General features: G+C 63.8%; 53 protein-coding genes and 1 tRNA gene (2 of these 54 cut by a window edge). 29 read left to right on the forward strand and 25 right to left on the reverse strand.

Annotated elements, in window-relative coordinates:
* The 6 genes from D9M09_RS27100 to D9M09_RS27120 all read right to left on the reverse strand — a co-directional run.
* On the reverse strand, positions 1-217 hold the 5' end (the start) of the coding sequence (locus D9M09_RS27100) for a hypothetical protein (RefSeq protein ID WP_070218932.1). The gene continues 338 nt to the left of window position 1, outside the view; only the first 217 of its 555 coding nucleotides appear in the window; its start codon is at positions 215-217; its stop codon lies off the left edge, out of view.
* A gap of 69 nt (positions 218-286) precedes the next feature.
* Positions 287-652 carry an adenosylmethionine decarboxylase gene (gene speD, locus D9M09_RS27105; RefSeq protein WP_121670798.1) on the reverse strand — a complete coding sequence of 122 codons (366 nt, stop codon included), beginning with the start codon at positions 650-652 and terminating at the stop codon, positions 287-289.
* 2 nt (positions 653-654) lie between these two features.
* Positions 655-831, reverse strand: a complete 177-nt coding sequence (locus D9M09_RS29275) for a hypothetical protein (protein WP_157792409.1) — start codon at positions 829-831, stop codon at positions 655-657.
* The gene (locus tag D9M09_RS27110; protein ID WP_121670799.1) at positions 824-2,290 is read right to left on the reverse strand and encodes a DUF4178 domain-containing protein; all 1,467 of its coding nucleotides are present in this window, start codon (positions 2,288-2,290) and stop codon (positions 824-826) included. The genes D9M09_RS29275 and D9M09_RS27110 overlap by 8 nt, the downstream gene beginning before the upstream one ends.
* Before the next feature lie 20 nt (positions 2,291-2,310).
* Entirely contained in the window at positions 2,311-3,339 is a 1,029-nt protein-coding gene (locus tag D9M09_RS27115) for an SPFH domain-containing protein (protein ID WP_121670800.1), read from the reverse strand.
* A gap of 31 nt (positions 3,340-3,370) precedes the next feature.
* On the reverse strand, positions 3,371-3,757 hold the full coding sequence (locus D9M09_RS27120) for a DUF350 domain-containing protein (protein WP_070313122.1): 387 nt from the start codon (positions 3,755-3,757) through the stop codon (positions 3,371-3,373).
* Between the two features lie 59 nt (positions 3,758-3,816).
* On the opposite strand from D9M09_RS27120, the gene D9M09_RS27125 reads away from it, so the two are divergent.
* From D9M09_RS27125 to D9M09_RS27135, 3 genes are all read left to right on the forward strand, one after another.
* A complete protein-coding gene (locus D9M09_RS27125) occupies positions 3,817-5,328 on the forward strand; it encodes a polyamine aminopropyltransferase (RefSeq protein ID WP_121670801.1) in 1,512 nt (503 codons plus the stop codon).
* Positions 5,328-6,959, forward strand: coding sequence for an NAD(P)-binding protein (locus D9M09_RS27130; RefSeq protein WP_070218938.1), 1,632 nt, complete (start codon positions 5,328-5,330; stop codon positions 6,957-6,959). The genes D9M09_RS27125 and D9M09_RS27130 overlap by 1 nt, the downstream gene beginning before the upstream one ends.
* 120 nt (positions 6,960-7,079) lie before the next feature.
* Positions 7,080-7,595 carry a hypothetical protein gene (locus D9M09_RS27135; protein ID WP_070218939.1) on the forward strand — a complete coding sequence of 172 codons (516 nt, stop codon included), beginning with the start codon at positions 7,080-7,082 and terminating at the stop codon, positions 7,593-7,595.
* An 81-nt stretch (positions 7,596-7,676) separates the two neighbouring features.
* Here D9M09_RS27135 and mmsB read toward each other — a convergent pair whose 3' ends face one another.
* From mmsB to chvE, 3 genes are all read right to left on the reverse strand, one after another.
* Positions 7,677-8,894 carry a multiple monosaccharide ABC transporter permease gene (gene mmsB / locus D9M09_RS27140; RefSeq protein ID WP_070218940.1) on the reverse strand — a complete coding sequence of 406 codons (1,218 nt, stop codon included), beginning with the start codon at positions 8,892-8,894 and terminating at the stop codon, positions 7,677-7,679.
* Positions 8,884-10,425, reverse strand: a complete 1,542-nt coding sequence (mmsA, locus tag D9M09_RS27145; RefSeq protein ID WP_121670802.1) for a multiple monosaccharide ABC transporter ATP-binding protein — start codon at positions 10,423-10,425, stop codon at positions 8,884-8,886. Before mmsA ends, mmsB begins: the two co-directional genes overlap by 11 nt.
* 113 nt (positions 10,426-10,538) lie before the next feature.
* On the reverse strand, positions 10,539-11,561 hold the full coding sequence (gene chvE / locus D9M09_RS27150) for a multiple monosaccharide ABC transporter substrate-binding protein (protein ID WP_225243237.1): 1,023 nt from the start codon (positions 11,559-11,561) through the stop codon (positions 10,539-10,541).
* A 429-nt stretch (positions 11,562-11,990) separates the two neighbouring features.
* On the opposite strand from chvE, the gene D9M09_RS27155 reads away from it, so the two are divergent.
* From D9M09_RS27155 to gabD, 15 genes are all read left to right on the forward strand, one after another.
* Complete coding sequence (locus tag D9M09_RS27155; protein ID WP_121670803.1) at positions 11,991-13,151, forward strand: fumarylacetoacetate hydrolase family protein; 1,161 nt, start codon at positions 11,991-11,993, stop codon at positions 13,149-13,151.
* A 27-nt stretch (positions 13,152-13,178) separates the two neighbouring features.
* Positions 13,179-13,946 (forward strand): SDR family NAD(P)-dependent oxidoreductase, encoded by a 768-nt coding sequence (locus tag D9M09_RS27160; protein ID WP_121670804.1) that lies wholly within the window; start codon positions 13,179-13,181, stop codon positions 13,944-13,946.
* Positions 13,943-15,730: an IlvD/Edd family dehydratase gene (locus tag D9M09_RS27165; protein ID WP_121670805.1), complete on the forward strand. Its 1,788-nt coding sequence runs from the start codon at positions 13,943-13,945 to the stop codon at positions 15,728-15,730. The genes D9M09_RS27160 and D9M09_RS27165 overlap by 4 nt, the downstream gene beginning before the upstream one ends.
* 150 nt (positions 15,731-15,880) lie before the next feature.
* A complete protein-coding gene (xylF, locus tag D9M09_RS27170) occupies positions 15,881-16,855 on the forward strand; it encodes a D-xylose ABC transporter substrate-binding protein (protein ID WP_099377905.1) in 975 nt (324 codons plus the stop codon).
* A 197-nt stretch (positions 16,856-17,052) separates the two neighbouring features.
* Complete coding sequence (gene xylG, locus D9M09_RS27175) at positions 17,053-18,624, forward strand: D-xylose ABC transporter ATP-binding protein (protein ID WP_070288885.1); 1,572 nt, start codon at positions 17,053-17,055, stop codon at positions 18,622-18,624.
* A complete protein-coding gene (locus tag D9M09_RS27180; RefSeq protein WP_070218947.1) occupies positions 18,621-19,763 on the forward strand; it encodes a sugar ABC transporter permease in 1,143 nt (380 codons plus the stop codon). The genes xylG and D9M09_RS27180 overlap by 4 nt, the downstream gene beginning before the upstream one ends.
* 32 nt (positions 19,764-19,795) lie before the next feature.
* Positions 19,796-20,995 (forward strand): XylR family transcriptional regulator, encoded by a 1,200-nt coding sequence (locus D9M09_RS27185; protein WP_070218948.1) that lies wholly within the window; start codon positions 19,796-19,798, stop codon positions 20,993-20,995.
* The gene (locus tag D9M09_RS27190; protein ID WP_121670806.1) at positions 20,992-21,759 is read left to right on the forward strand and encodes a hypothetical protein; all 768 of its coding nucleotides are present in this window, start codon (positions 20,992-20,994) and stop codon (positions 21,757-21,759) included. Before D9M09_RS27185 ends, D9M09_RS27190 begins: the two co-directional genes overlap by 4 nt.
* Before the next feature lie 84 nt (positions 21,760-21,843).
* Positions 21,844-22,857 carry a 2-dehydro-3-deoxygalactonokinase gene (locus D9M09_RS27195; protein WP_070218950.1) on the forward strand — a complete coding sequence of 338 codons (1,014 nt, stop codon included), beginning with the start codon at positions 21,844-21,846 and terminating at the stop codon, positions 22,855-22,857.
* Positions 22,854-24,584 (forward strand): L-arabinonate dehydratase, encoded by a 1,731-nt coding sequence (gene araD, locus D9M09_RS27200; RefSeq protein ID WP_070288884.1) that lies wholly within the window; start codon positions 22,854-22,856, stop codon positions 24,582-24,584. The genes D9M09_RS27195 and araD overlap by 4 nt, the downstream gene beginning before the upstream one ends.
* 93 nt (positions 24,585-24,677) lie before the next feature.
* Complete coding sequence (locus D9M09_RS27205) at positions 24,678-25,574, forward strand: SMP-30/gluconolactonase/LRE family protein (protein ID WP_430886679.1); 897 nt, start codon at positions 24,678-24,680, stop codon at positions 25,572-25,574.
* Positions 25,575-25,587: 13 nt separating this feature from the next.
* On the forward strand, positions 25,588-26,244 hold the full coding sequence (locus D9M09_RS27210) for a bifunctional 2-keto-4-hydroxyglutarate aldolase/2-keto-3-deoxy-6-phosphogluconate aldolase (protein ID WP_121670807.1): 657 nt from the start codon (positions 25,588-25,590) through the stop codon (positions 26,242-26,244).
* 224 nt (positions 26,245-26,468) lie between these two features.
* Entirely contained in the window at positions 26,469-26,891 is a 423-nt protein-coding gene (locus D9M09_RS27215) for a CoA-binding protein (RefSeq protein WP_121670808.1), read from the forward strand.
* Positions 26,888-27,730, forward strand: a complete 843-nt coding sequence (locus D9M09_RS27220; protein WP_121670809.1) for a PPK2 family polyphosphate kinase — start codon at positions 26,888-26,890, stop codon at positions 27,728-27,730. The genes D9M09_RS27215 and D9M09_RS27220 overlap by 4 nt, the downstream gene beginning before the upstream one ends.
* A gap of 80 nt (positions 27,731-27,810) precedes the next feature.
* A complete protein-coding gene (gene gabD / locus D9M09_RS27225) occupies positions 27,811-29,265 on the forward strand; it encodes an NADP-dependent succinate-semialdehyde dehydrogenase (RefSeq protein WP_070218955.1) in 1,455 nt (484 codons plus the stop codon).
* Positions 29,266-29,271: 6 nt separating this feature from the next.
* On the opposite strand, the gene D9M09_RS27230 is transcribed toward gabD, so the two are convergent.
* A complete protein-coding gene (locus D9M09_RS27230; RefSeq protein ID WP_121670810.1) occupies positions 29,272-30,399 on the reverse strand; it encodes an extracellular catalytic domain type 2 short-chain-length polyhydroxyalkanoate depolymerase in 1,128 nt (375 codons plus the stop codon).
* 174 nt (positions 30,400-30,573) lie between these two features.
* On the opposite strand from D9M09_RS27230, the gene D9M09_RS27235 reads away from it, so the two are divergent.
* Together D9M09_RS27235 and D9M09_RS27240 are read left to right on the forward strand one after the other, a co-directional pair.
* Positions 30,574-31,167, forward strand: coding sequence for a glutathione peroxidase (locus D9M09_RS27235; protein WP_121670811.1), 594 nt, complete (start codon positions 30,574-30,576; stop codon positions 31,165-31,167).
* 116 nt (positions 31,168-31,283) lie between these two features.
* Positions 31,284-31,643: a DUF1428 domain-containing protein gene (locus D9M09_RS27240; RefSeq protein WP_070218957.1), complete on the forward strand. Its 360-nt coding sequence runs from the start codon at positions 31,284-31,286 to the stop codon at positions 31,641-31,643.
* Here the strand turns inward: D9M09_RS27240 and pabB are convergent.
* The 3 genes from pabB to D9M09_RS27255 form a co-directional block, all read right to left on the reverse strand.
* Entirely contained in the window at positions 31,640-33,475 is a 1,836-nt protein-coding gene (pabB, locus tag D9M09_RS27245; RefSeq protein ID WP_121670812.1) for an aminodeoxychorismate synthase component I, read from the reverse strand. The genes D9M09_RS27240 and pabB overlap by 4 nt on opposite strands.
* Before the next feature lie 21 nt (positions 33,476-33,496).
* Positions 33,497-34,072 carry a nucleoid occlusion factor SlmA gene (slmA, locus tag D9M09_RS27250; protein ID WP_070313104.1) on the reverse strand — a complete coding sequence of 192 codons (576 nt, stop codon included), beginning with the start codon at positions 34,070-34,072 and terminating at the stop codon, positions 33,497-33,499.
* A 102-nt stretch (positions 34,073-34,174) separates the two neighbouring features.
* Positions 34,175-34,909 (reverse strand): pyrimidine 5'-nucleotidase, encoded by a 735-nt coding sequence (locus D9M09_RS27255; RefSeq protein ID WP_121670813.1) that lies wholly within the window; start codon positions 34,907-34,909, stop codon positions 34,175-34,177.
* A gap of 90 nt (positions 34,910-34,999) precedes the next feature.
* On the opposite strand from D9M09_RS27255, the gene D9M09_RS27260 reads away from it, so the two are divergent.
* Positions 35,000-35,869, forward strand: a complete 870-nt coding sequence (locus D9M09_RS27260; RefSeq protein WP_240453493.1) for a TraB/GumN family protein — start codon at positions 35,000-35,002, stop codon at positions 35,867-35,869.
* A 143-nt stretch (positions 35,870-36,012) separates the two neighbouring features.
* Here D9M09_RS27260 and D9M09_RS27265 read toward each other — a convergent pair.
* A tRNA-Thr gene (locus D9M09_RS27265) sits at positions 36,013-36,087 on the reverse strand.
* A gap of 39 nt (positions 36,088-36,126) precedes the next feature.
* The gene (gene argB, locus D9M09_RS27270) at positions 36,127-37,020 is read right to left on the reverse strand and encodes an acetylglutamate kinase (RefSeq protein WP_010393729.1); all 894 of its coding nucleotides are present in this window, start codon (positions 37,018-37,020) and stop codon (positions 36,127-36,129) included.
* 231 nt (positions 37,021-37,251) lie between these two features.
* Here argB and D9M09_RS27275 point away from each other — a divergent pair, with 231 nt between their 5' ends.
* The 3 genes from D9M09_RS27275 (at position 37,252) to D9M09_RS27285 (ending at position 41,787) form a co-directional block, all read left to right on the forward strand.
* Positions 37,252-37,449 (forward strand): cysteine-rich CWC family protein, encoded by a 198-nt coding sequence (locus D9M09_RS27275; protein WP_121670814.1) that lies wholly within the window; start codon positions 37,252-37,254, stop codon positions 37,447-37,449.
* Positions 37,450-37,547: 98 nt separating this feature from the next.
* Complete coding sequence (locus D9M09_RS27280) at positions 37,548-40,604, forward strand: response regulator (protein WP_121670815.1); 3,057 nt, start codon at positions 37,548-37,550, stop codon at positions 40,602-40,604.
* 31 nt (positions 40,605-40,635) lie between these two features.
* Positions 40,636-41,787 carry a response regulator gene (locus tag D9M09_RS27285; RefSeq protein ID WP_070218963.1) on the forward strand — a complete coding sequence of 384 codons (1,152 nt, stop codon included), beginning with the start codon at positions 40,636-40,638 and terminating at the stop codon, positions 41,785-41,787.
* On the opposite strand, the gene D9M09_RS27290 is transcribed toward D9M09_RS27285, so the two are convergent.
* On the reverse strand, positions 41,780-43,063 hold the full coding sequence (locus D9M09_RS27290) for an extracellular catalytic domain type 1 short-chain-length polyhydroxyalkanoate depolymerase (RefSeq protein ID WP_240453494.1): 1,284 nt from the start codon (positions 43,061-43,063) through the stop codon (positions 41,780-41,782). The two genes, D9M09_RS27285 and D9M09_RS27290, sit on opposite strands and share 8 nt — an antisense overlap.
* 54 nt (positions 43,064-43,117) lie before the next feature.
* Entirely contained in the window at positions 43,118-43,531 is a 414-nt protein-coding gene (locus D9M09_RS27295) for a CopG family transcriptional regulator (protein ID WP_034783786.1), read from the reverse strand.
* 280 nt (positions 43,532-43,811) lie between these two features.
* On the opposite strand from D9M09_RS27295, the gene D9M09_RS27300 reads away from it, so the two are divergent.
* The 3 genes from D9M09_RS27300 to D9M09_RS27310 all read left to right on the forward strand — a co-directional run bounded on the left by D9M09_RS27300 (position 43,812) and on the right by D9M09_RS27310 (position 46,021).
* Positions 43,812-44,036, forward strand: a complete 225-nt coding sequence (locus D9M09_RS27300; protein WP_268993882.1) for a DUF1289 domain-containing protein — start codon at positions 43,812-43,814, stop codon at positions 44,034-44,036.
* Between the two features lie 7 nt (positions 44,037-44,043).
* Positions 44,044-44,967, forward strand: coding sequence for an MBL fold metallo-hydrolase (locus D9M09_RS27305; RefSeq protein WP_121670817.1), 924 nt, complete (start codon positions 44,044-44,046; stop codon positions 44,965-44,967).
* Between the two features lie 100 nt (positions 44,968-45,067).
* Positions 45,068-46,021 carry an NAD(P)H-dependent flavin oxidoreductase gene (locus D9M09_RS27310; RefSeq protein ID WP_121671260.1) on the forward strand — a complete coding sequence of 318 codons (954 nt, stop codon included), beginning with the start codon at positions 45,068-45,070 and terminating at the stop codon, positions 46,019-46,021.
* 121 nt (positions 46,022-46,142) lie between these two features.
* Here the strand turns inward: D9M09_RS27310 and D9M09_RS27315 are convergent, their stop codons facing one another.
* The 8 genes from D9M09_RS27315 to D9M09_RS27350 all read right to left on the reverse strand — a co-directional run bounded on the left by D9M09_RS27315 (position 46,143) and on the right by D9M09_RS27350 (position 55,302).
* The gene (locus D9M09_RS27315) at positions 46,143-46,724 is read right to left on the reverse strand and encodes a hypoxanthine-guanine phosphoribosyltransferase (protein ID WP_086137290.1); all 582 of its coding nucleotides are present in this window, start codon (positions 46,722-46,724) and stop codon (positions 46,143-46,145) included.
* 63 nt (positions 46,725-46,787) lie between these two features.
* Entirely contained in the window at positions 46,788-48,044 is a 1,257-nt protein-coding gene (locus D9M09_RS27320) for a phenylacetate--CoA ligase family protein (protein WP_099408130.1), read from the reverse strand.
* Between the two features lie 90 nt (positions 48,045-48,134).
* Complete coding sequence (locus tag D9M09_RS27325) at positions 48,135-48,974, reverse strand: ABC transporter ATP-binding protein (RefSeq protein ID WP_070218968.1); 840 nt, start codon at positions 48,972-48,974, stop codon at positions 48,135-48,137.
* 135 nt (positions 48,975-49,109) lie between these two features.
* On the reverse strand, positions 49,110-50,429 hold the full coding sequence (locus tag D9M09_RS27330; RefSeq protein ID WP_070313102.1) for an ABC transporter substrate-binding protein: 1,320 nt from the start codon (positions 50,427-50,429) through the stop codon (positions 49,110-49,112).
* A 58-nt stretch (positions 50,430-50,487) separates the two neighbouring features.
* Positions 50,488-51,546 (reverse strand): branched-chain amino acid ABC transporter permease, encoded by a 1,059-nt coding sequence (locus D9M09_RS27335; RefSeq protein ID WP_034752817.1) that lies wholly within the window; start codon positions 51,544-51,546, stop codon positions 50,488-50,490.
* Between the two features lie 78 nt (positions 51,547-51,624).
* Positions 51,625-52,521 carry a branched-chain amino acid ABC transporter permease gene (locus D9M09_RS27340; RefSeq protein WP_175444778.1) on the reverse strand — a complete coding sequence of 299 codons (897 nt, stop codon included), beginning with the start codon at positions 52,519-52,521 and terminating at the stop codon, positions 51,625-51,627.
* A 19-nt stretch (positions 52,522-52,540) separates the two neighbouring features.
* Entirely contained in the window at positions 52,541-53,356 is an 816-nt protein-coding gene (locus D9M09_RS27345) for an ABC transporter ATP-binding protein (RefSeq protein ID WP_029496076.1), read from the reverse strand.
* Positions 53,357-53,370: 14 nt separating this feature from the next.
* Entirely contained in the window at positions 53,371-55,302 is a 1,932-nt protein-coding gene (locus D9M09_RS27350; protein WP_121670818.1) for an AMP-binding protein, read from the reverse strand.
* Positions 55,303-55,482: 180 nt separating this feature from the next.
* On the opposite strand from D9M09_RS27350, the gene D9M09_RS27355 reads away from it, so the two are divergent.
* Positions 55,483-56,181: a Crp/Fnr family transcriptional regulator gene (locus D9M09_RS27355; protein WP_121670819.1), complete on the forward strand. Its 699-nt coding sequence runs from the start codon at positions 55,483-55,485 to the stop codon at positions 56,179-56,181.
* Positions 56,168-56,488 carry the beginning of a DUF4132 domain-containing protein gene (locus tag D9M09_RS27360; protein WP_070218974.1) on the forward strand. Its footprint extends 1,740 nt past the window's final position, so the window shows 321 of its 2,061 coding nt (coding positions 1-321); the start codon lies at positions 56,168-56,170; the stop codon falls past the right edge of the window. Before D9M09_RS27355 ends, D9M09_RS27360 begins: the two co-directional genes overlap by 14 nt.

Here is a 56,488-nt window from a genome sequence, read left to right on the forward strand (position 1 = left end):
GCAAGGTAAAAATCAGCGCCAGCTCCGTGCCGCCTTCCTTCAAGGTGACAGGCGGCGTGGCGTAGATGCTGATACCGCGCGGCAGTTCGAAACGCGAGCCATCCGTCCACGTCTTGCACTCGGGCGTGGTGGCCTGGTACAGGCTGGGCGCCGTGTAGTCATCGCAGGCGGAAACCAGCAGCAGCAGGGGCAGGGCAAGGAGGGCGGAACGGCGCATGGGAGTCAAGGTTGGGGGATCAGCCGACAGTGTAAGCGATCCCCGCGCGATCCACCAGCGACGCCAGGCCTACCCGGGCGGGGCGCGCCGCACGGACTGCAGCTGGCAATGCGCCGGTTGCAGCGCCGCCTGGATGATGTCCAGTGCCAGCTGCGGCTGGGCCGCGCCGCACATGAAGATGTCGACGGCGGCAAAGCCCACTTCGGGCCAGGTATGCAGCGAGATGTGCGACTCGGCCAGCAGCAGCACGCCCGTGACGCCCTGGCCCGGGCCAAAGCTGTGGAAATGGCCGTGCAGTACCTGCGCACCGGCCGCGACGGCCGCCTCGCGCAACAGGCGCTCGAGCGCGGCGCAGTCGCGCAGGCGTTCCGGCGCGATGCCCGACAGGTCGGCCAGCAGATGGATGCCCAGGGGCAGATGCGGTGCGGACGCCATGCTTATTTGTGGCTGCCGCCGCTGGAGCCGCCGCCATAGCTGCCGCCGCCGCCGCCCGTGCGCGAACTCCAGCTGCTGCCGCCGCTGCTGCCGCTGCCGGCCACCTTGAACATGCGCACCCAGTTGGCGGCCGTGACGGAAAACGTCACCATCAGGGCGTAGATCACGTATTTACTCATGGGGATTCTTTGCATTTTTGTCGAGAAAAGCGGCGGGCAGGAACAGCGCCAGGCAGCCCAGCAAACTCCACATCAAGGTGCTGGAGAACGACACGAACATGGGGATCGCATTCAAGACCAGCACGATGACGATGAAGACCTTGGCGATGCCTCGGTGACTGAGCTGGATATTCGTCGTTTTGATGGCGCCATGGAAGGCGGCGCCGAACCAGGCGGCCATCTGGTCGTAGGCGACGGGCACGGAGCGCGACCAGGTCATTTCCTCGCCCGTGAGTTCCGCCGCCAGCTTGGTCTGTCCCTGCTCGAATTCATAGACGCGCGTGCTGTCGCCGACGGCCACCTTCCAGTTGAAGGCGCCGGCCGCATACACGACCTGCGAGCCGTAGTCATACAGTTTGCGGTAGGTGGCGCCATCGAGCGTGCAGCTGGCGGCGTCCAGCGAGGCCCAGCTGGGCCAGTTCGGCAGCACGTTCGAGCGCGACCAGCCCTCGTCCGTTTCCACCAGCCAGAAGAAGCCGGCGCGCGCGTTGTACAGCAGGTATTCGTTCCACTCGCTGCCCTCGTCGTCGGCGCGGCGCATCATGCCGATCACCGTGAAATCCACATTGCTGATCTTCGCGCTGGCGCCCAGTTCCAGCGTGATGTCGGCGTTCTCGTGCACCTGCTTGCCGATGGCCAGCACCTGCGCTTCCGGGCCGCTGGCGTCGAGCTGCGCGTGGCAGGCGGGACACACGAGCTGCGCCGCCGCACCCGGCACATATTGAATGCCGCTGCCGCAGGAGGGGCAGTCGAGCGCATCGAGCTTGCCGCGGTACTTGCCGGCGCTCCTGGCGATGGCCTCGTCGTCGCGCAGCAGCTGGCACTGCAAACTGTCCAGGGTGACGGCGACGCCCTGGTAGACGACCGGTTGCGGGCCATCCGTGTAGTCGAGCGTGACGAAGCTCGCGTAGTTGCGGAAGTCCGCCACCTGGATGCGCCAGCCGGCGCCCACCTTGAAGGGCAGCTCGCCCTGGCCGGCGATGCATTCGGCATTGCGGATCTCGGCCGCCGTGTACGGTTCGCCGCAGATTGTGTAGCGCCTGCCCGGCGCCAGCTCGCCAAAGGCGGGCAGGGCATCCTGCGTGCCGCGCTCGCGCGTCAGCGTGTACAGGCCGGACGAGTCGCCCAGCCACGCGGTGCTGGCGTCGTCGAACAGCAGATACCACTCGTTCCACGTGCCGGCGCTGTAGCGCTGCTGGATGCGCCCGACGACGGTGAAGTGCACGCCGTCGTGCACGCCGGCCGTGCCGATCTGGATCGGCGAATAGTCTTCCAGGACGGCCGACATCTTGCCCACGTCCCTGACGGCATCGGCGTCCTTGAGGATGGTGCTGTGGCAGTACTCGCACACGGCGAGCACGGAAGCGTGCGAGCGGAAATGCACTTCCGCGCCGCAGCTGGGACAGGAAACAGTTTGCATGCAGTCGTATTTCGCCCTAATCAGCCGATCAGTTTTTTCAGCAGTTCAGCCTTGGCGCCATCGTAGTCGGCCGGCGAAATGAGTCCCTTGTCCAGTAAACCCTTGAGTTTTTCCAGGCGCGCCTCGACCGGTTCTTCCGCGGGTGCGGGTGGCGCCGCCGGAGCGGGCTGCTGCAGCGCACCGCCCATGCTTTGCGCCATCACCTGGCCGATCGACAGCCCGGCGCCGAGGCCCGCGCCGATACCGGCCATGCCGCCCTCGTTCTGCGCCGCCAGCGGGATCGCGTTGGCCACCTGGAATTTGGTGTAGCCGCTCATCTTGTCGGCACCCAGGCCGCCCTTCATGCCGGCGGAAATACGCTCGTCGAGCGCCGCCTGCAATTCCTCGGGCAGGCTGATGCTGGCCACGTTGAATTCATCGAGGCCCACGCCGTAGCGGGCAAACGCCTGCGTCAGGCCATCCTTGACCTCTTGCGCCATCAGCGCCTGGTTGGCCGCCATGTCGAGGAAGGGAACATTCGCGCCGCCCAGCGAGCTGGCCATGCTCGACATCAGAATGCCGCGCAACTGATCTTCCACCTCGTCGCGCGTATAGACTTCGCGCGTGCCGCTGATCTCGGTGAAGAAGGTGCGGGCGTCGGCGATGCGGTACGAATACATGCCGAAGGCGCGCACGCGGATCATGTCGAAATCCTTGTCGCGGATGGTGATCGGCTGCGGCGTGCCCCACTTGCGGCCGGTCTGCACGCGCGTGCTGAAGTAATACACGTCCGACTTGAACGGCGAATCGAACAGCTTGTCCCAGTTTTTCAGGTTGGTCAGCAACGGTAACGTTTGCGTCGTCAGCTTGTGCGTGCCGGGACCGAAGACGTCGGCGATCTTGCCTTCATTGACGAAGACGGCGACCTGCGATTCGCGCACATTCAGGATGGCGCCGTTCTGGATCTCGAAATCCTGCATGGGGAAGCGCCAGGCCAGCACGCCTTCCGTCTCTTCGTTCCACTGCAGTACGTCGATAAACTGCTTCTTGATAAAGCTGCCGAGGCTCATGATGGATGTCCTTGAATAAGATAAAGCGGTGTCAGGAAATGCAGGCGGCGTTGATGGCGCCGATCGACAGCGAAATGGCGCCCAGCAGGCCGCCGAAGGCGCTGTTGTTCGATTCGATCTGATCCTTCGACATGCGCAGCAGGCGCGTGGTGACCACATACGCGAGCAATTGCACCACCATGGCGCCGAAGGCCCAGGCGAAGAATTGCTGGTAGTCGGCCGTGTGCATCAGGGACGAGGCAATGGTGGCGGAAAATCCCAGCAGCGCGCCGCCCAGCGACAGGGCCGCCGCCTGGTTGCCCTGGCGGATCAGCAGCACTTCGTTATACGGCGTGACGCGCGTGTAGATGATAAAAAATACAATCAACAGCCCGGCGGCCAGTAAAAGATGGATCAGATAGTTTAGGATGGCGGGCACGGCTTTCCTCGCAATGAGTATTTGATAACGTCAACGCATATTAGAACAAAAAAAGTCCAATGAACAAAAAGATTCTGATCTTGTCCGTCTTCGTGGTCGCCTCCTGCGGCCTCGCGTATGAGCTGATCGCCGGCGCCATGTCCAGCTACCTGCTCGGCGATTCGATCCTGCAGTTTTCCACCATCATTGGCTGTTACCTGTTTGCCATGGGTGTGGGTGCTCACTTTTCCAAGTATGTAAAGGACGACGATGTGCTCTCGCGCTTCGTCGACATCGAGCTGGCCGTGGGCCTGATCGGCGGCCTGTCGGCCGCCATCCTGTTCATGACGTTTTCGTGGATGGCCGCGCCCTTTCGGACCTTATTGTATGTGATGGTGTTCCTGATCGGCGCACTGGTCGGCATGGAAGTGCCGCTGGTGATGCGCGCGCTGAACACGCGGCAAACCGAATTTTCCGAACTGGTCAGCCGCGTGCTCACCTTCGATTACCTGGGTGCGCTGGCCGTCTCCCTGCTGTTTCCGCTGGTGCTGTCGCCCTACCTGGGCCTGGTGCGCACGGGCTTTTTGTTCGGCATGCTCAATGTGGGCGTGGGCCTGTGGACGATTTACGTGTTCCGCGCGGAGCTGAAGAACCTCACGGGGCGCTTCCTGCGCGCCTGCGCCGTGATGCTGGTGCTGGTCGCCGGCTTTGCCATGTCCGACCGCATGGTGGCCTGGGGCGAGCACGGCCTGTTCGGCGACCAGATCGTGTATTCCACCACCACGCCCTACCAGCGCCTGGTGATCACGCGCTGGAAGGACGATACGCGGCTCTACATCAACGGCAACCTGCAGTTTTCCTCGCGCGACGAGTACCGCTACCACGAGGCGCTGGTGCACCCCGTGCTCGAAGCGCTGCCGTGGGCGCGCCGCGTGCTGGTGCTGGGCGGCGGCGATGGCCTGGCGCTGCGCGAAATCCTGCGTTATCCACAGATCGAACACGTCACCGTGGTCGACCTCGATCCTGCCATGACGGCCGCGTTTACCACGCGCCCGGAACTGGCAAAGTTAAATAACAACGCGTTCTCGGACAAGCGCGTCACCGTCGTCAATGCCGATGCCGCCGTCTGGCTGCGCAACAACGGCGACATGTTCGACGCGGCCATCGTCGATTTCCCCGATCCGTCCAGCTTCGCGCTCGGCAAACTGTATTCGGTGCCGTTCTACGACCTGGTGAAAAAGCACCTGGCGGCCAAGGGCTTGATGGTGGTGCAATCGACGTCGCCGTTCTTTGCCCCGCACGCCTACTGGACCATCAATTCGACCCTGCGCGAAGTGGGCATGCGCACCTGGCCCTACCACGCCTACGTGCCCTCGTTCGGTGAATGGGGTTTTATCCTTGCCTCGCCCCAGCTCGACTACGCACCGCCGACGCAATACCGCCTGCCGATGCGCTACCTGAATGCGGACACCACGCGCGAGATGTTCATCTTCCCGCCCGACATGCAGCCGCTGCCCATGGCGCCGAACCGCTTGAATACCCAGTCGCTCGTGCATGAATTCGAGCAGGACTGGAACCGGGTGATCCGCTGATGCAGCGCCGCTCCTTCATGCTGTGGGCCGCCGGCGGCACCGCGGCGGCGGCGGCCGGCATCGGCAGCATCGCCGCGTATCTGCGCTGGCAGGAAATCACGCCCAAGGTGCTGTATCCGGGCCGCAGCGAGGGGCATTATTTGCGCAAGCTGCTGCGCGAGGGCACGGCGCTGCCGCCGCCTGCACGCACCTTGACGACCGACGTGGCCATCCTCGGCTCCGGCATCGCGGGCCTGACGGCCGCCTGGCGTTTGAACAAGCTGGGGCACAGGGATTTTCTCATGATCGATGGCCCGCAGCCGTATGGCAACGCGGCCGGCGGCCACTTCGGCGACCTGGCCTATCCGACCGGTGGCCATTACCTGCCGTTGCCGTCGCCCGAATCGACCCATGTGCGAGAGATCCTGTTCGACCTGGGGATTATCCAGCGCGATCCGCAGGCGGAAAAGCCATATTACGACGAGCGCTACATCCTGCACGCTCCGGAAGAGCGATTGCTGTTCAACGGCCACTGGCAGGACGGCTTCATTCCCACCGAAGGCGTGCCGCCTGCGGAACTGGCGCAGCATGAACGCTTCTTTGCCGAGGTGCGGCGTTTGCGCCAGGCGCATGGCAACGATGGCAAGCGCGTCTTCGTCTTTCCTACCGTGGCGTCGTCGCAAGATCCGGCCTGGCAGGCGCTCGACACCATCACCTTGAAGCAGTGGATGGAGCGCGAAGGCTATACCTCGCCCACCCTGCACTGGTATCTGAATTACTGCTGCCGCGACGATTACGGCACGCGCTACGACCAGGTCTCGGCCTGGGCCGGCCTGCATTACTACTGCAGCCGCTGGGGCCAGGCCGCCAATGCGGGCAATGGCGCCTGGCTGACCTGGCCGGGCGGCATGCAACCGGTCGCCACGGCCATGGAACAGGCGTCCAAGGTCCGGCGCCACGCGGGCACGGTGGTTTCCCTCACGACGACGGCCAACGGCGTGGAAGCGCTGTGCCTGGAACTGGTCGACGGCCAGCCGCGCACCTACCTGGTCAAGGCGCGCAAGGCCATCTGCGCCATGCCGCTGTACGTGGCGGCGCGCGTGGTGAAGAACATCGCCGACTATGGCTTCGACGCGAAACGCGATACGCCCGCGTATGCGCCGTGGCTGGTGGCGAATTTTTTACTGAAACGCTTTCCCGACGAACTGCCGCATGCGCCCCTGTGCTGGGACAACGTGGTGTACCAGGAACCGGGCCTCGGCTACGTCGTCTCGACCCACCAGGACATCCGCGTGCGCCCGCCCGAGAAAACCGTCTTCAGCGCCTACGTGGCCCTGTCCGACCGCACGCCGCAGCAAGCGCGCAAATGGTTAGATGTGGCCAGCCCCGAAGAACTGCTGGCGCTGGCCAGCGTCGATTTAAAGACGGCGTATGGGCGCGATTTTGCCAGCAGCGTAGAGCGCGTCGACATCACCGTGCGCGGTCACGCCATGGCGGCGCCCTTGCCGGGCTTTCGCAGCAACGCGGGCTTGAAGGCCTTGCGCGAACACGACGGCGCCATCCTGTTCGCGCATGCGGATTTGTCGGGCTTTTCCGTGTTCGAGGAGGCGGCATGGTGGGGGGATAGGGCGGCGCGGCTGGCGGCTGTCTGACGCGATGCAAAAGTCGCCTTAGATGATTTCTGTCAACCTCTTCATTTTTTTCCAAAACATAATAAATAGCTGTACCGCTTGTGCGGACAGCTTTCTTTTTGTGTTAACAATGGAGCGAAAATGAAGCAGACAAAGCATCGGTTTGAGGACGGCAGGATGGAAAAAATACGCCGTAGTGTCACGTCTATTTTCTTTCCGCTAGCAAAGTGGCGCTACTTTGTGCTGTTTCAATCCAAGGCCCAGGCAACTTCCTGGATCGTTACCCTGCTGATATGCATGGTAGCCATCACTTATCTTTTTTCTCTGGATCGTGAATCGAAGGCGCCACTTGAGGTGGTATTGCTGGGGGCGGGGATAGGATCGTTGTTCTCGCTGATAGCCGTCCTTCCGGCCGCATTCAAGGTACGGGATAATGGACTTGGCATGCTTGGGGAAATAGAAGTGCGTCTGTTAAAAATGCATTATGTCGAGGAAGCGCGCCATACTGGCATCGTTATCTATCGGCAGAATTTGCCGCGCTTGCTGCGCTGGGATGAGGGCAATATCGAGATCAGGAACGAGGAAGGTGTTTTCGTGGTCAGTGGTGGGTATCTTTCGTTGCGAAAGCTTCGTGGTGGCTTGCTGAAATCATATTGATGATGTGAATGGAATAAAAAAGGCCGGCGCGAACGCCGGCCAGAGCCCCCTAAGGCTCGAACCTGTGCTTCCTTGTTCTTCTCATTTATTTTTATTAATCACGTCGATGAACACGGCCGCCAGCAGTACCAGGCCCTTGATCACCTGCTGGTAGTCGATGCCGATGCCCATGATGGACATGCCGTTGTTCATCACGCCCATGATGAAGGCGCCGATGACGGCTCCCATCACTTTGCCCACGCCGCCCGAGGCCGAGGCGCCGCCGATGAAGCAGGCGGCGATCACGTCCAGCTCGAAACCTGTGCCCGCCTTCGGTGTGGCCGTGTTCAGGCGCGCCGCGAAGATCAGGCCGGCCAGCGCGGCCAGCATGCCCATGTTGACGAAGGTGTAGAAGCTGACCCGTTCCGTCTTGATGCCCGACAGGCGCGCCGCCTTTTCGTTGCCGCCCACGGCATACACGCGGCGGCCCAGCACGGTGCGGTTGGTGATGAAGGTGTAGGCGACGATGAGCAGCGACATCACGGCCAGCACGTTGGGAAAACCACGGTACGACGCCAGCAGGTAGCTGAAATACACCATCACGGCGGCGAAAATGGCATTTTTCAGCAGGAAGAAGGCGCGCGGCTCGTTTTCCATGCCGTGTTTCAGTTGCTTGGCGCGGCTGCGCAGCGAGGTGACGATCAGCGCCGCGGCGGCGATCACGCCCAGCAGCAGCGACAGGCCGCGCAGGTTGTCGCCGCCGAACGGGTCGGGCAGGAAGCCGGAGCTGAGCATCTGGAAGCCTTCCGGGAAGGGGCCGACCGACTGGCCTGCCAGCAGCGCCAGGGTCAGGCCCTTGAACACCAGCATGCCGGCCAGGGTGACGATGAAGGACGGGATTTTAAAGAAGGCGACGAAATAGCCTTGCGCGCCACCGATGACGGCGCCGGCCAGCAGGCAGAGGATGCTGGCGGCGACAAAATGCATGTGGTAGTTGACGATCAGGACGGCGGCCAGCGCGCCGACGAAGCCGACCACCGAGCCGACGGATAAATCGATATGGCCGGCCACGATGACCATCAGCATGCCCAGCGCCATGATGACGATGTAGCTGTTTTGCAGCACCAGGTTCGTCAGGTTCAGCGGCTGCATCAGGGTGCCGTCCGTCATGTACTGGAAAAAGCCCATGATGACGATCAGCGAGAGCAGCATGCCGTAGTCGCGCATATTGTTTTTCAAGAAGCCGGCATAGCTTTTCGCTTGCGGCGCGGCCGCTGGCGCTGCTGCTGCCGGCGCGCCTGCTGTCAGTTTATTGTCCATTGTTTTCTCCGTGTGTAACGATCGCGCGCATGATGCGTTCCTGCGATGCTTCTGCCGCGCTCAGTTCTGCCGCGAAGCGGCCTTCGTTCATGACATAGATCCGGTCGCACATGCCCAGCAATTCCGGCATTTCCGAGGAAATCATGATGATGCATTTGCCTTCGGCGGCCAGCTCGCTGATGATGCTGTAGATCTCGTACTTGGCGCCCACGTCGATGCCGCGGCTCGGTTCATCGAGGATCAGCACGTCGGGGCGCGAAAACAGCCATTTCGCCAGCACCACTTTCTGCTGGTTGCCGCCGGACAGGTTGACCACCTTCTGCGCCACGCTCGAGCAACGGGTCTTGAGCTTGCGGCGGAACTCCTCGGCCACACCGAATTCACGCTGCTCGTCGATCACCATGTGCCGCGAAATCGCGTCCAGGTTGGCCAGGCTGGTGTTCTTCTGGATGTCTTCCTCGAGGATCAGGCCCAGGCCCTTGCGGTCTTCCGTGACATAGGCGAGGCCGTGCGCGATCGCCTTGCCGATGGTGCTGACGTCGATCTCCTGGCCATGCTTGAGCACCGTGCCGCTGATGCGCTGGCCGTAGGCGCGGCCGAACAGGCTCATCGCCAGTTCCGTGCGCCCGGAGCCCATCAGGCCGGCGATGCCGATGATCTCGCCCTTTTTCGCGTGCATATTGATGCCCTTGATGACGGGGCGGTCGGCATGCTCGGGATGGAAGACGCGCCAGTCGCGCACTTCGAAAATGGTCTCGCCGATGGTGGGCGTGCGCGGCGGATAGCGGTCCGCCATTTCGCGCCCGACCATCTTTTCGATGATGCGGTCTTCGCTGACGGGCTCCGTGCGGCAGTCGAAACTGTCGACCGTGTTCCCGTCGCGCAGCACCGTGATGGCATCGGCGACTCTTGAAATTTCATTGAGCTTGTGCGAAATCAGGATCGAGGCGATGCCCTGGGCTTTCAGGCCCAGCAGCAGGTCGAGCAGGGCCGCGCTGTCGCTTTCGTTCAGGCTGGCCGTCGGCTCGTCGAGGATCAGCAGCTTGACGTCCTTGCACAACGCCTTAGCGATCTCGATCAGCTGCTGCTTGCCCACACCCAGATTGGTGATCAGGGTGTCCGGGGACTCCTTCAGGCCGACTTTGTGCAGCAGTTCGCGCGTCTTCGCTTGCGCGTATTCCCAGTCGATGACGCCCATGCGGGACGGTTCGTTGCCGAGGAAGATATTCTCGGCGATCGACAGCTGGGGCACCAGCGCCAGTTCCTGGTGGATGATGATGATGCCGATTTCTTCGCTGTCCTTGATGCCGCGGAAGTGCCGCGTCTGGCCCAGGTAATCGATGTCGCCCGTATAGCTGCCATGGCCGTAAACGCCGCTCAGCACTTTCATCAGGGTCGATTTGCCGGCGCCGTTTTCGCCGACGATGGCGTGGATCTCGCCGCTGCGTACCCGCAGGTTGACATTGTCGAGCGCAACGACGCCCGGGAATGTTTTGCGTATCCCGCGCATTTCCAGGATAGTGTTCGTCATATAACCTCTCTGGCACGGCCGCGCTGGTGGGCAGCGGCCGTGCGGCAGTCTTGTTCTTGATCGTGCGTGAAGCGAAAGGCCCGGCAGTGCCGGGCCTTCAGTACCATGGATGCTTATTTCACTTGCGCTTCCGTGTAGTAGCCGCTGCCGGTGACGAGCACCTGCTTCCAGTTCGCCTTGTCGACGGTGACCGGTTTCAGCAGGTAGGACGGCACGACCTTCACGCCGTTGTTATAGGTCTTGGTATCGTTGACGGCCGGCGTCTTGCCGCTCATCATCGCGTCGACCATGTTGGCCGTGACCTTGGCCAGTTCGCGCGTGTCCTTGAACACGGTCGATGCCTGTTCGCCGCGGATGATCGATTTCACCGACGGGATTTCCGCATCCTGGCCCGTCACGACGGGGAACGGCTGTTTCGGCGTGCCGTAGCCGACGCCCTTGAGCGAGGACAGGATGCCGATGCTCAAGCCGTCATACGGCGACAGCACCGCGTCGACTCTCGCATTGCCGTAATAGGCGCTGAGCAGGTTGTCCATGCGGGCCTGCGCCACGGCGCCGTCCCAGCGCAGGGTGGCGACCTTTTCCATGCCCATCTGCTTCGAGCGCACCACCAGCTTGCCGCTGTCGATGTACGGTTTCAGCACCGACAGCGCGCCGTTGTAGAAGAAGTGCGCGTTGTTGTCGTCGGCCGAGCCGCCGAACAGTTCGATATTGAACGGACCCTTGCCTTCCTTGAGTTTCAGCGCCGATTCGATATAGCCCGCTTGCAGCACGCCGACCTGGAAGTTGTCGAAGGTGGCGTAGTAATCGATGTTTTTCGTGCCGCGGATCAGACGGTCATACGAAATGACCTTGATGCCCTTGTCGGCCGCCTTTTGCAGCACGTTCGACAAGGTGGTGCCGTCGATGGCGGCGATCACCAGCACCTTGGCGCCCTTGGTGATCATGTTTTCCACCTGCGCCAGCTGGTTCGGGATATCGTCGTCGGCAAACTGCAAGTCCGTCTTGTAGCCGCGCTCCTTGAATACCTTGACCATGTTGTCGCCGTCGGCGATCCAGCGCATGGACGACTTGGTCGGCATCGAGATGCCGATCGCGCCCTTGTCTGCGGCGCTTGCCACGGGCATTACCGCCATGCCGGAGATGGCCAGCGCCAGGCTCGCGGTCAGCATTTTCATTGTTGTTTTCATTTCAGGTCTCCACCGTCTTCGATAGTTGAATGTGCCAGGGCCGTCGTCCAGCGGGCGGGCTCCGTGCGAATGGCCGATTGCGGGCCACGGCTGATACTAGTTTGTCCATCCATCCCTCACCAATCACTTTTTTCGCATAGTCGATATCCAAAACGATATCGATAGGCCAATTGATGCAATGCGCCATTGCATGCTTTCCCGCCTGCGGAAAGGACGGGAACGGGGGCCGGGCGGCGGCTTTTTTTGGTGCGCTGCAATACCAATAATCATCATTCAATTTGGTGATTTTCGTAATTGCGGCGACACAGGGCGGCGCGCAGAATCGGTCCGAACTTGAAGACCAGCCATCCCGTCACGACCTTTTGAAAGCTTGCCATGCAGCCGATTTCCCCCGCCTCCCTGTTGCCCGCCGACCTGGCGCAGGCCCTCCTCATCGGCCGCATCTGGCGTGACGGCCCCTGCGTCGTCGCCGTGCGCGGCGGCGAGGTGGTCGACATCACGCAGACGGTAGCGACGGTGGCCGAGCTGTTCGAACGCGGCGATGCGCTCGATATCGCCCGCCATGCGCCCGGCACTGCGCTCGGCTCCGTGCAGGCGCTGCTGGAGCAGGCGCTGGCCGCGCCGGCCGGCGAGCCTTTGCTGCTGGCGCCGTGCGACCTGCAGGCCGTCAAGGCCTGCGGCGTGACCTTCGCCGTCAGCCTGCTCGAACGGGTGATCGAGGAACAGGCGGGCGGCGACGCGGCGCGCGCGGCAAGCTTGCGCGCCGCGCTGCAAACGACACTGGGCGGCGACTTGTCCGAATTAAAACCCGGCTCGGAGGCGGCGCAGCGCTTGAAACAGCAGCTGCAGCAGCGCGGCGCCTGGTCGCAATACATGGAAGTGGGCATCGGCCCCGATGCGGAAGTGTTTACCAAGGCGCAGCCGATGTCGTCGGTCGGCTGCGGCGCGCAGGTGGGCTTGCTGCCATCGTCCGCCTGGAACAACCCGGAGCCCGAGATCGTCCTGGCCGTCAACAGCCGTGGCGAGGTGCTGGGGGCGACCTTGGGCAACGACGTCAACCTGCGCGACATCGAAGGGCGCAGCGCCCTCTTGCTGGGCAAGGCCAAGGATAACAACGGCTCCTGCGCCATCGGCCCCTTCATCCGCCTGTTCGACGAGCACTTCACGCTCGACACCGTGCGCGAGGCGGAAGTGTCGCTGCTGATCGAAGGCGCGGACGACGGCTTTGTGCTCGAAGGCGCCAGCTTCATGCGCGAAATCAGCCGCGACCCGCTCGACCTGGTGCGCCAGACGGCAGGCCAGTACCACCAGTATCCGGACGGTTTCATGCTGTTCCTCGGGACCATGTTCTCGCCCGTAAAGGACCGCGGCGCGCAGGGCGGCGGCTTCACGCACCACCTGGGCGACCGCGTGACGATTGCCAGCGCCGCGCTGGGTGCGCTGGTCAACGAAGTGCAGCGCTGCGATGCGATTGCCCCCTGGACGTTCGGCGTGCGCGCGCTGTACCAGAACCTGGCGCAACGCGGCTTGCTTTGATCCGATTATTTTAAAAAGAGAGACACCATGCAGCATGCAACCTATCCCAGCCTGGCTGATAAACGCGTCGTCATCACGGGCGGCGGCACCGGCATCGGCGTGGCCATCGTCGAGGCGTTCGCGCGCCAGGGCGCCCACGTCACCTTTCTCGACATCGCCCGCGAGGCGTCGCTGGCGCTGCAGGAAAAGCTGGCGCACCTGGCGCAGCCGCCCGTTTTCCGCTATTGCGACCTGACGGACCTGGGCGCCCTGGCCGCCACCTTCGCCGAGATCGCACACAGCGCGGGCGCCACGGATATCCTCATCAACAACGCGGCCAATGACGACCGCCACCAGCTGCAGGACGTCACGCCCGCCTACTGGGACGAGCGCATGGCCGTCAACCTGCGCCACCAGTATTTTTGCGCCCAGGCAGTGGCGCCGGCCATGCGCGCCAAGGGCAGCGGCGTGATCCTCAACCTGGGCTCGATTTCCTGGCACCTGGCGCAGGCGAACCTGTCGATCTACATGACGGCCAAGGCCGGCATCGAGGGCCTGACGCGCGGCCTGGCGCGCGACCTGGGTGCCGACGGTATCCGCGTCAACTGCATCATTCCAGGCGCCGTGCGCACGCCGCGCCAGGAGCGGCTGTGGCATACGCCGGAAGCGGAAGCCGTGATCCTGCAGGGACAATGCCTGCAACTGCGCGTGGAGCCGGAAGACGTGGCGGCGCTGGCGCTGTTCCTGGCGTCCGACAACGCCGCCAAGTGCGCGGGACGCGAATACTATGTCGACGCAGGCTGGTACGGCGCATGAGCACCTCAGGCAACCGCCAGGTGCGGCGCTTCCGCTCGCAGGACTGGTTCGATAATCCCGACCACATCGACATGACGGCGCTGTACCTCGAGCGCTTCATGAACTACGGTATCACGGCCGAGGAACTGCGCTCGGGCCGGCCCATCATCGGCATCGCGCAAAGCGGCAGCGATATCAGCCCCTGCAACCGCATCCACCTGGAGCTGGCCCAGCGCGTGCGCGACGGCATCCGCGACGCGGGCGGCATCCCGATGGAATTCCCGCTGCACCCGATCTTCGAGAACTGCCGCCGTCCCACGGCCGCGCTGGACCGCAACCTCGCGTATCTGGGCCTGGTGGAGATCCTGCATGGCTATCCGATCGACGCCGTGGTGCTGACGACGGGCTGCGACAAGACCACGCCGGCGCAATTGATGGCCGCCACCACGGTGGACATTCCCGCCATCGTGCTGTCGGGCGGCCCCATGCTCGACGGCTGGATGGACGGCGAACTGGTCGGTTCCGGCGCGGCCATCTGGAAGGGCCGCCGCCAGCTGTCCGCCGGCTTGATCGACAACGACAAATTCCTGCAGATCGCCGCCGCCTCGGCGCCGTCGGCCGGCCATTGCAACACCATGGGCACGGCATCGACGATGAATGCGCTGGCCGAAGCGCTGGGCATGTCGCTGACGGGCTGCTCGGCCATCCCCGCGCCGTACCGCGAACGGGGCCAGATCGCTTATGCAACGGGGCGCCGCATCGTCGGCATGGCGCATGACGACGTGCGCCCGTCGAGCATCCTCACGCGCGAGGCCTTCCTGGACGCCATCATCGTCAACGCGGCCATCGGCGGCTCCACCAACGCCCAGCCGCACCTGATGGCCATGGCGCGCCATGCGGGCGTGGCATTGCACTCGAGCGACTGGATGGCGCACGGCTACGACGTGCCGCTGCTGTTGAACATGCAGCCGGCCGGGAAGTATCTGGGCGAACGCTTCCACCGCGCCGGCGGCGTGCCGGCCGTGATGTGGGAGCTGCAGCAGGCGGGCCTGCTGCATGCGGACCGGTTGACGGTCACGGGCCAGAGCATGGCGGCCAACTTGCAAGGCCGGGAGAGCGCGGACCGCGAGATGATCCGCCCGTTTGCCGCGCCGCTGAAGGAAAAGGCCGGTTTCATGGCCTTGCAGGGCAACCTGTTCGACTTCGCCATCATGAAAACCAGCGTGATCTCGCCCGCCTTCCGCGAGCGCTATCTGTCGCGCCCTGGCAGCGAGGGCGTGTTCGAGGCGCGCGCCATCGTCTTTGACGGTTCTGCTGACTATCACGCGCGCATCAACGACCCGGCGCTCAATATCGACGACAGCTGCATGCTGGTCATGCGCGGCGCCGGCCCTGTCGGCTGGCCCGGTTCGGCCGAGGTGGTCAACATGCAGCCGCCCGACGCCTTGCTGAAGGCGGGCATTCTGAACCTGCCGACCCTGGGCGATGGGCGCCAGTCGGGCACCTCGGACAGCCCCTCGATCCTGAACGCGTCGCCGGAAAGCGCCGTCGGCGGCGGCCTGGCGCTGCTGCGCACGGGCGACATCATCCGCGTGGACCTGAACGGGGGCCAGTGCGACATGCTGGTCGATGCGGCTGAACTGGCGCGCCGCGCCCAGGAACTGCCGCCGCCCGTCAACGGCAGCGCCACGCCGTGGCAGGAAATCTACCGCGCCAGCGTGGGCCAGCTGGAAACGGGCGCCTGCATGGAGCTGGCCCTGAAATACCGCGCCGTGGGCCAGACCCTGCCGCGCCACAACCATTAGCAGGCAGGTCGCGGTAGGTCGGGTAGCGCTCCGCGCGTAACCCGACACCACCACAGACATAAAATTTTTCAGCAGTACCCGCAGTTAAAAAATGTAGCTAAAAAATCCACAAGGAGACACACAATGAACAAGATCATCAGTGCAGCCATCATGACCGCCATGCTGGCATTGAGCAGCAGCGCCGCCCTGGCCGATGCGAAAAACCCGAAGATCGGCTTTTCCATCGACGACTTGCGCGTGGAACGCTGGACGCGCGACCGCGATTTCTTCATCGCCGCCGCCGAAAAGCAGGGCGCCAAGGTCTTCGTGCAGTCGGCCGACGCCAGCGAGCAGCGCCAGATTTCGCAGATCGAAAACCTGATCTCGCGCGGCGTCGATGTGCTGGTGATCGTGCCGTTCAATGCCACGGTGCTCAACAACACCGTCAAGGAAGCGAAAAAGGCCGGCATCAAGGTGTTGTCGTATGACCGCCTGATCCTGAACGCCGATATCGATGCGTATATCTCGTTCGACAACGAGAAAGTGGGAGAGATGCAGGCCGAAGGCGTGACCAAGCTGCAGCCGAAGGGCAATTACTATTTGCTGGGCGGCTCGCCCACCGACAACAACGCCAAGATGCTGCGCGAAGGCCAGATGAAGGTGCTCAAACCGTTCATCGACAAGGGCGATATCAAGATCGTCGGCCAGCAGTGGGTGAAGGACTGGAGCGCCACCGAAGCGCTGTCCATCGTGGAAAACGCGCTGACGGCCAACGGCAACAAGATCGATGCCATCGTCGCCTCGAACGACGGCACGGCCGGCGGCGCCATCCAGGCCCTGGCCGCGCAAAAACTGGCCGGCAAGGTGCCGGTCTCGGGCCAGGACGCCGATCTGGCGGCGGTCAAACGCGTCATCGCCGGCACGCAGTCGATGACCGTCTACAAACCCCTGAAAACCATCGCCGCCGAAGCGGCCAAGCTGGCCGTGCAACTGGCGCGCAATGAAAAGCCCGCCTACAACTCCAGCTATGACAACGGCCTGAAAAAAGTCAGCACGGTGCTGCTCAAACCCACGCCCTTGACCAAGGCGAACGTGAACATTCTCGTCGACGACGGTTTCTATACCAAGGCGCAGCTGGGTAATTGATTACCCGCTTGCTGTCGGCTTACGCGCTGCGCGCTAAGCCGACCTACGATTGCCCGCATCGGCCGTTATCCGACAATCGCCGGCTCCGGAAACGCCGGTGGTGGTGTCGGCCGTCCGCATCGACCGTAGGTCGGATTAGCGGCGCCATGGGCGCCGCGTAATCCGACATTTCCCCCGTATCCGCAACGAGAGTGAGCATGTCCGACTATCTGCTTGAAATGAAAGGCATCGTCAAACAGTTTGGCGGTGTCCGCGCGCTTGACGGCATCGACCTGCAGGTGCGGGCCGGCGAGTGCATCGGCTTGTGCGGCGAGAATGGCGCCGGCAAGTCGACCCTGATGAAGGTGCTGTCCGGTGTGTACCCGCACGGCACCTGGGATGGCGAGATCCTGTGGGATGGCCAGCCCCTGCGCGCGCAATCGATCCGCGACACGGAAGACGCGGGCATCATCATCATCCACCAGGAACTGATGCTGGTGCCGCAGCTGTCCGTGGCCGAGAATATCTTCATGGGCCGCGAGCTTACCCTGCCCGGCGGGCGCATGCATTACGCGGCCATGTACAAGCGCGCCGACGAGCTGCTGCGCGAACTGAAAATTCCCGAACTGAACGTGGCGCAGCCCGTGATGAATTACGGCGGCGGCCACCAGCAGCTGGTGGAAATCGCCAAGGCGCTCAACAAGAATGCGCGCCTGCTGATACTCGACGAGCCGTCGTCGTCGCTGACGGCCTCGGAAATCGCCGTGCTGCTCGATATCCTGCGCGCGCTGAAGGCCAAAGGCGTCACCTGCATCTACATTTCGCACAAGCTCGATGAAGTGGCGGCCATCTGCGACACCATCGTCGTCATCCGCGACGGCAAGCATATCGCCACCACGCCGATGGCGCAGATGAACGTCGAGCGCATCATCGCGCAGATGGTGGGCCGCGAAATGAGCCAGCTGTATCCGCAGCGTGCGCAGCCGGCACCTATCGGCGAAGTGCTGTTCGAGGCGCGCCACGTGAGCTGCATCGATGCCGACAACCCGCAGCGCAAGCGCGTCGACGATGTGTCGTTCACCCTGCGCAAGGGCGAGATCCTCGGCATCGCCGGCCTGGTGGGGGCGGGGCGCACGGAACTCGTCTCGGCCCTGTTCGGCGCCTACCAGGGGCCGTGCCAGGCCGAAGTGTGGCTCGATGGCCGCCGCATCGACACTTCGTCCCCGCAAAAGGCGATTGCCATGGGCCTGGCCATGGTGCCGGAAGACCGCAAGCATCACGGCATCGTGCCCGATCTCGACGTGGGGCAGAACATCACACTGGCCGTGCTGGAGCAATTCGCGCGTGCCACGCGCATCGATGGCGAGGCGGAATTGACGGCCGTGCGCGGCGAGATCGCGCAGCTGGAACTGAAGGCGGCCAGCCCGTCGCTGCCCATTACGAGCCTGTCGGGCGGCAACCAGCAAAAGGCCGTGCTGGCCAAGATGCTGCTGACGCGCCCGCGCGTGCTGATCCTCGACGAGCCCACGCGCGGCGTGGACGTGGGCGCCAAATATGAAATCTACAAACTGATGCTGGCGCTGGCCGACCGGGGCGTGGCCATCATCATGGTCTCGTCGGAACTGGCTGAAGTGCTGGGCGTGTCCGACCGCGTGCTGGTGATGGGCGAAGGCCGCCTGCGCGGCGACTTTATCAACGATGGCCTGAGCCAGGAAACCGTGCTGGCGGCGGCGCTGGACCAGCGCCCGGCGCCCGCCGCCAACACCGCAAACAAGGAACCCGCAGCATGAAACCGCACAGTATCAAACAGCTGTTCACCCAATACAAGATGCTGGCCCTGCTGATCGCCGTGGCGCTGATCTGGGCCTTTTTTTCGTGGAAAACGGAGGGCAGCTTCCTCACGCCGCGCAACCTGTCGAATCTGCTGCGCCAGATGTCCGTCACCGGCATCCTCGCCTGCGGCATGGTGCTGGTGATTATCGCCGGCGAGATCGACCTGTCGATCGGCTCCCTGCTGGGGCTACTCGGCGGCATCGCCGCCGTGCTGGACGTCACGCAGCACTGGCCGCTGGCGCTGAACCTGATGGCGGTGCTGGGCTGCGGCCTGGTGATCGGCCTGCTCAATGGCTACCTGACGGCGTACCGGGGCATCCCGTCCTTCATCGTGGGACTGGGCGGCATGCTCGCGTATCGCGGCATCCTGCTGGGCATCACGGGCGGCATCACGATCGCGCCCGTCTCCGAGCCGATGGTCTACCTGGGACAGGGCTACCTGCCTGCGGTGCCCGGCATCGTGCTGGGCATCGGCCTGTTCCTGCTGGCCGCCTTCCTGACGTGGCGCGCGCGCGCCAGCCGCGCCCAGCATGGCTTGCCGCAGACGGCGCCCTGGGCCGACGGCCTGCGCCTGGCCGTCATCGGCGCCGTGCTGTATGCCTTCGTGCGGACCCTGAACGGCTATGAAGGCATCCCGCTGCCCGTGCTGCTGTTGCTGGCGCTGCTGGGACTGTTCAGCTACATCACCAGCCAGACCGTGTTCGGCCGCCGCATCTACGCCGTGGGCAGCAATATGGAAGCGACGCGCCTGTCCGGCATCAACGTCAAAGCCGTCAAGCTGTGGATCTTCGGCATCATGGGCCTGATGTGCGCGCTCGCTGGCCTGATCAACACGGGCCGCCTGGCGGCCGGTTCGCCGTCCGCCGGCACCTTCAGCGAACTCGACGCCATTGCCGCCTGCTTCATCGGCGGCACCTCGATGCGCGGCGGCTCGGGCACCGTGTACGGCGCCCTGATCGGCGCGCTGGTCATGGCCAGCCTCGATAACGGCATGTCCATGCTGGACGTGGACACCTACTGGCAGATGATCGTGAAAGGCAGTATCCTCACCCTCGCCGTGTGGGTCGATGTCAGCACGCGAGCCGGACGCAGATAGCCGTGAAACGATCTGGCACGGGAGGAGACACCATGAAGATGCCGACCGCGCACCGGATCGCGCTGCTGTTTAACGGGAATAAGATCTACGACCGCGACATCATCGCGGGCATCGCCGCCTACCTGAACACCACGCGCGTGTCGTGGGACCTGTTCCTGGAAGAGGACTTCCGTTGCCGCCTGCCCGGCATCGAGCGCTGGCAGGGAGACGGCATCATCGCCGATTTCGACGATCCCGCCGTCTGCGCGGCGCTGGCGCACAGCCGCCTGCCCGTGGTGGCCGTGGGCGGCTCGTATGCGCGCGAGGACGATTACCCGGCCGGCATCCCGTACGTGGCGACCGATAATTTCAAGATCGTCAAGCTGGCCTATGAACACCTGGTGGAAGCGGGACTGAGCCGCTTTGCCTGTTTCAGCCTGCCCGAGGCCGATGTCAACCGCTGGGCTCAGGAACGCGAAACGGCATTTTGCGCCCTGATGGAGCGCGACCACATGCGCGCCGACGTGTACCGGGGCGTGGCCACCAGCGCGCCGTCTTGGGACGAGGCGGTGGAGCAGCAGATCGCCTGGCTCAACAGCCTGGAAAAACCCGTCGGCATCATCGCCGTGAGCGACGCGCGTGCGCGCCAGCTGCTGCAAGCGTGCATGCATGCGGGCATCGCCGTGCCGGAGCAAGTGGCCCTGATCGGCATCGACAACGACCCGCTGGCGCGCATGCTCACGCGCATTCCCTTGAGTTCCGTGATCCAGGGCACCGAGGAAATGGGCCGCACGGCCGCGCATTTGCTGCACCAGATGCTCAACGGCGCGCGCCTGTCCGGCACGCGCATCCTCGTGCCGCCGGCCGGCCTGAACGTACTCGCTTCCACGCGCCACCAGCCCTTCCAGCATCCGCAGGTGATGCAGGCGCGCCACTTCATCCGCCAGTACGCCTGCCAGGGCATCAAGACGGAGCAGGTGGCCGATTACGTGGGCGTGTCGCGCTCCTCGCTCGAAGCGCACTTCCGCCACGAGCTGGGGCGCAGCGTGCACGACGAGATCCTGCATTTCAAGCTCGATGCGGCCAAGACCCTGCTGGCGCGCGGGCCAGGGCAGGTGGCCGAGGTGGCCGTGCGTTGCGGCTTTACCACGGTGCAGTACATGCACGCCGTCTTCAAGCGCGAACTCGGCTGCACGCCGCGTGAATTCCAGCAGCGCAGCCGGCCGCCGCCAGCCCCCGGGCAGGCGCCATGATGCATCTGCTGCGCAATGCGCGCGGCATGCGCGTGGCCATCGACGCGCACGACGCCAGCGTACGGGCCTGGTGGGCGCCCGACCGTTATGGCCGCCTGGCCGACGTGCTGGGCGCGGCACCCTCTGCGGCGCACGCGTCCACGGGCTGGCGGTGCGACCCGCCGGACGACGGCTGTTTGCTGCTGCGCCTGGCGCACGACGGCCTGTCGGTGCGACTGGCCTACCGGCTTGACGACGATGGCAGCCTGCACCTCGACTGCGCCGCCACAGCCGATGCGGTTTCCCGTTTTGCGCTTGCCGCGCCCCGCTTCAATCTGCAGGGCGGCCGCGCTGCAGTGGGAGACCATGTGCTGCGTCTGGCAGCGGACCGCTACTGGCCTGGCGGCCACTCTTGCAGCGCTCCGCTCGACGTGGCGGGCAGCGCGTTTGACTTCCGCCAGCCGGCACCGCTTGCTTCACGCCTGGCCTGGCCTGCGCTGGCGCAATCGGCGGGATTCCGGCATGACTTTTACTGGACGGGCAGCGGCCAGCTGCGCGAGGCGGCGCGGGTTGCCGACCCCGCTTCCGGCCGCGTCCTGCGTTTTTCCAGCACCCAGGACAGCTGTCATCTGTATTCCGATGCGCGCTGTTTTTCCCTGCTGGCGCAGGGCGTGCAATTGCAGCCGGGACAGGTGAGGCGGTTCCAGCTCGCCTACCGTTTGGGCGTGCAGGATATCGATGCGTTTGACATATCCGAACCGGTATCAATGATGTCAAATAAGTGATTGGTCAGATATGCGGGGCAGTTCTACCATGGGGTAGTTTTTCCCTCATTTATTTTTGCCCTTACCGACGCTGCCAACCTGCCCATGAACATACTCACCATCGATGCCGGCACCACCAATACGCGTACCTTGCTGTGGCGCGGCGGCGCCGTCGTCGCCCAGGCGCAGCTGGAAACGGGCGTGCGCAATACCGCCATCGATGGCCATAACGGCGCGCTGAAACAGGCGCTGCGCGACACCATCGCCAGCGTGCTGGCCAGCGCCGGCATCGCGCCGTCGGCCGTGGACCTGGCGCTCGCTTCGGGCATGATCAGTTCGCCCATGGGTGTGCAGGAAGTGCCGCATCTGCCGGCGCCTGCCGGCCTGGCCCAGCTGGCGCAAGGCATGCAGGCGGTGGACTTGCCCGACGTGCTGGCGCAGCCCCTGTGGTTGATTCCCGGCGTGCGCAACCAGCATGGCGCCGTCGGCCTGCATAACGTCGAAGCGATGGACATGATGCGCGGCGAAGAGACGGAAGTCGTCGCGCTGCTCGAGCGCCTGCAGTTGCGCGGCGCGGCGACCCTGATCATGCCCGGCTCGCATACCAAATTGATCAGCGTGGACGAGCAGCGCCGCATCCTCGGCTGCAGCACCACCATCGCCGGGGAATTGCTGCAGGCGATCACGCAGCACACCTTGATCAAGCAATCGGTCGATGGCGGTTTTGCCCAGACCCTGGTGCCGAAAATGCTGCTGGCCGGCGCGGCCGCGGCGCAAAAAACGGGGCTGGCGCGCGCCTGCTTCAGCGTGCGCACCCTGGGCCAGTTCAGCGCCATCGAATGCAATGAGCGGGCCAATTTCCTGATGGGTGCCGTCCTCAGCGGCGACCTGCTGGCGCTGCGCAACAGCACCGCCATCCAGATGCGGCCCGATACGCCGCTCGTCATTACGGGCAAGCCCATGCTGCGCCAGGCGCTCGGCTTGCTGATCGAAGAACACGGATTTTTTTATGGCAAGCGCATCATCGTCGACGACCAGCAGCAAGACTATCTGGCCGGTCACGGTGCGCTGCTGATCGCCGCCGCGCGCGGCTTGATTTCCCCGCAGGAGACAGTATGAGCAGCAACAAGAACAAGCGTCCCTTGCGTTCGCAAGCGTGGTTTGGCGGCGACGACAAGGACAGTTTCATTCACCGCAGCTGGATGAAGAACCAGGGCTATCCCGGCGACGCTTTCGATGGCCGTCCCGTCATCGGCATCTGCAATACCTGGTCCGAACTGACGCCCTGCAATGGCCATTTCCGCGACCTGGCCGAGATGGTCAAGCGCGGCGTGCTCGAAGCGGGCGGCTTTCCCGTCGAATTTCCCGTCATGTCGCTGGGCGAGACGAATCTGCGCCCGACGGCCATGCTGTTCCGTAACCTGGCCAGCATGGATGTGGAAGAATCGATCCGCGCCAACCCCATCGACGGCGTGGTGCTGCTGACGGGCTGCGACAAGACCACTCCCGCGCTGCTGATGGGCGCGGCCAGCGTGGACTTGCCCACCATCGTGCTGTCTGGCGGCCCCATGCTGAACGGGAATTACCGGGGCAAGCCGATCGGCTCGGGCACGGACGTGTGGAAGTTTTCCGAAGACGTGCGCGCCGGGCGCATGACCTCAAACGAATTCAAGCAGGCCGAATCGTGCATGTCGCGCTCCGCCGGCCACTGCATGACCATGGGCACGGCATCGACCATGGCCAGCATGGTCGAAGCGCTGGGCGTGACCCTGCCCGGCAACGCGGCCATTCCCGCCGTCGATGCGCGCCGCAAGCTGCAGGCGCAGCTGACGGGCCGGCGCATCGTCGACATGGTGCATGAAGACCTGAAACTGTCGCAGATCCTCACGCGCGAAGCGTTTGAAAACGCCATCATGGTCAACGGCGCCATCGGCGGCTCGACCAATGCCGTGATCCACCTGCTGGCCATTGCCGGGCGCATCGGCGTGGACATGCGCCTGGGCGACTGGGACCGCCTGGGCCGCGACATTCCCTGTTTGCTCAACCTGATGCCGTCGGGCCAGTACCTGATGGAAGATTTTTATTATGCGGGCGGCCTGCCCGTGATCATCCGCGACTTGCTGGGCAAATTGCATGGCGGGGCGCTCACCGTCACGGGCGCCAGCATGGCCGTCAACGTGGCCGAGGCGGAAAATTTCAATCCCGAAGTGATCACGCCGCTGGCGCAGCCATTCAAGGACGAGGGCGGCATCGCCGTCCTGCAGGGCAACCTGGCCCCGCGCGGGGCCGTCATCAAGCCCTCGGCCGCGTCGCCCGAGCTGATGCAGCACCGTGGCCGCGCCGTCGTCTTCAACAGCATCGAGCATTACAAAAAGCGCGTCGACGATCCCGCGCTCGATATCGATGCCAGCTGCGTGATGGTGCTGCAAAATTGCGGCCCGCAGGGCTACCCTGGCATGGCTGAAGTGGGCAATATGGGATTGCCGAAAAAACTGCTGGAGCAGGGCGTGCGCGACATGGTGCGCATCTCGGACGCGCGCATGAGCGGCACGGCCTACGGCACGGTGGTGCTGCACGTGGCGCCGGAAGCGGCCGTGGGCGGGCCGCTGGCCCTGGTGCGCGACGGCGACATGATCGAACTGGACGTGGCGGGACGGCGCTTGCACCTCGACGTCGACGAGGCCGAGCTGGCGCGCCGGCGCGCAGAATGGCGCGCCCCCGAACCGGCCATGAAGGGCGGCTACCAGTCTATGTACATCAAGCACGTGACGCAGGCCGACGAAGGCGCGGACCTCGATTTCCTCGTCGGCTGCCGTGGTTCGGCCGTTCCGCGCGAGTCACATTGATAACGCACGATCAAACCTGCTGCGCGTCTCGGCCACAACTGACTTCCGCTCGCGACGGTTTTATCATGCGTTATACAGAGTTAAAGGAAAAAAATGATGGGGACACAGGCCCAATTACTGGTCGATGCGCAGAACTTCCTGGGCGAGGGCGTGCGCTGGTGCGAACGCAGCGGCCGCGTTTTCTGGACGAATATCGAAGGCTGCCAGCTGCATGCGCTGGTGCTGGCCACGGGGGAGCGCCAGCGCTGGGACATGCCCGAGCGCCTGGCCTGTTTCGCGCTGACGGACCACGACGACGTGCTGCTGCTGGGACTGGCCTCGCGCCTGGCCTGGTTTGACGCGCGCAGCGGGGCCGTCACGCCCTTGCACACGGTGGAGGGCGACCTGCCCATGACGCGTCTGAACGATGGCCGCTGCGACCGCCAGGGGCGCTTTGTCTTCGGCACGCTGGATGAACGCCCGTGCCGCGATGCGATCGCCAGCTTCTATCGCCTCAACCTGGACTTGAGCCTGGAACGGCTGCCGCTGCCGCAGATCGCCATCTCGAACAGCATCTGCTTCAGCGTCGATGGCACGGCCATGTATTTTTGCGATTCGATGAAGAAGGCGATCTACCGCTGGGATGATTACCTGGGCGGCGACGCCAGCCGGGTACGTGTGTTTGCCGTGCTCGATCCGGGGCCGGGCGCCGCCGACGGCGCCACCATCGATGCGGATGACCACTTGTGGAGCGCGCAGTGGGGCGCGGGCAGGGTCTTGCGCTTCGCGCCGGACGGCAGCGTCGAGCGGGCGATAGCCTTGCCCGTCTCGCAGCCCAGCTGCGTGAGCCTGGGCGGCCCGCAGTACGATGAATTGTTCGTCACCACGGCGCAGGAAAGCTTGACCCCGGCCCAGCTGGCGGGCGAACCGCTGGCCGGCGGATTGTTTCATGCGCGCCAGGTGGGCGTGCGCGGTTTGCCGGAAGTGCGCTTTGGCGCCCTGCCGGCCTGACAGGAGAGAGCAGATGCAAAAGCACATGGTTTTCAATGGCATCCTCGAGCGGGGCATGGTCGGTATCGTGCGTGCCGACTCGTCCGATGCGGCGCTGCAGATCGCCGAGGCGTGCATCGCCGGCGGCATCACGGCCCTGGAAGTGGCATTTACCACGCCCGACACCCTGGGCGTGCTGCGCACCCTGCGCGAACGCCACGGCCATGACGTGCTGCTGGGCGCGGGCACGGTGCTCGATACGGAGACGGCGCGCGCCGCCATCCTGGCCGGCGCCCAGTTCATCATCTCGCCCGGCGTGAACGTGGAGACGATTACGCTGTGCCAGCGCTACCAGGTGCTGTCCATGCCGGGGGCGATGACGCCGACGGAGATCGTCACGGCCCTGCAGGCGGGCGCCGACATCGTCAAGGTTTTCCCCGCCGAGATGTTCGGCCCCGCCTACATCAAGGCCCTGCGCGCCCCGTTGCCGCAAGCGCCGCTGATGCCGACGGGCGGCGTGACGGTGGAGAACCTGCCGGAATGGTTTGCCAGCGGCGCCGTGGCCGTGGGCATCGGCAGCAGCCTGAGTGGCCCGGGCGCCACGGGAGATTACGCGGCCGTGACGGCGCGCGCGCAGGCTTTTGTCGCGCAGATGGCGGCCGTGCGTATGGCTAAGAGCCTATCCCAGTAGATGAATACATCCCCTGCTGACGCCCCTCAGGAGCGGGGACTGCGTTGATCGTCGTCGCGTGGCTCGCCACGCGTCCTCCTCACGCCTTGTCCGCGCTCCTGATGCGTTGCCAGCAGAAGACGCTCCCTACCGGGATAGGCTCTAAGTCTTCTGGCTAGCTCCCGGCGGGACGGGAATCTGCTACGCTAGGCGGGCAATGTCGCACGCTTAACCACGACCAGAATATGCCCAACATCGCCCGCATCCTGCAAGACAGCCGCATCATCGCCATCGTCGGCATGTCCGACAAGCCCGAACGCGCCAGCCACGAAGTGGCCGATTACCTGCTGCGGCAGGGCTACCGCGTGTTGCCCGTCAATCCGGCCCTGGCCGGGCGCGACGTGCTGGGCCAGCGCGCTTATGCCACCTTGACGCAGGCTGCGGCTGCCGTCGCGCCGGCGCGCATCGACATCGTCGACTGCTTCCGCAAGCCGGCAGATATCCTGCCCATCGCCGAGGAAGCCATCGCCGTCAAGGCGGGCTGCCTGTGGCTGCAGCTCGACGTCGTCAATGAAGAGGCGGCGCAGCTGGCGCGGGCGGCGGGCCTGGACGTGGTGATGGACCACTGCACAAAAATCGAGCACCGCAAGCTGGCGGTGGCGGCATGAAGGCGCGCACGCAATTCCGGGCCGGCAAAGGTTTTGATCTGAACGAGGAATTCGCCGGCAAGCGCCTGCTGGGCGCGGCCACCAAGGCGGCCAACAAGAAGCTGACCCCAGCCCAGTGCAAGGCCCTGGACCGCGAGGAAACCGTGGCGTTGACGGCGCAGATCGCCGAGTGCCAGAGCATGCTGTACGCGCAGCACAAGAAGAAGGTGCTGCTGGTCCTGCAGGGCATGGACACCTCGGGCAAGGATGGCACGGTGAAGGCCATCTTCAGCAATATCAACCCGATGGGCATCCGCGCCGTGGCGTTCAAGGGCCCCACCGATATCGAACTGGCGCACGATTACCTGTGGCGCGTGCACCAGCACGTGCCGGTGAAGGGCGAGATCGCCATCTTCAACCGCAGCCATTACGAGGATGTGCTGATCACGCGCGTGCAGGACATGATCGACAAGGCCGAATGCCAGCGCCGCTACGCGCAGATCCGCGACTTCGAGCGCATGCTGAGCGAGACGGGCACCGTCATCCTGAAAGTCTTCCTGCATATTTCGAAGGACGAGCAACGGGGACGGCTGCAGGAGCGGCTCGACGATCCCGACCGCCAGTGGAAGTTCGATCCCAACGATATCGCCCAGCGCAAGAAGTGGGATGGCTACCAGCGCGCGTATGAAACGGCAATCCGCGAGACCGATGCCGATCACGCGCCGTGGTACGTGGTGCCATCGAATTCCAAGACGCAGCGCAACCTGGTGGTGGCCTCGCTGCTGCTGGAAACGCTGCAGGCCATGAAGCTCGAATACCCGGCGCCGGACCCGAAACTGTCGTCTTTCAAGGTCGAGTAGTTCCGCCCATCGCCTGCGGAATCGGCCGCGCTGTGGCATAGTATCCCTCGTCGATAATTCAAACCAGACCGGAGATCCATATGCTGCAGTTGAAAGATCCTACCTTGTTGCGTCACCAGGCTTACGTGAATGGAGCCTGGGCGGATGCCGATGGTGGCCAGACGATTAATGTGAGCAATCCCGCCACCGGCGAGCATATCGGCACGGTGCCCCTGATGGGCGCAGCCGAGACGCGCCGCGCCATCGAGGCGGCCAATGCCGCCTGGCCCGCCTGGCGCAAGAAGACGGCCAAGGAGCGCGCGGCCGTGCTGCGCCGCTGGCATGACCTGATCCTGGAAAACGCCGACGACCTGGCGCTGATCATGACCACCGAGCAGGGCAAGCCCTTGCCGGAAGCGAAGGGCGAAGTGCAGTTCGGCGCCTCGTTCATCGAGTGGTTTGCCGAAGAAGGCAAGCGCGTTGCAGGCGATACCCTGCAATCGCCGTGGCCGGACCGCCGCCTGGTCATCACCAAGGAGCCGATCGGCGTGTGCGCCGCCATCACGCCGTGGAATTTCCCCGCCGCCATGATCACCCGCAAGGTCGGCCCGGCCCTGGCCGCCGGCTGCCCGATGGTCCTCAAACCGGCCGAGGCAACGCCGTTTTCCGCGCTGGCGTTGGCCGTGCTGGCCGAGCGCGCGGGCGTGCCGGCGGGCGTGTTCAGCATCGTCACGGGCGCGCCGAAAGACATCGGCGGCGAAATGACATCGAACCCCATCGTGCGCAAGCTGACGTTTACGGGCTCGACCCAGGTGGGCCGTTTGCTGGCGGAACAGTGCGCGCCGACGATCAAGAAACTGTCGCTGGAACTGGGCGGCAATGCGCCGTTCATCGTCTTCGACGACGCCGACCTGGATGCGGCCGTGGAAGGCGCCATCGCCTCGAAATACCGCAACGCGGGCCAGACCTGCGTGTGCGCCAACCGCCTGTACGTGCAGGACAGCGTGTATGACGCGTTTGCCGACAAGCTGGTGGCTGCTGTGGCCAAGCTGAAAGTCGGCAATGGCATCGAGGCGGGCGTCACGCAAGGCCCGCTGATCGATGCGAAGGCCGTCGCCAAGGTGGAAGAGCACGTGGCCGACGCGCTGGGCAAGGGCGGCCGCCTGCTGGCCGGCGGCAAGCGCCATGCGCTGGGCAACGGCTTCTTCGAGCCGACCATCATCGCCGACGTGACGAACGACATGCGCGTGGCCACCGAGGAAACCTTCGGCCCGCTGGCGCCCCTGTTCCGCTTCAAGACGGACGATGAAGTCATCGCCCTGGCCAACAACACGGAATTCGGCCTGGCCGCCTACTTCTATTCGCGCGACATCGGCCGCATCTGGCGCGTGGCAGAAGGCCTGGAAACGGGCATGGTCGGCGTCAACACGGGCCTGATCTCGAACGAGATCGCCCCCTTCGGCGGCGTCAAGCAATCGGGCCTGGGCCGTGAAGGATCGACCTACGGTATCGAAGACTACCTCGTGATCAAGTACATCTGCATGGGCGGCATCTAAGGCCGCTTAACGCGAGCCGCGGCGCGCGGCGAGGCGGTCCAGCATGCCCTTGACCGCTTCCATCTGCGTGCCGCTCTTGCGGTAGAAATCCGGATCGATCGGGTTGATGCTGGTGTAGCCCCAGAAATCCCAGCAGCCTTTCGGGTTGTACGGATAGACGGGGCTCGGTTCGGCCTGCGGATACAGCACGATGATCTTGTTGGCGTCCGCCACCTGGTTGTAGCCGGTGCTGGTATAGAAACGGTCGCCGATCGCCTGCGTCGTTTGCAGGCAGCCGTGGAACACCACGTGCACGCGGCAGCTCTCGCTGTCGCACGCTTTCGGGATGTAGGCATAGCCCGTATTGTTCATGCTCGAATACGCGTTCTGGATGAAGCTGCGCTGGTTGAAGGCGATCAGCTTGCCCGTCAGGGTGGTCGCCGACGGTTGCAGGTCCGGGTACAGGTGCTGCAGGATGTCGCGCGCCTGGACGTAGTCGCAGTCGTTGATGAACGGCGACTCCGTCACGGCGCACGGCTTGTCCTGATTGCTGTCGGTCAGGATGGCGTGGCCCGCGCCTAGCGTGTCGACGAAGCGGATCTGCGCCGCTGGCGTGCCTGCCAGTTGATAGAATTTCCCCACCTGTTCCACCACCGGCCGCGTCACGGTCTGGTCTTTCGTTCCGCTGAACAGATACACGCGCTGGCGTTTCAGGTTGGCCGTGTCATCGATGAGACGTTCGCGCGCAAAATCGTTCGCCGCGCGCAGCAATTCGCTGGCGACGGGCGGCGCCACTTGCGCGCTGCCCGGATTCATGCAGGTGGTCAGGGCATTCGTCAGGTAGGGAATATACGGGAAGCGGCCCGGCTGGCCCGAGCAGAAATACGGGCCGCCCGCGATGATGCCGGCGCCGGCGACGGTGGCCGAGTAGGCGACGGCAAACTGCGCCGCCATGAAGCCGCCCGAAGACAGACCGGACACCGTGGTCTGGCTCAGATCGGCCTGGTAGGCGGGCAGGGCGGGGGCGTCCTTGGTCGCGGCGGGCTTGACGGCTGCTTTTGCGGCAGTGGCGGCGTGCGTGCTGGCTGGCGCCAGGATGAGCAGGCTGGCGGCGAGCAGGGCGGTGGGTAATGCGGTCAGGTGCGGGTAGGGCATGGCAACTCCACAAGGCAGGGACAGGAAGGCCGAGCATAGGTAAAAAAACTGTGCGCTGGGCAAGTACTGCACCGTCGTTGATGTCGCTCAAGCTATCGCTGTTGTTGTCCGTCTTGTACGCGCGCGCGGCGTTTGACATAGAATGGTTTTTTTCGTTCAACCATGGTGCCCCTCATGTCCAAGACCCTTGCCCAGCTGTTTGCGCTCATCACCCTTGCCGCCGGCGCCAGCCTGGCCATGCCGGCCCATGCCGCCGAAACCGCGCCAGCTGCCATAGCTCCGGCCGCCTGCCCCGCCATCCTCAAGCAGACCTTCAACCGCCTGCAGGATGAAGCGCCGCAAAACCTGTGCCAGTACGCAGGCAAGGTCGTGCTGGTGGTCAATACGGCCAGTTATTGCGGTTTTACCAATCAATATGAAGGGCTTGAGGCGCTGTACGCCAAGTACGGCAGCAAGGGCCTGGTGGTGCTGGGTTTCCCGTCGAACGATTTCGGCAAGCAGGAGCCGGGCAACAGCAAGGAAATCGCCGATTTCTGCTACAACACCTATGGCGTGAAGTTCCCCATGTTTTCGAAGTCCGTCGTCTCCGGCCCCAATCCGAACCCGCTGTATGTGGACCTGATCAAGCAGACGGGCAAGACCCCGGCCTGGAATTTCCACAAATACCTGATCGACCGCCACGGTAAAGTGGTGGAAAGCTTCCCCAGCAAGGTGACGCCGGACGACAAGAAACTCGTTGGCGCGGTGGAAAAAGCGCTGGCGATGTAAGTTGCCGACACCCAAGCAGGCTGGAACGCCTGCTTTTTTTTTAATGCCGTGCTTGTCGTCTTACCATCATTATCCTAAGCTGGTTGTTCGCGTTTGTCACAACAAAGGAGATCATCATGGCATATGTCGATGGATTTGTGGTGCCCGTACCGAAAGCCAAGCTCGATGCTTACCTGGCCATGTCGCGCAGTTGCGGCGCCGTCTGGCGCGAATATGGCGCGCTGGAATTTCGCGAGTGCGTGGGTGACGATGTCAAGCCGGGCAAGCTGACTTCGTTCCCGCAGGCGGTGGACTTACAGGATGGCGAAGTGGTGGTGTTTTCATGGATTGTGTATGAGTCGCGCGCCAAGCGCGATGAAATCAACGACAAGGTCATGAAAGACCCGCGCCTGGCCGAGATGATGGACCCGGCCAAGCTGCCGTTCGATGGCAAGCGGATGATCTACGGCGGTTACGAGATGCGTGTCGATCTTTAAATAAGAGCAGCCGGCATCGCCCCGCGCAGCGCATTGCACACGACGATCGCCTCGGCCCGCGCCAGCATGGCGCGCGTGATGATGGTTTCCTGCGCGTTCCAGGCGGGATCGGCCAGCATGGCTGCGCGTTGCACGCCGGGCAGCAGGCCGCAGGACAGGGGCGGCGTGTGCCAGCGGCCATCGAGCCGGACGAAGACATTGCTGCGCCCGCCCTCCGTCAGCTCGCCCCGCTCGTTAAAGAACAGCATGTCGAAGCTCCCTTGCGCCTCGGCCGCGCGCCACGCTGCGTCATAGCGCGCGCGCACGCTGCTCTTGTGGCGCAGGAACAGGTCGTCGGCATTCGTGGCGTCGGGCGCCAGCAGGATGTTGACCGTCTCCGGCAAGGGCGACAGGGCACCGCTTTGCGTCGTAAACTGGCCGTCCTGGCGCAGCGCCAGGCGCAGGCGGAAGGGCGCATCGTCGGGGCGCGCGGCGCAGGCCGCCTGCAGCGCGGCGCGGGCCACGTCCGCATCCCAGGCAAAACCGAAGTAGGCACAGGAGGCGGCCAGGCGCGCCAGGTGGCGCTCCTGCTGGCGGCAGCCGCCGGCGCGGCTCGCGTGCAGGGTCTCGAACAGTTCGAAGTCATTGCTCAGCCCCGTCAGGAAGCGGGCCTTGAGCTGGCATTCCGCAAATTCCTCGTGCGGGTCGCTGTCGAGGACGATGCCGGCGCCCACGCCCATCTCGCCGCGCCGCAGGCCGTCAGGGCCCGCCGGCTGCAGGGCCAGGGTGCGGATCGGCACGGACATGCAGAAGTCACCCACCGGGTGGGCCGCGCCGATGGCCGGCGGATCGAACCAGCCGATGGCGCCCGTGTAGATGCCGCGCGGCGCCGGTTCCAGTTCGGCGATGATCTCCATGGTGCGGCGTTTGGGCGCGCCCGTGATGGAACCGCACGGATACAAGGCCTGGAAGATGTCGGCCAGGCTGGCGTCGTCGCGCAAACGCGCCTGCACGGTGGACGTCATCTGCAGCACGCTGCTGTAGCGCGACACCTGGAACAGGGCGGGTACCTTGACGGAGCCCGTGGCGGCGATGCGGCCGATGTCGTTGCGCAGCAGGTCGACGATCATCAGGTTTTCCGCGCGGTTTTTCGGATCATTGGCCAGGACGGCCGCGCGGCGCGCGTTTTCGTCCGTTTGTTCAGGCGGGGCCGCCGGCGCCGTGCCTTTCATCGGACGCGCCGTCAGTTCGCCCTGCGCATGGCGCACGAACAGCTCCGGCGACAGCGAAAGCAGGGCGCCGCCATCGGGCAGCATCACCAGCGCGCCATACGGCACGGGCTGGCGTTCCCGCAGCCGTGCATACAGGGCCAGGGGCGAGCCGAAGGCGTCGAAGCGCAGCCGATACGTATAGTTGACCTGATAGGTGTCGCCGGCCACGATGTAGTCGTGGATGCGCTGCAGCGCGCGCGTGAATTCGGCCGGATCCACGTTGGCGCGGATGCCGGCGATGCCGGCCGGCGTTTCCGCCGCCGGCGTACGAGCGGCCAGCCACTGCAGCACCTCGTCCTGCGACAGCTGGGTGCAATGTTCGAAGACGAGCACCTGCGCCAGCGGCGGTGCGCCGGGATCCGCCGCGCGCGGCGGCATGGCCAGCAAGTGCGCGCCCAGTTCGTAGCTGCACACGCTGACGGCATACTGGCCGCGTTCCAAGGCCGCTTGCAGCCCTTCGAGCAGGGCCGGCCACTGTTCCCCCTCGCTGCACCGCAAGACCGCCGTCAGGCCCGTGTACAGGCGCGATGCGGCGCCGGGCGTGCTGGCGTCGTCGAGCAGGGCGAAACAATCGGTATGCATGGGGACAGCCGCGGCGGTGACTTACCCCAGCAGCATGGCGATTTGCAGCGCCGCTTCCTGGGAGGGATTGATCTTGAAGCCGCTCTTGGCGTAGCGGTGCCAGCGTCCGATGACGAAGCTGACGATCAGGGTGGCGCGCGCCGCCACTTCGCTTTCCTTGCCATGGCCTTCGGCGGCGGCCACGCGCAAGGCCTGCTTGAGCGCCAGCTCCACGCGGTCGTAGAACTGGTTCATGCGCACTTGCAGGCGCTCGTCCTCATTGACCAGCGCATCGCCGATCAGCACGCGCGTCATGCCCGGATTGCTGATGGCGAAATTGAGCAGCATGCCGATGATGTCGCGCGTCTGCGTCATCCCGTCGCTGTGCTTTTCCGCGATCTGGTTGATCAGGCCGAAGACGCTTGACTCGATGAATTCGATCAGCCCTTCGAACATTTGCGCCTTGCTGGCGAAATGGCGGTACAGGGCCGCTTCCGAGACGGCCAGTCTGGCCGCCAGTGCGGCGGTGGTGATCTTTTCGCCTTTCGGCTGCTCCAGCATTGCGGCGAGGGCCTGAAGAATTTGTAGCCTGCGTTGGCCCGGCGGTGTGCTTGCCATATTTTCTCTTGTCGTTAAAAAAAATGCTGCCTTGATGGGGAAGTCCGTCACCGCCGCTAGCGGTGCGGCTTCCGGCGTCAGCCGGAAGTCCAGGAGTCCCCTTCAACGCAGACGGTGAAGGCGGCGTGCCAAATGCCGGACAGATTTTACTTTGACATCGACGTAAGCGGGGCGATTTAACGCCTTGGGCAACTTCGCCACGCCGATCGGGTCGGCCATTTTCAGGTATTGCGTGACCCAGGCCGTGCGCAGGCCCAGTCTTTTTGCGCCCTTCAGGTTGGCGAGGGTGTCTTCCACCAGGATGCAGCGGCCAGGGCGGATCTGGTGCTTGCGCATCAGTTTGCGCAGCATCAGCGTCGATGGCTTGGGCCGCAACTGGCGGTGCACCTGCATCGCCTCGATGGCGACGTGGTGTGAAAAGTGCCGGCGCAGTCCCAGGTGGCGCATCACGTCGCTCGAATAGCGCAGCGGCGCGTTGGTGAGTAAAATTTTACGGCCAGGCAGGCGTTTGAGTAAAGCCCCCAGTCCCCGCTCGGCGCGTATCATGGCGCGCAAATCGTCGAAGGCGTGCGTCTCGTGCAAAAAATGCGCGGCCTGCACCTGATGGTGCTTGACCATGCCCAGCAAGGTGGCGCCATAGCGGCGCCAGTAGGCCGCGCGCGCCGCATTGACGATGGCGTCGTCGGCCGGCGTCACGCCGTCGCCCAGTACGCGGGCAATATACGTGTTCATATTGGCCGTGATGGTGGGGAAGATGGCGTGCGAGGCATTGTGCAGCGTGTTGTCGAGGTCAAACAGCCAGACCGGCGACGAGCGGTTAAGATGGGACACAGGCACGAGAGTCTTTGCTAGCGAGAGAAGATGAAAAATTCAACAATCAGGAAAACCATGCGACGCCAGATTATAGTGATGTTTTGCGGATTATTCTTGCTGCCGTTGCAGGCGGCCTTCGCCGACGCGTCGCCCGTGGCGCAAAACCGCGGCGCGCTGTTCAAGGTGCAGGACGCGGCCCACACCCTGTATCTGTTCGGCACCATCCATGTCGGCGCGCCCGATTTTTACCCGCTCGAGCCGACAGTAACGCAGGCGCTGCACCGGGCCGGGGCGCTGGCGCTGGAGATCGACCCCGGCGCCGATCCGCGCAAGGCTGTGAGCGCCGTGCTGAAATACGGCATGGAGGCGCCGGGCAGCAAAGTGCCGGCCGACTGCCGCCAGACCCTGGCCCCGCGCCTGGCGCCGCTGTTGCAAAAATACGGCATTCCGGCCGAATCGGTGGCGCCGATGAAGCCATGGATGCTCGCCAGCGTGCTGGCCATCGGCGAATTTTCCACCCTCGGTTACCGCTCCGACCTGGCCGTCGACAATTATCTGTCGCAACAGGCCAAGGCGCGCAAGATCCCCGTGGTGGAACTCGAATCGATGGAAGGCCAGATGGCGCTGTTTGGCGCGATGTCGCCGTTTGAGCAGTGCCGCTTCCTGGAAGACGGCGTGGCGTCGATCGAGGATCAGGAACAAAGCCAGGAAGCGCGCGAGATCGCCGACGCCTGGCGCAACGCCGACGCGGCCGCCTTCGACAAGCTGGCGGCAAAGGCAGCGACGGACCCCTCGTTCGCCGCGCAGTTCGTGCAAAAGGTGTTGCTGGACGGCCGCAACCCGGCCCTGGCCGACGGCATAGCCAAACTCCTGGCGCGCGAAAAGCACAGCCTGGCCGCCATCGGCGTGCTGCACCTGGTCGGAGAAAAAAGCGTGCCGGATTTACTGCGTCAGAAGGGCTTGAAGGTCGAGCGGGTGTATTGAAACGCGGAGGAGATGCGGGCGACGGATAGCAGAGCAGATGGAAAAATGTTCAGGGCAAGGCGGACTGACGAAGACAGTACGAATGTACGGCGAGGAAGGACAACGCCGCCATGGGCATTTTTACAGCTGCGGGGAAAGGATACTGGTGCCCTTGACGTGGATCGAACACGTGGCCTCTCCCTTACCAAGGGAGTGCTCTACCACTGAGCTACAAGGGCATAAAAAATCGGCGCTGGGTGAATTGCGCCGAATTATTTTTAGTGCGAACGGATCATAGTACCAAAAGCCTGCTCGGTCAACACTTCCAGCAATAATGAGTGTTCGATGCGGCCGTCGATGATGTGCACCGTGTTCACGCCGGACTTGGCGGCGTCGAGCGCGGACGAGATCTTCGGCAGCATGCCGCCCGAGATCGTGCCATCGGCGAACATCTCGTCGATTTCACGCGCGGACAGGTCGGTCACCAGGTTACCCTGCTTGTCCTGGACGCCGGCGATGTTGGTCATCATGATCAGCTTTTCCGCTTTCAGGATTTCCGCGATCTTGCCCGCCACCACATCGGCGTTGATGTTGTAGGCCTGGCCGTCCTGGCCGAAACCGATCGGCGAGATGATGGGAATGAAGGCGTCGTCCTGCAGCGCCTTGACGACGGCCGGGTTGATCGCGTCGATCTCGCCCACAAAGCCGATGTCGAGGAATTCGCCCGGATGTTCGCGGTCCGGCATCTGCATCTTGCGCGCGCGGATCAAGCCGCCATCCTTGCCCGTCAGGCCGACAGCCTGGCCGCCGTAATGGTTGATCAGCATGACGATATCCTGCTGCACTTCGCCGCCCAGCACCCACTCCACCACTTCCATGGTTTCTTCATCGGTGATGCGCATGCCTTGCACGAAGGTGCCCTGCTTGCCGATTTTTTTCAGCGCGTTGTCGATCTGCGGTCCGCCGCCGTGCACCACGACCGGGTTCATGCCGACCAGCTTGAGCAGGATGACGTCGCGCGCGAAGCCGTGCTTCAGGCGTTCGTCCGTCATGGCATTGCCACCGTATTTGATGACGATGGTCTTGCCGTGGAAATTGCGGATGTAAGGGAGGGCCTCGGCCAGAATCTGCGCCTTGATTTGCGGCGACACCGCCGTCAAGTCGTCATTCATGTCCAGGTTCAAGTTAGCTAGTTGATTCATGGCGAGTCCGGAAAATAGATTTGTGCGATTTTACAGGGAAGAAGAAAATCCTGGAGGCATTATAGGGCGATCTTGTTGTATTTTCCCTGATGATCCTATAGTCTGGCCCGATATGTTCCCCAGCCAGCCCTTTTACTGCCCGTTACATCTGCGTCGCGTCCCGGCGCAGCGTGACACACACTTGCCAATTCAAACACAGCCATGAGCCAGTGCAGCCTGTGCGGCGCCACCTTCCAATGCGGCCAGACCGACCCGCAGGCCAGCGGACCGTGCTGGTGCACGGCCCTGCCGCCCGCCGTTCCCGTGCCCGGCAGCGCCGCCGTGGGCTGCTGGTGCCCCGCCTGCCTGCAAGCCCATATCGCCACCCTGGCACCTCCTGTCAAGCCTAACGTCGGCTAAATAAGTGCTTCATCATGCAATTGCTTTGCAATAAACCTTGCATTTCGTAGGGGAATACGTTCAGACTTCGATTTTCAAGAATTTCTTATAGGAAAGTTATGCGCTTCAGGGATATCAGTATCGGCGTGCGCATCAATGCCGGTTATGCCATGTTGATTGTGCTGATGCTGGTCGTCATCGTCCTTTCCGGCAGCCGCATCTACGCCATCCGCGCCGAGACCGACGATATCCTGCAGCGCGACTGGGTCGCCGCCAAGGCCACCAGCAAGATCCACGGGCTGGCGCGCGAGGCGGCCACGCGCATCGGCAATCTGCCGAACCAGCACGAGCGGGCGCTGCGCCAGGCGAACCAGGCTCGCCTGGAAGCGATCAAGCAAGGCATCGATGAGCAGGTGCGCATTCTCGACGGTCTCGATGCGCGGCCCGAGGAACGGCGCCTGCTGGAACAGATGCACCTGGCGCGCGCCGAGTACTACGGCTCGCTCAAGACGATGTTCGAACTGGTCGAGCGCGGCGAGGATGCTCGCGCCGAGCAGGCCATGCAGACGCAGACCTTGCCGATGCTGGAAAAAGTGCTGCTGTACGTGGGCCAGCTCGACGATTTGCAGCAACAGCTGATCCGCGACAGCGCGGCCAGGATACGCAACGACATCGACACTTCGCTGCTGCTGATGGGCGGCATCGGCCTGGCGGCCCTGCTGACGGGCCTGGCCTTTGCCTGGTCGGCGCGCTCGATCACGCGTCCGCTGGGCGAGGCGGTGGCGATCGCCACGCGCGTGGCCAATGGCGACTTCAGTTCCGTCATCGAGGTGACGTCGCGCGACGAGACGGGCGAATTGCTGCAGGCGCTCAAGAACATGAGCACCAGCCTGGCCGTCGAGCAGGACCTGCGCCACGCCGTCGAAGTGGCCGAGGATGCGACCAAGATGAAGTCGGACTTCCTGGCCAATATGTCGCACGAAATCCGCACGCCGATGAACGGCATCATCGGCATGACCCATCTGGCGCTGCAGACGGAGCTCACGTCGACCCAGCGCAACTACCTGGAGAAGGTGGAATCGGCTTCGAAGAACCTGCTGGCCATCATCGACGACATCCTCGATTTCTCGAAGATCGAGGCGGGCAAGATGGCCTTTGAAAGAGTCGATTTCTTCCTCGAGGACGTGCTGGCGCAGATCGCCGACCTGTCCGTGATGCGCGCGCAGGACAAGGGGCTCGAACTGCTGTTCGACATCGCCCCCGACGTGCCGAACGCCTTGCAGGGCGACCCGCTGCGCCTGGGCCAGGTGCTGATCAACCTGACCAACAACGCGATCAAGTTTACGGACAAGGGCGAGATCGTCGTCACCATCCGCCTGCAGCAGCTGGAAGAGCATGCGGCCGTGCTGCGCGTCGACGTGCGCGATACGGGCATCGGCCTGACGCCGCCCCAGCGCAGCAAATTGTTCCAGGCCTTTACCCAGGCCGACACCTCCACCACGCGCCACCATGGCGGTACCGGCCTGGGACTGACCATCAGCAAACGCCTGGTGGAAATGATGGAAGGCGAGATCGACCTGGTCAGCGAAGCGGGCGTGGGCAGCACCTTTTTCTTCACGGCCCGCTTCGGCCTGGCCGCCGTGCCGCGCGATAATCTGCCGCAGTTGCAACATCAACAGCAGTTCCAGGGCCTGCGCGTGCTGGTGGTCGATGACAACCCCAGCGCGCGTGAAATCTTCGTCAGCATGCTGGCGGCGCTGGGCTTCGAGGCGCGTGCCGTGTCTGGCGGCGTGCTGGCCATCGGCGCCGTGGCGCAGGCGCGCGCCGAGGGGCGTCCGTACGGACTGGTGCTGATGGACTGGAAAATGCCGGGCATGAACGGCCTCGATACCCTGGCCGGCATCCGTGCCGATGCCGCCGGCATCGATGCGACGCCGGCCTGCATCATGGTCACGGCCTTCCATCGCGAAGCGCTGCTGGAGGCGGCGCGTCAGCGCGATTTGCCGCTCGACGGGATATTGAACAAGCCGGTCAGCGCCTCGACCCTGCTCGACCAGATATCGTTCGTGTTTGGCGGCGTGACGGGACAGAGCCGCAAGACGCAGCGCCAGAGCAGCTACCGCGACGACGAGCGCGCCCTGCGCGGCGCCTGGCTGCTGCTGGTCGAGGATAATGAAGTGAACCAGGAAGTGGCGCAGCATATTCTCAACGACGCCGGCATCCGCGTCGACATCGCGGGCAATGGCGCCATCGCGCTGGCGAAGATCGAGGAAAACGCCTATGACGGCGTGCTGATGGATTGCCAGATGCCGGTGATGGATGGCTACCAGGCGACGCGCAAGCTGCGCCAGGACCCCCGTTATTCGAATTTGCCCGTGATCGCCATGACGGCCAATGCCATGGTCGGCGACAAGGAAAAATGCCTGGACGCCGGCATGAACGATTTCATCGCCAAGCCGATCGACGTGGCGCAGCTGTTCGGCACCCTGGCGCGCTGGATCGCGCCGGCCGCGCCGCAGGCAATGACGTCGGTAGCGGCGCAGCCGGAAGCGGAGCTGCCCGTGATCGCCGGCCTGAAAATGACGGACGCCATGCGCCGCGTGGGCGGCAATGCCGCTTTGATGCGAAAATTGCTGGACCGTTTTGTGGAAACCCAGTTCGACGCCATGCAGCGCATCGTTGCCGCCATCGAGAACAACCAGCTCGAGACGGCGATCCGCGAAGCGCATACCCTGAAGGGCCTGGCCGGCAATATCGGCGCCGGCGGCCTGGCCGACAGCGCCGCGCGGGTCGAGCACTTGCTCAGCCTGGGTTCGCACGACGGTTTGCCGCAGGCGCTGGCCGCCTGCACCCTGGCGCTCGACGAACTGGTGCCGAAGATTGTGCTGGCCATGCAGTCGCGCGGCAATACGGCCGAAGCGGGCGGCGCGGTGGTGGCGCACGTGGCGCCGGTGGACCGGGCATACCTGGAAGCAGGCTTGCGCGAATTGTCGCAGCTGCTGCAGCAGGACGATGCGCAGGCCGTCAAGCACCTCGACGGCATCGGTCCCGTGCTGGTCGCGGCGGGGCAGGCGGAACATGCGCGCCAGTTGAAGCGCATGCTGGGACAATACGATTTCGAAGGTGCGCTGGCGCAGCTGGGCGAGGTGGCCGATGCGCTGGAGTTGACACTGTGAGAAGGATAACTATGCAGAACGAAGGACGGGTATGAGAGCGCCGGCAAGCAAGCCAACCATCCTGGTAGTCGACGACACGCCAGACAATATCGATCTGCTGCGCGCGGTGCTGGAAGACGATTACCGCACCAAGATCGCCGTCAATGGCGAGCGCGCCCTGAAGATCGCCGCCGGCAGCGACCAGCCCGACCTGATCCTGCTCGACATCATGATGCCGGGCATGAGCGGTTACGATGTATGCCGCGCGCTGAAGGCCGATGCCGCCACGGCAGGCATCCCCGTGATTTTCGTGACCGCCATGAGCGAAGTGGCCGACGAGCAGCTGGGCCTGGCCCTGGGCGCCGTCGATTACATCACCAAGCCGATTTCGGCACCCATCGTGCTGGCGCGCATCAAGACGCAGCTGGCGATGAAGCAGATGCAGGATTTCCTGCGCGACCAGAACCAGTACCTGGAAACGGAAGTGGAGCGCCGCGTGCAGGAAGTGGCGGCGCTGCAGGACGTCACCATCCACGCCATGGCCTCGCTGGCCGAGACGCGCGACAGCGAGACGGGCAACCATATCCGCCGCACCTCGCACTACCTGAAGGCGCTGGCCGAGAAGGTGCGCAACTTGCCGCGTTTCCGCGATTTTTTGACGGACAAGAATATCGAACTGCTGTTCAAGACGGCGCCGCTGCACGACATCGGCAAGGTGGGCATCCCCGACCATATCCTGCTCAAGCCGGGACGTTTCGAGCCGCATGAAATGGCGATCATGAAGACGCACACCACCTTGGGACGCGACGCCATCCTGGCGGCCGAGCACGAACTGGGCATCGAAGTCGATTTCCTCAAGTATGCGAAAGAGATCGCCTACAGCCACCATGAAAAATGGGACGGCAGCGGCTACCCGCAAGGCTTGGCGGGCGAAGCCATCCCGATTTCGGCGCGCCTGATGGCGCTGGCCGACGTGTACGACGCCCTGATCAGCCGGCGCATCTACAAGCAGGGCATGGACCACGCGCAGGCCGTGCAGATCATCGTCGAGGGACGCGGTTCGCACTTCGACGCCGAGATCGTCGACGCCTTCCTGCAGATCCAGGACCAGTTCATCGCCATCTCCAACCGTTATGCCGACGGCGTATGCGAGATCGCCGACAAGCAGCGGCAGATCGCGCCCTACACCGAGAATATCAGCTGACGGTCTTGAAGAAGCGCAGCATTTCCCGGCTGGCGTCCGGCCCTTTGCCGTCCGTATAACTGCCGTTATCGCTGCCGCCGGACCACGCGTGGCCGGCGCCGTGGATGACCCAGTGTTCGCCCAGCGGCGAGCCGTCGGCCTGACTGTGCGTGGTGCGCGTGTAGCGGTGGCCGTTCGGCACGCTGCCGTCGACGGATGCGGCCTTGGCCGCCTTGCCGCCCGCCTGGCTGCGCACGCCCTGCGCGATCAGTTCATCGCCATTGCGCGGGTTGACGGTGGTGTCGCGGTCGCCGTGAAAAACGATGATGGGCACGCCGCCGGCCGGCGCCTTGCGCTGGGCATTGGGCATGGCGCCGCCCTTCATGGCTGCCAGCGCCGACGGCAAGTCCTGCGCCGAGGCGAAGGGCAGGCCGGAATGCACGCCGACGGCGGCAAACAGGTCGGGGTACAGGGTACCGACGATGACGGCCATGGCGCCGCCCGCCGACAGGCCGGCGACGAACACTTCACGCTCGTTGACCGGGTAGTCGTCGATGACTTGCTGGGCGATGCCGGCGATCAGCGACGGTTCGCCCTGGTCGCGCTGCTGGTCGATGGCGTTGAACCAGTTCCAGCAGCGCGAACTGTTGGCGCCCTGCGTCTGCGCCGGGTAGACGACAAAACACTCCTTTTCTTCGGCCAGCGCATTCATCTGCGTGCCGGCGGCGAAATCGTCGGGATTTTGCGTGCAGCCGTGCAGCATGACGATCAGCGGCATGGCCTGGCCGTGGTAGCTGCTGGGGATATACAGCTTGTACGAACGCGTACCCGCATGGTTGCGGTACACGCCATCGATGAACTGCGCGCCGGCGGGGATTTCCACCGGCGTGGCGGCCGGCGCGTTGAAGCCGGGCGGGTGGAAATTCGGCAGTTCGAAACTGGGCATGTCGAAGCTGTGCTGGCCCAGGCCGGCCGGCACGCCCAGGCGCGCCATGAAATCCTGCGCGAACTCCTGCGCCGCCTGCGCGGGCGTGGGCGGCACCGATGCCGCTTCCGGCGCGGCGTCAGCGTGCGGCTGCCCGGCCCGGGCCTGCGCTGGTGCAGGTGGCGGCGCAGGTGGCGGATTAATATCACGCATCGGCTGCGGTGGCGGCGCTTGCGTGGCGGCCGCTTGCGGCGTCAGTCCGGCCGCAGACAGCGCCTGCTGGATCGCTTCGGTGGCGGCGGCGGGGCCGCTGCCCATCAGATTACGGGTCGCTGTGCGCATCTGCGCCAACATGTTGAGAGGTAGTTTCATGACCATCCTTAACGGTGCCGCGCATCGGCCGGGTCATCGCCGCGAACCAATACGCTAGTGAATTCGCCCTGCGAGCGCCGTCTTGACGACGGTGCTGGCGTGCAGGGCACCTAATACGAAAATCGACTCGATGGTGGCCAGTGCCAGTTCCACCGAAACGTCGCTGGCGATGCTGGCCAGTCCCAGCACCTGTATCTGCAGGCGCTGGCCGGCTGCCTGGATCGCTTCCAGGTCGGCGCGCGAGTAATGCTGCATGCCCAATACCAGGCTTTTACGGGCCACGGTTTGTTTCACCACGTCGGCGTGGATACCCAGCTGGTTGCGTATGGCCGTACGGATCAGATCCGTGCGGTTGGAATAAAATCCCTCCTGGACCAGCAGATCGATCTGCCCCAGGTCAATCAAGCCGAGGTTGATCGTGATTTTCTCGGATTCCCCAATTTTGGGCTTGCTGTCTTGCTTGGCCATATCTCTCCATAAACTCCACGTGGCATCCATTTGCCATCTGTATGGATGGTAGTATAGTTCTGAAATGACTCAAGTCAAGCAGGATCTGGGCTGATCGTGTTGTAGGACGGGCACCCGCAGAGTGAGAATGTGTGCAAAATATATTTCCGGAACAGCGGTTGTTGAGCATTGTTTCCCTGGAAAATATATTCACGGAAACATTGCAGGGCGATGCCATCGCCTCGCCGGCGCCGTTTCGCGGCATAATGAAAGTCTTCACGTTTACCGATGCCGCTCCATGATGGTCGCTCCCCCACCTCCGCCAGCCGTTCCGCTCCCGTCGCCGGTGCCGTCGCCCTGCGTCAGCCTGTGCAAGATGAACCGCAACAGCGGCTTGTGCGAAGGCTGCCTGCGCACGCTCGACGAAATCATCGCCTGGAGCAAGGCCGACGACGACTTCAAGCGCGCCGTGTGGGCCGAATTGCCGGGCCGCGAATCTTTGCTCGATTTCGAGCCCGACTACTGAGGAAGCCATGCCGCGATCGCCAGCGCTGTTCCCCGATGCCATGCAGGTGTTCGAACGCGGCTGGCTGTCGTCGAACAACATCCTGTTCCAGGGGAAGGATGACACGGCCCTGATCGACAGCGGCTATGTCACGCATGCGCCGCAAACCCTGGCCCTGCTGCGCCACAGCCTGGCCGGCCGGCCGCTGGACCGCCTGTTCAACACCCACCTGCACTCCGACCATTGCGGCGGCAACGCGCTGCTGCAAGCCGAATACGGCTGCCATACGGCCATTCCCGTGGCGGAAGCGGACAAGGTGCGCGCATGGGATGTCGATGCCCTCAGCTTCCAGGCCACGGGCCAGCAATGCCCGCGCTTCCGCTTTGACGCCACCGTCTCGCCCGGCGACACCTTGATTTTGGCCGGCATGGCCTGGCAGGCGCTGGGCGCGCCGGGCCACGACCCGCACTCGCTGATTTTTTACTGCGCCGGCGAGGGCATCCTGATTTCCGCCGACGCCCTGTGGGAAAACGGCTTTGGCGTGATCTTTCCCGAACTCGATGGCGGCTCCGGCTTTCCTGAAGCGCGCGCCACCTTGGACCTGATCGCCAGCCTGGACGTGCGCGTCGTCATTCCCGGGCATGGCCGGCCATTCACGGAGGCCGCCGGCGCCCTGCAGCGTGCGTATTCGCGCCTCGATTACCTGGCGTCCGACCCCGTGCGCAATGCGCAGAATGCGGTGAAAGTGCTGCTGAAATTTTTGCTGCTCGAGCGCCAGCGCATCGCCTTGGTCGAGATACCGGCCCTGCTGCGCGGCATGCCCGTCTTCGAAGAGGCCAACCGGCGCTTCCTGCGCCAGGAGGCGGCCGCGCTGGCCGAGTGGGCCGTGTCGCAACTATGCAGGGCAGCAGCGGCGCGGGTCGAGGGTGAGTACTTGCTCAACGAGGGTTGAACCGGCCTTGCGATAAATTCAGCACGATCGTACTTTTTCTGCACTATAATCAATGTTCAGTGTGTCTTTCACGTCCGATCAACTTTCCAGCGAGTCCGCCATGGCATTGCCTGTTGCGTTGCAAAACCTCTCCTTACCCGTTATCGCTTCGCCGATGTTCATCGCCAGCGGCCCGGCCCTCGTCGCGGCGCAGTGCAAGGCCGGCATCGTCGGTTCCTTCCCGGCCCTGAACGCGCGTCCCGCCGAATTGCTCGACACGTGGCTGACCGACCTGCAGACCGAGCTGGCCGCCTTCCAGGCCGCCCATCCCGATAAAAAAGTGGGGCCGATCGCCGTCAACCAGATCGTGCACCAGTCGAACGACCGTCTCGCGCATGACGTGGAAGTGTGCGTGAAACACCAGGTCCCCATCATCATTTCCTCGCTGCGCGCGCCGCCCAAGGAAATGCTCGACGCCATCCACAGCTATGGCGGCATCGTGCTGCATGACGTGATTTCGATCCGCCACGCGAAAAAGGCGCTGGAAGCGGGCGTCGATGGCTTGATCCTGGTCGCCAGCGGCGCTGGCGGCCACGCGGGCACCCTGTCGCCGTTCGCGCTGGTGGGCGAAGTGCGCAAATTTTTCGACGGTCCGCTGGCGCTGTCGGGCTCCATCGCCACGGGCGACGCCGTGCTGGCCGCGCAGGCGATGGGCGCCGACTTTGCCTACATCGGCTCGCGCTGGCTGGCGACCAAGGAATCGAACGTCAGCGACGGTTACCGCGAGGCCATCGTGGAGTCTGCGGCGGCGGACATCGTCTACACGAACCTGTTTACGGGCGTGCACGGCAATTACCTGAAAAAATCGATCGAAGCGGCCGGGCTCGATCCGGAAGCCTTGCCCGAAGCGGACAAGAGCGCGATGAATTTCGGCTCCGGCAGCGCCAAGGCCTGGCGCGACATCTGGGGCGCGGGCCAGGGCGTGGGCTTGATGGATGACGTGCCGAGCGTGGCAGAGATGGTGGCGCGCCTGAAGACCGAATACGATGCGGCGCGCGCGCGGTTGAAGCTGTAATCGTTGTTGTGACGGTGGTGGTGGTGTCGGATTACGCGGCGTACCGCCGCTAATCCGACCTACTCGAACCTGGTGGCGTAGGTCGGATTAGCGCGCAGCGCGTAATCCGACAGCACCACAATCACTCCTGTTTCAAATCCTCAGGCTTGATGGCCCACAAACCCGGCAGGTTGCGCCAGTAGCCGTACGCATCCATGCCGAAGCCGACGACGAAGCGGTTCGGGATCACCAGGCCGACGATGTCGGCTTGTACGGGCTTTTTCTTGCCGATGGCCTTGTCGGCGAACACGGCCAGGATGACTTCGGAGGCGCCCATGTCCAGCAAGCGCTGCTTGACGTGCGCCAGGGTTTCGCCTTCGTCGAGAATATCGTCGAGCACGATGACGGTGCGGCCCGCCACGTTCGAGCGGGGGATGACTTTCCACACCACTTCGCCACCCTTGTCGTCGTCGCCGTAGCGGCTCACATGGATGTAGTCGAATTCGAGCGGGAAGCTCAGTTGCGGCAGCAGGCTGCCCGTAAACACGACGGCGCCGCCCATCACGCCCAGCACCAGCGGGAACTCTTTCGAATCCTCGGCGTTGAAGCGCGTGTTGAGCACATCGGCCATGCGCGTGATCGACGCCTGCACGGCCTCCTGGTCGAACAGCAGTTCCGCGTTCTTGATCAGGTCACGGGCACGGTTGTGATGAAATTCTTGCATGGACTCTTGCATGGCGATGAAAGGGGCTGATGGTCAATGCCGGTATTATCCCGCAAATCGGCCTTATTTGTAATCGCGCATGTCGTCGATGATTTTCCCATCCTGGGCCAGACTGCCCACCGCCACCAGCACCACATCGCCGCGCAGCTTGGTCAGTTCACGGATCGAACCGATGATGGCTTCCACGCCGCTGGCGTCATGCGGATCGTCGACTTCGCAATGCAAGGCCATCTCGTCGTTGGCCATGCGCCCCGACACCACCAGCCGCGCCTTCCTGATTTGCGGGTGGCGGCGCGCGATTTCATGTACCTGCGACGGATGCACGAACATGGCGCGCACCTTGGTGGTTTGATCGGCGCGCCCCATCCAGCCTTTGATGCGCGTATTCGTGCGCCCGCACGGCGACTGCGGCGCGTCCATCAGCACGGCCGACAGATCGCCGGTGGCAAAGCGGATCAGCGGGTAGTCGGCATTAAAGACGGTGACGACGACTTCGCCCACCTCGCCCGGCGCGACGGGAATGCCGCTGCCCGGATGGACGATCTCGAGCAGCACGTTTTCGTCGACGACCATGCCTGGATTGAGCTTGCCATTGCTGGCCGTTTCATAGGCGATGCTGCCGATATCGGCCGAGGCATAGGTCTGGAACACGTGTGGCACGCCGTTCTCGGCAAACCAGCTGCGCAAGGATTCGGGCAGCGCTTCCGCACCCATCACGGCCTTGGTGACGCTGCTGATGTCGGCGCCCATTTCGCGCGCCTTCTCGATGATCAGTTTCAGGAACGACGGCGTGCCGATATACGTGTCCGGCTTCAGGTCGGCCATCGCCTGCACCTGCATTTCCGTCTGGCCGATGCCGGCCGGGATGACGGTGCAGCCGATGCGCGCGGCGCCCCCTTCGACCATGAAGGCGGCCGGCGTGAAGTGATACGAAAAACAGTTCTGCAGCAGGCCGCCGGCGCGCACGCCGGCCGCATACATGGGGCGCGCAAAGCGCCACCAGTCGGGGCCGCGGCCTTCCGGATCGAAGATGGGACCGGGCGAGACGAACACGCGCGACAGGGCGTTTTTCGGCGTCGTGTTCAAGCCGCCGAACGGCAGCTGCGCGTGCTGCAATTGCTTGAGGTCGGACTTGCGCGTCACGGGCAGCTGCGCCAGCGCGGCGCGGCTGGTGATGCCGGCCGCATCGACGCCGTCGAGGATGCGGGCCCAGCCCGGCGCCTGTTGCGCGCGCGCGATCAGCTGCGGCAGGCCGGCCATCAATTCGCGTTCGCGCGCTTCGGGGGCGCGTGCTTCCAGACTGTCGAGCGTATCGGTCATGTCAGTCATTCTCCAATTGTCATTGCATGTTGATTCGCATGCCTGGCCATCAGGACCGCCGGGCGCGTTGCAGCCAAGGTTTTTGATGGATCACGCCAGCCAGCGCTTGCGGCGGCGGTAGAACTTCATGTCGCGGAAGCTCTTGCGCCCGGCGCTGGACACGCCCAGATAAAACTCTTTGACGTCTTCGTTGCTGGCCAGTTCCTGCGCTTGCCCTTCCATCACGACGCGGCCGTTTTCCAGGATGTAGCCGAAGTCCGCGTAGCGCAGCGCCACGTTGGTGTTCTGTTCGGCCAGCAGGAAAGACACGTTTTCCTTGTGGTTCAGGTCCTTGACGATGCCGAAGATCTCTTCGACGATCTGCGGCGCGATGCCCATCGAGGGTTCGTCCAATAAGATCATCGACGGCTTGGCCATCAGCGCGCGGCCGATGGCGCACATCTGCTGTTCGCCGCCCGAGGTATAGCCGGCCTGGCTGCTGCGCCGCGTTTTCAGGCGCGGAAAATAGTGGTAGACCTTGTCCAGCGCGTCTTTCAGTTCGCCGCGCGACAGGCTGCGCGTGTAGGCGCCCGTCAGCAGGTTTTCCTCGATGGTGAGGTGGCCGAAACAGTGGCGGCCCTCCATCACTTGCGACAGGCCCCGCTTGACCAGCTCATTCGGCGTCAACTGATCCACGCGCTCGCCCTTGAACTGGACTTCGCCCTTGGTGACGTCGCCGCGTTCGCCGCGCAGCAGGGTCGAGATGGTTTTCAGGGTGGTCGACTTGCCGGCGCCGTTGGCGCCCAGCAGCGCCACGATCTTGCCTTGCGGGACTTGCAGCGACACGCCCTTCAGGACCAGGATCACGTGGTCGTAGATGACTTCGATATTGTTGACCGACAGGTAGGGCGGCGGCGCGGTGTCTGGTGTTTGCGTGGCAGTGGGTGTCATGGCTGCTTCGTTTTCATATGTGTTGGCGATGCTGTCGGATTACGCTACGCTAATCCGACCTACGTGAATGCGGTGTTGGTCGGCGTAGGTCGGGTTAGCGCGTAGCGCGTAACCCGACGCCACGTCGAGAGCCGCTTACTTCATGCACGCCGGCGTGATCTTTTTCTCTTCGGCGTACTTGCCGGACGATTCCTCGACCAGCTTGCGCACCAGGGCCTTGTCGCCGACGATCCATTTCGGCGTGATGGCGGTCCATTTCTTGCCATCCCACTGCTGCACCTTCACGGCGCCCGAGCCTTCATGGTCGTCGCAGCTGGTTTTCACGGTGGGGAACATGCCCAGCGCGCCCACGGCCTTCTGGCGCGCATCGTCGACGTTCAGGTTTTCCAGGCCCCAGCGCATCTGTTCGCCCGTGATCGGCTTGCCCTTGCCGAATTTTTCCTGCGCCGTGCGGATCGCTTCGACCCACAGGATGCCGGCCGTCACGCCGCGCATGTGGTAGACGGAGCCGATGCGCGACTGGTCCGACAGGTTGCCCTTGCCGGTGGCGTAGAGTTTTTTGCGGATGTCGTCGAGCACGGGGTAGTTGCCCGGCGTATTGAACGTCATCGCCGTGTAGCCCTTGGCCGCGTCGCCCGATGGAATCGTGTCTTCCTCGGAGCCGGCCCACCAGACGCCCAGCATTTTGTCGCGCGGGAAGCCGTTGCGCTGCGCCGTTTTGATGGCAACGGAGTTCATCACGCCCCAGCCCCACAGGATCACGTGGTCCGGCTTGGCCTGGCGGATTTGCAGCCATTGCGATTGCTGTTCGCTGCCGGGCGGCGCGACGGGAATTTTGATCAGCTCGAAGCCGTACTGTTTCGACAGCGCTTCCAGTACCGGCAGCGGCTCCTTGCCGAAAGCCGAGTCGTGGTATAGGTGGACGATTTTTTTCCCTTTCAGCTTGTCCATGCCACCATCCTTGTCGCCCAAATATTTGATCATGGCGGCGGCCTGGCTCCAGTAGCTGGAGATCAGCGGATACACATACGGGAAGACCTTGCCGTTGGCGGCGTCCGAGCGGCCGTAGCCGATCATCGTCATGGGGATCTTGTCCTGCGCCACGCGGTCGAGGATGCCGTAGGCGACGCCCGTGGACAGGGTTTCGACCAGGGTGGCGCCGCCCTGCTTGGTTTTCAGGCGTTCATAGCATTCGACGCCGCGCGACGGGTTGTATTCGGTTTCGCATTCTTCCCAGCTGATTTTCACGCCATTGACGCCGCCGGCCTGGTTGACCAGGTTGAAGTAATCGATGATGCCGCCGTAGAAACCGGAGCCGCCGGCCGCGTACGGTCCCACGCGGTACGAGGGCAGGGCGATGTACTGTTCCTTGTCCTGCGCCTGCACGCTGCCGGCCATGGTGAGTGCGGCACTGGCGATGGCGGCGGCCAGCATGAGCGATTTGATGTGTTTCATTGTGTGTCTCCTCTTGTTTTATTTGGTATTCAAGTGAACCGACATCGACTGCAAAAACTTAATGGGGGAAGGGCCAGAGTCTCAATTTTTCCTTGGCGATCTGCCACAGCCTGGCCAGGCCGTGCGGCTCGACGATCAGGAAGAAGATGATCAGCGCGCCGAACACCATCAGTTCCAGGTTCGAGGCCACGCTGGTCGGCAACGCCAGGCCATGCGCGATGGTATTCAGGAAGACGGGCAGCAGCACGATGAAGGCCGCGCCCAGGAAGGAGCCGAGAATCGAGCCGACGCCGCCGATGATGATCATGAACAGGATGCGGAAGGACAGGTCCAGGTTGTACGCTTCCGGCTCCACCGTGCCCAGGTAGGCGTACGCATACAGGGCGCCGGCCACGCCGCAGTAGAACGAGCTGACGGCAAACGCCAGCAGCTTGGTGCGCATCAGGCGAAAACCGATCACTTCGGCCGCCATGTCCATGTCGCGCACGGCCATCCACGAGCGGCCCACGTTCGAGCGGATCATGTTCTTGGCCAGCAGGGCCATGCCGGCCACGATGGCCAGCACCAGCAGGTATTTGCTTTGCGGCGTGTCGAACTGGTAGCCGAGGATGGTCATCTTTTGTACCGTGATCACGCCCGAGGAGCTGTAATTGGTCAGATACGGGATCTTGGTCAGGCACCAGACGACGAAGAACTGCGTCGCCAGGGTGGAGGCGGCCAGGTAAAAGCCGCGGATGCGCAGGGAGGGCAGGCCGAAGGCGATGCCCACCATGGCCGCGCACAGGCCGCCCAGGATGAACGACACCAGCAGCGGCAAGCCGGGCAGGCGCGCCATGAAGTTATACGAGGCAAACGCGCCGACGGCCATGAAGGCGGCCGTGCCCAGCGACAGCTGGCCTGCGTAACCGGTCAGGATGTTCAGGCCCAATGCCGCCAGGGCGAAGATCAGGAACGGGATCAGGATCGCCGACAGCATGTAGGGCGAGGCGAAATACGGCAGGAGGAAGACGGCGACGAGCAGCGTGGCCGTCAGCGCCAGGCGGTCTTGCCGGATCGGGAAAATCTGGTTGTCAGCCTGGTAGCTGGTCTTGAATTGTCCTGCTTCACGGTAAATCATGGCGTGTCCTTTGCTCACTGTTGGGGTGTTTGTCGGATTACGCCTTCGGCTAATCCGACCTACGATGCTCTTGGGGCCTTATATTCGACGGATGATCTTCTCGCCGAACAGGCCTTCCGGGCGCACGAGCAGGAACAGCAGGGCCAGCACATACGGGAACCAGCCTTCGATGCCGCCGCCCACCATGGGGCCCAGGTAGACTTCGGCCAGCTTTTCCGACGCGCCGATGATCAGGCCGCCGACGATGGCGCCTGGCACCGACGTAAAGCCGCCGAGGATCAGCACGGGCAGCGCTTTCAGGGCGATGAAGGTGAGGGCGAACTGCACCCCGTTGCGCGCGCCCCACAGCAAGCCGGCCACCATCGCCACCAGGCCCGCCACGCCCCACACCACTGCCCAGATGCGCTGCAGCGGGATACCCACGGCCAGCGCCGCCTGGTGGTCGTCGGCGACGGCGCGCAGGGCGCGGCCCACCTTGGTTTTCGAGAACAGCAGGGCCAGGCAAATCACCAGCAGCGCGCAGATGCCGGCCGCCACCACGTCGAACTGCGAAACGATGATGTTGAAATGATCCATCAGGAAGGGCATCGGCACGTCTTCGATGGGCAGGTCCAGCTTGTGTACCTGCGAGCCCCACATCAGCTGCGCCAGGCCTTCGATGAAAAAAGTCAGGCCGATGGTGGCCATGAAGAGCGTGATTTCCGGCTGGTTGACGAGCGGCCGCAAGACCACCCTTTCAATCGCCATGCCCAGCACGATCATGGTGAGCATCGTCAGCGGGATGGCCAGCCACAAGGACAGGCCGAACTTGTCCATGATGCCGACGCAGGTGAGGGCGGCGAAGAACACCATCGCGCCCTGCGCAAAATTGAACACGCCCGAGGCCTTGTAGATCAGAACGAAGCCGATCGCCACCAGCGCATACATGACGCCCGACAGCAGGCCGCCGATCAGCACTTCAAAGAAAAAATTGATATTCATTGCCATTCCTTGTCTAGTGCGCCACGCCGAGATAGGCATTGATCACGTCCTGATTGCTGCGCACCTCGTCGGGCGTGCCGTCGCCGATCTTCTTGCCGTAATCGAGCACCACCACGCGGTCGGAGATATCCATCACCACGCCCATGTCGTGCTCGATCAGCACGATGGTCGTACCCAGCTGGTCGTTGACGTCGAGGATGAAGCGGCACATGTCCTGCTTTTCTTCCACGTTCATGCCGGCCATCGGTTCATCGAGCAGCAAAATTTCCGGCTCGGCCACGAGGGCGCGGCCCAGTTCCACGCGCTTTTGCAAGCCGTAGGGCAGGCGCCCCACGGGCGTCTTGCGGATGGCCTGGATTTCCAGGAAGTCGATGATCTCCTCGGCCTTCTTGCGGTGCTCGATTTCCTCGCGCCGCGCCGGTCCCCAGTACAGGGCCTGCAGCAGGAAATTCGACTTCATTTTGAGGTTGCGCCCCGTCATGATGTTGTCCAGCACCGTCATGCCCTTGAACAGGGCGATGTTCTGGAAGGTGCGCGCGATGCCGGACTTGGCGGCCGCGTAGCAATCCATGCCGCGCCGGTGCTCGCCCCGGTAAATGATCTCGCCCTGCTGCGGGCGGTACACGCCATTGATCACGTTAAGCATCGAGCTTTTGCCCGCGCCGTTCGGGCCGATGATGGCGCGGATTTCATGCTGTTTCACGTCGAACGAGATGTCGGTCAGCGCTTTCACGCCGCCGAACGACAGCGAGATGTTCTTCAGGTCGAGGATCACGGGGCCCGTCTTGCGGGCCGTGCCGAAATGGGCGTCGGGTTCGTTCATTTGCATCGTGCTGTGCTCCATCATGCGGCCAGGCCTTGGGGCCGGTACGTTTTGCTGTCCCAGATCTGCAGGTTGGCGCTGGTCGAACCAAGGCGGCCATCCTCGAATTTCACCTGGGTCTCGATGTATTGCGTTGCCTTGCCCTCGTACAGGGCGGAGATCAGCACCGCGTATTTTTCGGCGATGAATTTGCGGCGCACCTTGCGCGTGCGGGTCAGTTCGTCGTCATCGGGGTCGAGTTCCTTGTGCAGCACCAGGAAGCGGTGCACCTGCGTGCGGTCCATCAAGGGGTCGGCCGCCAGTTCCGCGTTGACCTGCTCGATGCAGTCGCGGATCAGGCCATAGGTCTCGGCGCGCGCCGCCAGGTCCGTGTAGCCGGAGTAGGCGATGCCGCGCCGCTCGGACCAGTTGCCCACCGCTTCGATGTCGATGTTGATGAAGGCGCACACCTGGTCGCGCGCATGGCCGAAGGCCACCACTTCCTTGATGAAGGGGAAGAATTTGAGCTTGTTTTCGATGTAGTTGGGGGCGAACATGGCGCCGCAATTCATCTTGCCCACGTCGGCCGCGCGGTCGATGATTTTCAGATGGCCTTCGTTGTCGAACACGCCCGCGTCGCCCGTGTGGAAGTAGCCGTGATCGTCGATCACTTCGGCCGTGGCGTCGGGACGCTTGAAGTAGCCGCTCATGGTGGCGGGCGACTTGACCAGCACTTCGCCATTGGCCGCCAGCTTGACTTCCACGCCCGGCGCCGGCAAGCCGACGCTGTCGAACTTGATATTGCCGTCCGGTTGCAAGCAAACGTAGGCGCAGGTTTCGGTGGAGCCGTACAGCTGCTTGAGGTTGACGCCGATCGAGCGGTAGAAGCGGAACAGGTCGGGCCCGATCGCGGCGCCGGCCGTGTAGGCGACGCGCACGCGCGACAGTCCCAGCACGTTTTTCAGGGGGCCGTAGACGAGCAGCTCGCCCAGCTTGTAGCCGAGGCGGTCCGCCAGCGAGATTGGTTTACCGTCCAAAATCTGCGCGCCGCAGCGCTTGGCCACGTCCATGAAATGGCTGAACATGCGGCGCTTGATGCTGCTCGCGTCTTCCATGCGTATCATCACGCTGGTGAGCATGTTCTCGAACACGCGCGGCGGCGCAAAGTAGCAGGTGGGCCCGATTTCGCGCATGTCGATCATCACCGTGTCGCCCGACTCCGGGCAGTTGACGGTAAAGCCGGCCACCATGGCCTGCGCCAGCGAGAACAGGCAGTCGCCGACCCACGCCATGGGCAGGTAGGACAGGATGTCTTCCTCGTCGGTGAGCTGGTCGAAGGCGACGCCGCCTTCGCCGGCCGCCAGCAGCGCCGTATGGCTCTGGCACACGCCCTTCGGCTTGCCCGTGGTGCCCGAGGTGTACAGGATCACGGCCGAGTCGCTGCCTTGGCCCGCTGCCACGGCGGCGTCGAAAAAGCCCGGGTGTTCGCGGTCGTAGGCGCGGCCCAGCGTCTGCAGGGCGGCAAAGGACGTCAGCTCCGGCTGGCGGTAATGGCGCATGCCGCGTTCATCGTCATAGGCGATGTGGGCGACGTGCGGATACAGGGCCTTGAGTTCGAGCAGCTTGTCGACCTGCTCCTGGTCTTCGACGATGGCGTAGCGGATTTCCGCATCCTGCAGCACGTAGGCCATGTCGGCGGCCGGCGCGTCCTGGTAGAGTGGCACGGGCACGCCGCCCAGGCTTTGCGCGGCCAGCATGGCCCAGTACAGGCGGGGACGGTTGTCGCCGATGATGGCCAGATTCATGCCGCGCCGGAAGCCGATGGCGGCCAGGCCGCAGGCCAGCGCGCGCACTTCCTCGTTCACCTCGGACCAGGTCCAGGTTTGCCAGATGCCCAGGTGTTTTTCGCGAAATGCGGGCTTGTCGGATCGTACTGTCCCGTGTTGCAATAAGCGCCGCGGAAAAGTCGGCATTGTTGCTGTGGTATGCGTTTGCACCAGTGTCTCCCTGTTGCTTGTCTCAGGCTCCACCTCGTTGGATGGCGCTCTGTGTTTTTTATGTGTAAGGCGTTTGTGCAATGATAGTAGCTTGCGTTAGTTTGCCGAGTTGTCTTTTCGGGGACATTTATCCACTTTTCGATGGTGCATCGCACAATGACCAACCCTGATATCAGCCTCAAGGATGCCGTTCGCGCGGCCAACTGGGCGCAGCTGCTCGACCCCGTGCAAATGGCCCGGGTCGAGGCGGATGTGTTCGAGACTTTCGTGCCGAAAGGCGGTTTTGTCTGCCGCAAGGGCGAGCCGGTGGACAACTGGATCGGCGTCATCAGCGGCATGGTCAAGATGAATAATTTTTCCGCTTCCGGCAAGGCCATGACGTTTACGGGCTTGTCACCGGGCAGCTGGTTTGGGGAAGGTTCGCTGCTCAAGCGCGAGATGCGCAAATACGACACCATCGCCGTGCGCGATACGCGCGTGGCGCGCCTGCCCGCCACCACCTTCCACTGGCTGCTGGAAACGAGCCTGCCATTCACGCGCTTCCTGCTGATGCAGCTCAACGAGCGCCTTGGCCAGTTCATCGGCATGGTGGAAAACGAGCGCCTGCTGGACCTGAACACGCGCGTGGCGCGCTGCCTGGCGTCGATGTTCAACTCGCATTTATACCCGGGCGTGGAAACCCTGGTGCAGCTGTCGCAGGAAGAAATCGGCCTGTTGTCAGGCTCCTCGCGCCAGCGCGCCAACCAGGCCTTGCAGGTACTGGAAAAAAAGGGTTTATTGCGTCTCGATTACGGCGGTATCCGCGTGCTGGACCTGGAAGGCTTGCGCCGCTACGAGGCCGATGATGGCGAGTGATTCCATTCGCGCCGCGGCGCTGCGCGCGCGCCTCGATGGCGGCTTTGTCGAGCATGCGCGTTTCACGGGGCCACCGGTCGATTTCAGCGACTGGATCCCCGAAGAACTGGGCGCCGTCTGGGGTGCGCTGCACCGCGCGGCGGGCTTCGGCCATGACGATTATGCTCGGCGCGAACTGGCGCTGGCGCTATTGGCGCAAGCGAGCAGCATGAACCTGGCACCGGCGCTGGCAGGCGAGATGTTCCTCGACGCGCTGGACGCGGCCCGCGTGCACGACTGGGACTACGCAATCGGCTGCCTGGCTTGC

This window comes from Janthinobacterium agaricidamnosum (assembly GCF_003667705.1).
In the GTDB taxonomy this organism is placed as follows: Bacteria; Pseudomonadota; Gammaproteobacteria; order Burkholderiales; family Burkholderiaceae_D; genus Janthinobacterium.

Excerpts from the sequence above, each read along its gene's own strand:
- speD (WP_121670798.1), bottom strand. The coding sequence starts at position 652 with ATGGCGTCCGCACCGCATCTGCCCCTGGGCATCCATCTGCTGGCCGAC.
- D9M09_RS29275 (WP_157792409.1), bottom strand. The coding sequence starts at position 831 with ATGAGTAAATACGTGATCTACGCCCTGATGGTGACGTTTTCCGTCACG.
- D9M09_RS27110 (WP_121670799.1), bottom strand. The coding sequence starts at position 2,290 with ATGCAAACTGTTTCCTGTCCCAGCTGCGGCGCGGAAGTGCATTTCCGC.
- D9M09_RS27115 (WP_121670800.1), bottom strand. The coding sequence starts at position 3,339 with ATGAGCCTCGGCAGCTTTATCAAGAAGCAGTTTATCGACGTACTGCAG.
- D9M09_RS27125 (WP_121670801.1), top strand. The coding sequence starts at position 3,817 with ATGAACAAAAAGATTCTGATCTTGTCCGTCTTCGTGGTCGCCTCCTGC.
- D9M09_RS27130 (WP_070218938.1), top strand. The coding sequence starts at position 5,328 with ATGCAGCGCCGCTCCTTCATGCTGTGGGCCGCCGGCGGCACCGCGGCG.
- D9M09_RS27135 (WP_070218939.1), top strand. The coding sequence starts at position 7,080 with ATGAAGCAGACAAAGCATCGGTTTGAGGACGGCAGGATGGAAAAAATA.
- mmsB (WP_070218940.1), bottom strand. The coding sequence starts at position 8,894 with ATGGACAATAAACTGACAGCAGGCGCGCCGGCAGCAGCAGCGCCAGCG.
- mmsA (WP_121670802.1), bottom strand. The coding sequence starts at position 10,425 with ATGACGAACACTATCCTGGAAATGCGCGGGATACGCAAAACATTCCCG.
- chvE (WP_225243237.1), bottom strand. The coding sequence starts at position 11,561 with ATGGCGGTAATGCCCGTGGCAAGCGCCGCAGACAAGGGCGCGATCGGC.
- D9M09_RS27155 (WP_121670803.1), top strand. The coding sequence starts at position 11,991 with ATGCAGCCGATTTCCCCCGCCTCCCTGTTGCCCGCCGACCTGGCGCAG.
- D9M09_RS27160 (WP_121670804.1), top strand. The coding sequence starts at position 13,179 with ATGCAGCATGCAACCTATCCCAGCCTGGCTGATAAACGCGTCGTCATC.
- D9M09_RS27165 (WP_121670805.1), top strand. The coding sequence starts at position 13,943 with ATGAGCACCTCAGGCAACCGCCAGGTGCGGCGCTTCCGCTCGCAGGAC.
- xylF (WP_099377905.1), top strand. The coding sequence starts at position 15,881 with ATGACCGCCATGCTGGCATTGAGCAGCAGCGCCGCCCTGGCCGATGCG.
- xylG (WP_070288885.1), top strand. The coding sequence starts at position 17,053 with ATGTCCGACTATCTGCTTGAAATGAAAGGCATCGTCAAACAGTTTGGC.
- D9M09_RS27180 (WP_070218947.1), top strand. The coding sequence starts at position 18,621 with ATGAAACCGCACAGTATCAAACAGCTGTTCACCCAATACAAGATGCTG.
- D9M09_RS27185 (WP_070218948.1), top strand. The coding sequence starts at position 19,796 with ATGAAGATGCCGACCGCGCACCGGATCGCGCTGCTGTTTAACGGGAAT.
- D9M09_RS27190 (WP_121670806.1), top strand. The coding sequence starts at position 20,992 with ATGATGCATCTGCTGCGCAATGCGCGCGGCATGCGCGTGGCCATCGAC.
- D9M09_RS27195 (WP_070218950.1), top strand. The coding sequence starts at position 21,844 with ATGAACATACTCACCATCGATGCCGGCACCACCAATACGCGTACCTTG.
- araD (WP_070288884.1), top strand. The coding sequence starts at position 22,854 with ATGAGCAGCAACAAGAACAAGCGTCCCTTGCGTTCGCAAGCGTGGTTT.
- D9M09_RS27205 (WP_430886679.1), top strand. The coding sequence starts at position 24,678 with ATGATGGGGACACAGGCCCAATTACTGGTCGATGCGCAGAACTTCCTG.
- D9M09_RS27210 (WP_121670807.1), top strand. The coding sequence starts at position 25,588 with ATGCAAAAGCACATGGTTTTCAATGGCATCCTCGAGCGGGGCATGGTC.
- D9M09_RS27215 (WP_121670808.1), top strand. The coding sequence starts at position 26,469 with ATGCCCAACATCGCCCGCATCCTGCAAGACAGCCGCATCATCGCCATC.
- D9M09_RS27220 (WP_121670809.1), top strand. The coding sequence starts at position 26,888 with ATGAAGGCGCGCACGCAATTCCGGGCCGGCAAAGGTTTTGATCTGAAC.
- gabD (WP_070218955.1), top strand. The coding sequence starts at position 27,811 with ATGCTGCAGTTGAAAGATCCTACCTTGTTGCGTCACCAGGCTTACGTG.
- D9M09_RS27230 (WP_121670810.1), bottom strand. The coding sequence starts at position 30,399 with ATGCCCTACCCGCACCTGACCGCATTACCCACCGCCCTGCTCGCCGCC.
- D9M09_RS27235 (WP_121670811.1), top strand. The coding sequence starts at position 30,574 with ATGTCCAAGACCCTTGCCCAGCTGTTTGCGCTCATCACCCTTGCCGCC.
- D9M09_RS27240 (WP_070218957.1), top strand. The coding sequence starts at position 31,284 with ATGGCATATGTCGATGGATTTGTGGTGCCCGTACCGAAAGCCAAGCTC.
- pabB (WP_121670812.1), bottom strand. The coding sequence starts at position 33,475 with ATGCATACCGATTGTTTCGCCCTGCTCGACGACGCCAGCACGCCCGGC.
- slmA (WP_070313104.1), bottom strand. The coding sequence starts at position 34,072 with ATGGCAAGCACACCGCCGGGCCAACGCAGGCTACAAATTCTTCAGGCC.
- argB (WP_010393729.1), bottom strand. The coding sequence starts at position 37,020 with ATGAATGACGACTTGACGGCGGTGTCGCCGCAAATCAAGGCGCAGATT.
- D9M09_RS27275 (WP_121670814.1), top strand. The coding sequence starts at position 37,252 with ATGAGCCAGTGCAGCCTGTGCGGCGCCACCTTCCAATGCGGCCAGACC.
- D9M09_RS27280 (WP_121670815.1), top strand. The coding sequence starts at position 37,548 with ATGCGCTTCAGGGATATCAGTATCGGCGTGCGCATCAATGCCGGTTAT.
- D9M09_RS27285 (WP_070218963.1), top strand. The coding sequence starts at position 40,636 with ATGAGAGCGCCGGCAAGCAAGCCAACCATCCTGGTAGTCGACGACACG.
- D9M09_RS27290 (WP_240453494.1), bottom strand. The coding sequence starts at position 43,063 with ATGAAACTACCTCTCAACATGTTGGCGCAGATGCGCACAGCGACCCGT.
- D9M09_RS27295 (WP_034783786.1), bottom strand. The coding sequence starts at position 43,531 with ATGGCCAAGCAAGACAGCAAGCCCAAAATTGGGGAATCCGAGAAAATC.
- D9M09_RS27300 (WP_268993882.1), top strand. The coding sequence starts at position 43,812 with ATGGTCGCTCCCCCACCTCCGCCAGCCGTTCCGCTCCCGTCGCCGGTG.
- D9M09_RS27305 (WP_121670817.1), top strand. The coding sequence starts at position 44,044 with ATGCCGCGATCGCCAGCGCTGTTCCCCGATGCCATGCAGGTGTTCGAA.
- D9M09_RS27310 (WP_121671260.1), top strand. The coding sequence starts at position 45,068 with ATGGCATTGCCTGTTGCGTTGCAAAACCTCTCCTTACCCGTTATCGCT.
- D9M09_RS27315 (WP_086137290.1), bottom strand. The coding sequence starts at position 46,724 with ATGCAAGAATTTCATCACAACCGTGCCCGTGACCTGATCAAGAACGCG.
- D9M09_RS27320 (WP_099408130.1), bottom strand. The coding sequence starts at position 48,044 with ATGACCGATACGCTCGACAGTCTGGAAGCACGCGCCCCCGAAGCGCGC.
- D9M09_RS27325 (WP_070218968.1), bottom strand. The coding sequence starts at position 48,974 with ATGACACCCACTGCCACGCAAACACCAGACACCGCGCCGCCGCCCTAC.
- D9M09_RS27330 (WP_070313102.1), bottom strand. The coding sequence starts at position 50,429 with ATGAAACACATCAAATCGCTCATGCTGGCCGCCGCCATCGCCAGTGCC.
- D9M09_RS27335 (WP_034752817.1), bottom strand. The coding sequence starts at position 51,546 with ATGATTTACCGTGAAGCAGGACAATTCAAGACCAGCTACCAGGCTGAC.
- D9M09_RS27345 (WP_029496076.1), bottom strand. The coding sequence starts at position 53,356 with ATGCAAATGAACGAACCCGACGCCCATTTCGGCACGGCCCGCAAGACG.
- D9M09_RS27350 (WP_121670818.1), bottom strand. The coding sequence starts at position 55,302 with ATGCCGACTTTTCCGCGGCGCTTATTGCAACACGGGACAGTACGATCC.
- D9M09_RS27355 (WP_121670819.1), top strand. The coding sequence starts at position 55,483 with ATGACCAACCCTGATATCAGCCTCAAGGATGCCGTTCGCGCGGCCAAC.